General features: G+C 69.3%; 53 protein-coding genes and 1 pseudogene. 22 read left to right on the top strand and 32 right to left on the bottom strand.

Annotation, left to right across the window (positions count from 1 at the left end):
* Positions 1–205 (bottom strand): annotated as a pseudogene (locus WBA97_RS18460) (DUF2537 domain-containing protein); the annotation flags it as partial.
* A gap of 15 nt (positions 206–220) precedes the next feature.
* Positions 221–1,000, bottom strand: a complete 780-nt coding sequence (locus WBA97_RS18465) for a TrmH family RNA methyltransferase (protein ID WP_424232087.1) — start codon at positions 998–1,000, stop codon at positions 221–223.
* Between the two features lie 179 nt (positions 1,001–1,179).
* Here WBA97_RS18465 and WBA97_RS18470 point away from each other — a divergent pair, with 179 nt between their 5' ends.
* Positions 1,180–2,676 (top strand): glutamate-cysteine ligase family protein, encoded by a 1,497-nt coding sequence (locus tag WBA97_RS18470; protein WP_424232088.1) that lies wholly within the window; start codon positions 1,180–1,182, stop codon positions 2,674–2,676.
* 278 nt (positions 2,677–2,954) lie between these two features.
* On the opposite strand, the gene WBA97_RS18475 is transcribed toward WBA97_RS18470, so the two are convergent.
* The 3 genes from WBA97_RS18475 to WBA97_RS18485 all read right to left on the bottom strand — a co-directional run bounded on the left by WBA97_RS18475 (position 2,955) and on the right by WBA97_RS18485 (position 6,287).
* Positions 2,955–4,238: an MFS transporter gene (locus WBA97_RS18475; RefSeq protein ID WP_424232089.1), complete on the bottom strand. Its 1,284-nt coding sequence runs from the start codon at positions 4,236–4,238 to the stop codon at positions 2,955–2,957.
* Between the two features lie 89 nt (positions 4,239–4,327).
* Positions 4,328–4,774: a MarR family winged helix-turn-helix transcriptional regulator gene (locus WBA97_RS18480; protein ID WP_424232090.1), complete on the bottom strand. Its 447-nt coding sequence runs from the start codon at positions 4,772–4,774 to the stop codon at positions 4,328–4,330.
* A gap of 61 nt (positions 4,775–4,835) precedes the next feature.
* Positions 4,836–6,287, bottom strand: a complete 1,452-nt coding sequence (locus tag WBA97_RS18485; RefSeq protein WP_424232091.1) for an NCS2 family permease — start codon at positions 6,285–6,287, stop codon at positions 4,836–4,838.
* Positions 6,288–6,307: 20 nt separating this feature from the next.
* Here WBA97_RS18485 and WBA97_RS18490 point away from each other — a divergent pair, with 20 nt between their 5' ends.
* Complete coding sequence (locus tag WBA97_RS18490) at positions 6,308–6,595, top strand: DUF2530 domain-containing protein (protein WP_424232092.1); 288 nt, start codon at positions 6,308–6,310, stop codon at positions 6,593–6,595.
* A gap of 282 nt (positions 6,596–6,877) precedes the next feature.
* On the opposite strand, the gene WBA97_RS18495 is transcribed toward WBA97_RS18490, so the two are convergent.
* Positions 6,878–9,655 (bottom strand): sacsin N-terminal ATP-binding-like domain-containing protein, encoded by a 2,778-nt coding sequence (locus WBA97_RS18495; protein WP_424232093.1) that lies wholly within the window; start codon positions 9,653–9,655, stop codon positions 6,878–6,880.
* Positions 9,652–12,051 carry a DUF3027 domain-containing protein gene (locus WBA97_RS18500; RefSeq protein WP_424232094.1) on the bottom strand — a complete coding sequence of 800 codons (2,400 nt, stop codon included), beginning with the start codon at positions 12,049–12,051 and terminating at the stop codon, positions 9,652–9,654. Before WBA97_RS18500 ends, WBA97_RS18495 begins: the two co-directional genes overlap by 4 nt.
* Positions 12,052–12,105: 54 nt before the next feature.
* Here WBA97_RS18500 and WBA97_RS18505 point away from each other — a divergent pair, with 54 nt between their 5' ends.
* From WBA97_RS18505 to WBA97_RS18515, 3 genes are all read left to right on the top strand, one after another.
* Entirely contained in the window at positions 12,106–12,924 is an 819-nt protein-coding gene (locus tag WBA97_RS18505; protein ID WP_424232095.1) for a glutaminyl-peptide cyclotransferase, read from the top strand.
* 67 nt (positions 12,925–12,991) lie between these two features.
* Positions 12,992–14,911 carry an MFS transporter gene (locus WBA97_RS18510; protein ID WP_424232096.1) on the top strand — a complete coding sequence of 640 codons (1,920 nt, stop codon included), beginning with the start codon at positions 12,992–12,994 and terminating at the stop codon, positions 14,909–14,911.
* A gap of 10 nt (positions 14,912–14,921) precedes the next feature.
* Positions 14,922–15,395 carry a DUF2771 family protein gene (locus tag WBA97_RS18515; RefSeq protein WP_424232097.1) on the top strand — a complete coding sequence of 158 codons (474 nt, stop codon included), beginning with the start codon at positions 14,922–14,924 and terminating at the stop codon, positions 15,393–15,395.
* On the opposite strand, the gene WBA97_RS18520 is transcribed toward WBA97_RS18515, so the two are convergent.
* The 4 genes from WBA97_RS18520 to WBA97_RS18535 all read right to left on the bottom strand — a co-directional run bounded on the left by WBA97_RS18520 (position 15,392) and on the right by WBA97_RS18535 (position 19,045).
* Positions 15,392–15,778, bottom strand: a complete 387-nt coding sequence (locus WBA97_RS18520) for a cold-shock protein (protein WP_424232098.1) — start codon at positions 15,776–15,778, stop codon at positions 15,392–15,394. The two genes, WBA97_RS18515 and WBA97_RS18520, sit on opposite strands and share 4 nt — an antisense overlap.
* 239 nt (positions 15,779–16,017) lie before the next feature.
* A complete protein-coding gene (locus tag WBA97_RS18525) occupies positions 16,018–16,560 on the bottom strand; it encodes an exonuclease domain-containing protein (RefSeq protein WP_424232099.1) in 543 nt (180 codons plus the stop codon).
* A 108-nt stretch (positions 16,561–16,668) separates the two neighbouring features.
* Positions 16,669–17,283 (bottom strand): hypothetical protein, encoded by a 615-nt coding sequence (locus WBA97_RS18530; RefSeq protein WP_424232100.1) that lies wholly within the window; start codon positions 17,281–17,283, stop codon positions 16,669–16,671.
* 106 nt (positions 17,284–17,389) lie between these two features.
* Positions 17,390–19,045, bottom strand: a complete 1,656-nt coding sequence (locus WBA97_RS18535; protein ID WP_424232101.1) for an AMP-binding protein — start codon at positions 19,043–19,045, stop codon at positions 17,390–17,392.
* Between the two features lie 108 nt (positions 19,046–19,153).
* On the opposite strand from WBA97_RS18535, the gene WBA97_RS18540 reads away from it, so the two are divergent.
* On the top strand, positions 19,154–19,456 hold the full coding sequence (locus tag WBA97_RS18540) for an STAS domain-containing protein (RefSeq protein WP_424232102.1): 303 nt from the start codon (positions 19,154–19,156) through the stop codon (positions 19,454–19,456).
* A 9-nt stretch (positions 19,457–19,465) separates the two neighbouring features.
* Here WBA97_RS18540 and WBA97_RS18545 read toward each other — a convergent pair whose 3' ends face one another.
* From WBA97_RS18545 to WBA97_RS18560, 4 genes are all read right to left on the bottom strand, one after another.
* A complete protein-coding gene (locus tag WBA97_RS18545) occupies positions 19,466–20,293 on the bottom strand; it encodes a metallophosphoesterase (RefSeq protein ID WP_424232103.1) in 828 nt (275 codons plus the stop codon).
* 62 nt (positions 20,294–20,355) lie between these two features.
* Complete coding sequence (locus WBA97_RS18550) at positions 20,356–21,150, bottom strand: HAD-IIA family hydrolase (protein ID WP_424232104.1); 795 nt, start codon at positions 21,148–21,150, stop codon at positions 20,356–20,358.
* A 66-nt stretch (positions 21,151–21,216) separates the two neighbouring features.
* Positions 21,217–21,534, bottom strand: coding sequence for a hypothetical protein (locus WBA97_RS18555; RefSeq protein ID WP_424232105.1), 318 nt, complete (start codon positions 21,532–21,534; stop codon positions 21,217–21,219).
* 240 nt (positions 21,535–21,774) lie between these two features.
* Positions 21,775–21,939, bottom strand: coding sequence for a hypothetical protein (locus WBA97_RS18560; RefSeq protein ID WP_424232106.1), 165 nt, complete (start codon positions 21,937–21,939; stop codon positions 21,775–21,777).
* Between the two features lie 258 nt (positions 21,940–22,197).
* Between WBA97_RS18560 and WBA97_RS18565 the strand changes: the two genes are divergently transcribed.
* The 7 genes from WBA97_RS18565 (at position 22,198) to WBA97_RS18595 (ending at position 26,562) form a co-directional block, all read left to right on the top strand.
* A complete protein-coding gene (locus WBA97_RS18565; RefSeq protein ID WP_424232107.1) occupies positions 22,198–22,407 on the top strand; it encodes a hypothetical protein in 210 nt (69 codons plus the stop codon).
* Positions 22,407–22,928: a DUF6879 family protein gene (locus tag WBA97_RS18570; protein WP_424232108.1), complete on the top strand. Its 522-nt coding sequence runs from the start codon at positions 22,407–22,409 to the stop codon at positions 22,926–22,928. The genes WBA97_RS18565 and WBA97_RS18570 overlap by 1 nt, the downstream gene beginning before the upstream one ends.
* A gap of 17 nt (positions 22,929–22,945) precedes the next feature.
* The gene (locus WBA97_RS18575) at positions 22,946–23,800 is read left to right on the top strand and encodes a helix-turn-helix domain-containing protein (RefSeq protein WP_424232109.1); all 855 of its coding nucleotides are present in this window, start codon (positions 22,946–22,948) and stop codon (positions 23,798–23,800) included.
* Positions 23,801–23,890: 90 nt separating this feature from the next.
* Positions 23,891–24,145, top strand: coding sequence for a MoaD/ThiS family protein (locus WBA97_RS18580; protein WP_424232110.1), 255 nt, complete (start codon positions 23,891–23,893; stop codon positions 24,143–24,145).
* A gap of 535 nt (positions 24,146–24,680) precedes the next feature.
* Positions 24,681–25,346, top strand: coding sequence for a transglycosylase family protein (locus WBA97_RS18585; RefSeq protein ID WP_424232111.1), 666 nt, complete (start codon positions 24,681–24,683; stop codon positions 25,344–25,346).
* A gap of 90 nt (positions 25,347–25,436) precedes the next feature.
* Positions 25,437–26,132 (top strand): helix-turn-helix transcriptional regulator, encoded by a 696-nt coding sequence (locus WBA97_RS18590; RefSeq protein WP_424232112.1) that lies wholly within the window; start codon positions 25,437–25,439, stop codon positions 26,130–26,132.
* A gap of 67 nt (positions 26,133–26,199) precedes the next feature.
* Positions 26,200–26,562 carry a VOC family protein gene (locus tag WBA97_RS18595; protein WP_424232113.1) on the top strand — a complete coding sequence of 121 codons (363 nt, stop codon included), beginning with the start codon at positions 26,200–26,202 and terminating at the stop codon, positions 26,560–26,562.
* Positions 26,563–26,596: 34 nt separating this feature from the next.
* On the opposite strand, the gene WBA97_RS18600 is transcribed toward WBA97_RS18595, so the two are convergent.
* The 4 genes from WBA97_RS18600 to WBA97_RS18615 are packed head-to-tail and all read right to left on the bottom strand — an operon-like array spanning position 26,597 to position 29,569.
* The gene (locus tag WBA97_RS18600) at positions 26,597–27,502 is read right to left on the bottom strand and encodes a molybdenum cofactor biosynthesis protein MoaE (RefSeq protein WP_424232114.1); all 906 of its coding nucleotides are present in this window, start codon (positions 27,500–27,502) and stop codon (positions 26,597–26,599) included.
* On the bottom strand, positions 27,499–27,978 hold the full coding sequence (gene moaC / locus WBA97_RS18605) for a cyclic pyranopterin monophosphate synthase MoaC (protein WP_424232115.1): 480 nt from the start codon (positions 27,976–27,978) through the stop codon (positions 27,499–27,501). The genes WBA97_RS18600 and moaC overlap by 4 nt, the downstream gene beginning before the upstream one ends.
* Before the next feature lie 10 nt (positions 27,979–27,988).
* Complete coding sequence (locus tag WBA97_RS18610; RefSeq protein ID WP_424232116.1) at positions 27,989–29,371, bottom strand: NAD-dependent malic enzyme; 1,383 nt, start codon at positions 29,369–29,371, stop codon at positions 27,989–27,991.
* A 12-nt stretch (positions 29,372–29,383) separates the two neighbouring features.
* Positions 29,384–29,569 (bottom strand): hypothetical protein, encoded by a 186-nt coding sequence (locus WBA97_RS18615; RefSeq protein ID WP_424232117.1) that lies wholly within the window; start codon positions 29,567–29,569, stop codon positions 29,384–29,386.
* 155 nt (positions 29,570–29,724) lie between these two features.
* On the opposite strand from WBA97_RS18615, the gene WBA97_RS18620 reads away from it, so the two are divergent.
* On the top strand, positions 29,725–32,001 hold the full coding sequence (locus WBA97_RS18620; protein WP_424232118.1) for a helicase-associated domain-containing protein: 2,277 nt from the start codon (positions 29,725–29,727) through the stop codon (positions 31,999–32,001).
* A gap of 181 nt (positions 32,002–32,182) precedes the next feature.
* Here WBA97_RS18620 and WBA97_RS18625 read toward each other — a convergent pair whose 3' ends face one another.
* From WBA97_RS18625 to WBA97_RS18640, 4 genes are read right to left on the bottom strand one after another with little or no spacing between them, the layout of a single operon-like run.
* A complete protein-coding gene (locus WBA97_RS18625; protein ID WP_424232119.1) occupies positions 32,183–32,800 on the bottom strand; it encodes a GTP-binding protein in 618 nt (205 codons plus the stop codon).
* Positions 32,781–33,533: a DUF742 domain-containing protein gene (locus tag WBA97_RS18630; RefSeq protein WP_424232120.1), complete on the bottom strand. Its 753-nt coding sequence runs from the start codon at positions 33,531–33,533 to the stop codon at positions 32,781–32,783. Before WBA97_RS18630 ends, WBA97_RS18625 begins: the two co-directional genes overlap by 20 nt.
* Positions 33,534–33,571: 38 nt before the next feature.
* Positions 33,572–33,997, bottom strand: coding sequence for a roadblock/LC7 domain-containing protein (locus tag WBA97_RS18635; RefSeq protein WP_133907638.1), 426 nt, complete (start codon positions 33,995–33,997; stop codon positions 33,572–33,574).
* Positions 33,994–36,993 carry a nitrate- and nitrite sensing domain-containing protein gene (locus WBA97_RS18640; RefSeq protein WP_424232121.1) on the bottom strand — a complete coding sequence of 1,000 codons (3,000 nt, stop codon included), beginning with the start codon at positions 36,991–36,993 and terminating at the stop codon, positions 33,994–33,996. The genes WBA97_RS18635 and WBA97_RS18640 overlap by 4 nt, the downstream gene beginning before the upstream one ends.
* 654 nt (positions 36,994–37,647) lie before the next feature.
* On the opposite strand from WBA97_RS18640, the gene WBA97_RS18645 reads away from it, so the two are divergent.
* Genes WBA97_RS18645 through WBA97_RS18670 form a run of 6 tightly spaced genes read left to right on the top strand, consistent with a single transcriptional unit; the run spans position 37,648 to position 43,173 of the window.
* Positions 37,648–38,640, top strand: coding sequence for an ABC transporter substrate-binding protein (locus WBA97_RS18645; protein ID WP_424232122.1), 993 nt, complete (start codon positions 37,648–37,650; stop codon positions 38,638–38,640).
* Between the two features lie 13 nt (positions 38,641–38,653).
* Positions 38,654–39,418 (top strand): ABC transporter permease, encoded by a 765-nt coding sequence (locus WBA97_RS18650; protein ID WP_424232123.1) that lies wholly within the window; start codon positions 38,654–38,656, stop codon positions 39,416–39,418.
* Positions 39,415–40,278 carry an ABC transporter permease gene (locus WBA97_RS18655; protein ID WP_424232124.1) on the top strand — a complete coding sequence of 288 codons (864 nt, stop codon included), beginning with the start codon at positions 39,415–39,417 and terminating at the stop codon, positions 40,276–40,278. Before WBA97_RS18650 ends, WBA97_RS18655 begins: the two co-directional genes overlap by 4 nt.
* An 8-nt stretch (positions 40,279–40,286) precedes the next feature.
* Positions 40,287–41,105 carry an ABC transporter ATP-binding protein gene (locus tag WBA97_RS18660; protein ID WP_424232125.1) on the top strand — a complete coding sequence of 273 codons (819 nt, stop codon included), beginning with the start codon at positions 40,287–40,289 and terminating at the stop codon, positions 41,103–41,105.
* Between the two features lie 32 nt (positions 41,106–41,137).
* Positions 41,138–41,689: a UbiX family flavin prenyltransferase gene (locus WBA97_RS18665; RefSeq protein WP_424232126.1), complete on the top strand. Its 552-nt coding sequence runs from the start codon at positions 41,138–41,140 to the stop codon at positions 41,687–41,689.
* A 2-nt stretch (positions 41,690–41,691) separates the two neighbouring features.
* Complete coding sequence (locus WBA97_RS18670; protein ID WP_424232127.1) at positions 41,692–43,173, top strand: UbiD family decarboxylase; 1,482 nt, start codon at positions 41,692–41,694, stop codon at positions 43,171–43,173.
* 66 nt (positions 43,174–43,239) lie between these two features.
* Here the strand turns inward: WBA97_RS18670 and WBA97_RS18675 are convergent, their stop codons facing one another.
* Both WBA97_RS18675 and WBA97_RS18680 read right to left on the bottom strand, forming a co-directional pair.
* Positions 43,240–44,073: an LppU/SCO3897 family protein gene (locus WBA97_RS18675; RefSeq protein ID WP_424232128.1), complete on the bottom strand. Its 834-nt coding sequence runs from the start codon at positions 44,071–44,073 to the stop codon at positions 43,240–43,242.
* A 163-nt stretch (positions 44,074–44,236) separates the two neighbouring features.
* Positions 44,237–45,133: an LppU/SCO3897 family protein gene (locus WBA97_RS18680; protein ID WP_424232129.1), complete on the bottom strand. Its 897-nt coding sequence runs from the start codon at positions 45,131–45,133 to the stop codon at positions 44,237–44,239.
* A gap of 88 nt (positions 45,134–45,221) precedes the next feature.
* Here WBA97_RS18680 and WBA97_RS18685 point away from each other — a divergent pair, with 88 nt between their 5' ends.
* Complete coding sequence (locus tag WBA97_RS18685) at positions 45,222–46,883, top strand: DNA repair helicase XPB (RefSeq protein WP_424232130.1); 1,662 nt, start codon at positions 45,222–45,224, stop codon at positions 46,881–46,883.
* A gap of 196 nt (positions 46,884–47,079) precedes the next feature.
* Here WBA97_RS18685 and WBA97_RS18690 read toward each other — a convergent pair whose 3' ends face one another.
* The 7 genes from WBA97_RS18690 to WBA97_RS18720 all read right to left on the bottom strand — a co-directional run bounded on the left by WBA97_RS18690 (position 47,080) and on the right by WBA97_RS18720 (position 54,200).
* Positions 47,080–47,517, bottom strand: a complete 438-nt coding sequence (locus WBA97_RS18690; protein ID WP_424232131.1) for a PPOX class F420-dependent oxidoreductase — start codon at positions 47,515–47,517, stop codon at positions 47,080–47,082.
* A gap of 64 nt (positions 47,518–47,581) precedes the next feature.
* Complete coding sequence (locus WBA97_RS18695; RefSeq protein ID WP_424232132.1) at positions 47,582–48,391, bottom strand: serine hydrolase domain-containing protein; 810 nt, start codon at positions 48,389–48,391, stop codon at positions 47,582–47,584.
* A gap of 18 nt (positions 48,392–48,409) precedes the next feature.
* Complete coding sequence (locus tag WBA97_RS18700; protein WP_424232133.1) at positions 48,410–49,534, bottom strand: CapA family protein; 1,125 nt, start codon at positions 49,532–49,534, stop codon at positions 48,410–48,412.
* 88 nt (positions 49,535–49,622) lie between these two features.
* A complete protein-coding gene (locus tag WBA97_RS18705) occupies positions 49,623–50,330 on the bottom strand; it encodes an SRPBCC family protein (RefSeq protein WP_424232134.1) in 708 nt (235 codons plus the stop codon).
* 59 nt (positions 50,331–50,389) lie between these two features.
* A complete protein-coding gene (locus WBA97_RS18710; RefSeq protein ID WP_424232135.1) occupies positions 50,390–51,244 on the bottom strand; it encodes an FAD binding domain-containing protein in 855 nt (284 codons plus the stop codon).
* Positions 51,241–53,679 carry a xanthine dehydrogenase family protein molybdopterin-binding subunit gene (locus WBA97_RS18715; protein ID WP_424232136.1) on the bottom strand — a complete coding sequence of 813 codons (2,439 nt, stop codon included), beginning with the start codon at positions 53,677–53,679 and terminating at the stop codon, positions 51,241–51,243. Before WBA97_RS18715 ends, WBA97_RS18710 begins: the two co-directional genes overlap by 4 nt.
* On the bottom strand, positions 53,676–54,200 hold the full coding sequence (locus WBA97_RS18720) for a (2Fe-2S)-binding protein (RefSeq protein ID WP_424232137.1): 525 nt from the start codon (positions 54,198–54,200) through the stop codon (positions 53,676–53,678). Before WBA97_RS18720 ends, WBA97_RS18715 begins: the two co-directional genes overlap by 4 nt.
* 196 nt (positions 54,201–54,396) lie before the next feature.
* Here WBA97_RS18720 and rarD point away from each other — a divergent pair, with 196 nt between their 5' ends.
* Entirely contained in the window at positions 54,397–55,338 is a 942-nt protein-coding gene (gene rarD, locus WBA97_RS18725; protein ID WP_424232138.1) for an EamA family transporter RarD, read from the top strand.
* Positions 55,339–55,429 lie beyond the last annotated feature (91 nt).

Here is a 55,429-nt window from a genome sequence, read left to right on the forward strand (position 1 = left end):
GTTGCAGCCCGCGCCGCGACACGACCGTGCCCGCGGCCGTCCCCGCCTCGGCGCGGCCGACCGCCGCCGCGACCTTCGCCCACTCGTGCAGGGCGTCGGTCAGCTCAGTGCCCAGCGGCAGGCGGCCCGGCTCGGTGACCGCGACTCCGTCATCACCGACCAGCACCGCACGCTCGCCGTTCGCACGCAGCTGTATCCCCGACATCGACACCTTCCGAAACTACCGACCCGCGCCGAGAGCGTAGAAGGCGACCGCGCCGGCTGTCGCCACATTGAGTGAGTCCACGCCCCCCACCATCGGGATCCGGACCGCCACGTCGGCCGCCGCGACCGCCTCCGGGGTGAGCCCGGGCCCCTCCGAGCCGAGCATGATCGCCGCCTTCTCCGGCGTGGCCACCGAGGACAGCTCCGCCGAGCCGGACGGCGTGAGCGCCATCACGCTGAAGCCGTTGTCCTGCAAAAGCTTCAGCCCGTCGGGCCAGGGCGACAGGGTGGTGAAGGGGATGGCGAGGACGTGTCCCATCGAGACACGGACGCTGCGCCGGTACAGCGGGTCGCTGCAGCCCGTGCCGAGCAGCACGCCGTCCACGCCGAGCGCGGCCGCGTTGCGGAACAGCGCGCCGAGGTTCTCGTGGTCACCCACGCCCTCCAGCACGGCCAGCCTGCGTGCACCGTCTATCACGGACGCAACGGGTAGTGGCTCCGGCCGGTCCGCCATCGCGAGCACGCCCCGGTTCAGGTGGAAGCCGATCACCTCGGCCATCACCTCGGCGGTCGTCACGTACACCGGCGCGTCGACGGGCGGCAGCGTCTCGAGCTTCCGCCGCACGCCGAGCATCGACCGCACGGGGTAGCGCGAGGCCAGCATGCGGCCAACGGCGATCGTCCCCTCGGCGATCACGAGCCCCAGTCCGCCTGGCCGGTCGGGTCTGCGGTCGGCAGTGCGGAGGAAGCGGTACTCGTCGAGCCTCGGGTCGTCCGGGTCGGTCACCTCGATCACGCATTCATGGTTCCACACGATGAGAACTTGTTACGTGCGACACACGCGCGTCTAGCTCTGCGTAACAACAAGCTTGGAACGTTGCACCGTTTTGGCCCCTAGCAACGGCTTCCACCGTGTGTAACGGTTGTACTTCCCGCGCACACGCCGACAGCTCGGGTCGGCTGGGGAGGGGCGGTATGGGACAGGATGTCGCGACCGGCACGTCTGATCGGTCGGCTCGCCAGCTTTACCGGACGAAGGTTCAGCGATGTCTGGACGCCCTCGCGAGAATGCTCACGGAGGGCGGATTCTCCACCTCACCACCGAGAATCGGGCTCGAGATCGAGCTGAACCTGGTCGACGACGTGCTGGGGCCCGCGATGGCCAACACCGTTGTGCTGGAGAAAATCGACGACCCGTCGTTCACGACCGAACTGGGTCAGCACAACCTGGAGCTGAACGTGGCGCCGCGGCCGCTGTCCGGTGACCAGGCGAGCGAGCTGGAGGCCGAGCTGTGCGCGTCGCTCACCGACGCGAACGTCAAGGCGCAGGACGCAGGCACGGCGCTCGTGATGATCGGCATGCTGCCGACGTTGCGGGAGGAGCACTTCCAGGCACGCTGGCTCTCCACGAACGCCAGGTACTCCCGGTTGAACGACCAGATCTTCGCCGCGCGCGGCGAGGACATGGTGCTGTCCATGGAAGGCCCGGCGATCCCCGGTCAGCGCGGCGAACGGCTGCGCAGCTCGGCGGACTCGATCCTGCCGGAAGCGGCGTGTACCTCCCTGCAGCTGCATCTTCAGGTGGCGCCGGAGGAGTTCGCTCCGCATTGGAACGCCGCGCAGTGCCTCGCCGGCGTGCAGGTGGCAATTGCCGCCAACTCACCTTTCCTGCTGCGCAAGGCACTCTGGCACGAGACACGCATCCCGCTGTTCCAGCAGGCGACCGACACCCGGCCGGAGGAGCTGAAGAACCAGGGCGTGCGGCCACGCGTGTGGTTCGGTGAGCGGTGGATCACGTCCATCTTCGACCTGTTCGAGGAGAACGTGCGCTACTTCCCGGGCCTGCTGCCGGAAATCGACGACGAGGACCCGATCGAGGCACTCGACGCGGGGATCGCGCCGAAGCTCGCGGAGCTGCGGCTGCACAACGGCACGATCTGGCGGTGGAACCGGCCGGTGTACGACGTGGTCGACGGGATTCCCCACCTGCGCGTCGAAAACCGGGTCCTGCCGGCAGGCCCGACGGTCGTCGACCTGATCGCGAACGCCGCGTTCTTCTACGGCGCGCAACGTGCACTCGCGACAGCCGAGCGTCCGGTGTGGACACGGATGTCGTTCCAGGCGGCCGAGGAGAACCTGTACGCGGGTGCCCGGCACGCGTTCGACGCGCAGCTGTACTGGCCGGGCATCGGCTGGGTGCCGCCGGACGAGCTCGTGCTGCGCCGCCTGCTGCCGATGGCCCACGACGGGCTGCGCGAGTGCGGCGTTTCGGACGCCGTGCGGGAGCGGTACCTCGGCGTGATCGAGCAGCGCTGCCTCGCGCGACGGACGGGTTCGAGGTGGCAACGGGAGACAGTTGCCAGCCTGGAGGCCGCCGGCGCGGACCGCGACGCGGCACTTGCCGGCATGCTGCGCCGCTACGTGGCACTGTCGGAAACCAACGAGCCGGTCCACACGTGGACGGTCGACTGAGTCCGCGACAGGAGTTGCCCACGGCAAGATCGACATCGGCGTGACTGACGGCCCCCGGCGGTAGACTGGCCTCGGGGTGGCCCCCGGGTTCGGGTGGGGGCTGCCCGACGCAACAGTCCTGGGTTCGGGTCCTGGCGCGAAATGCGCCTGGGCCTGGCCATTAATAGACGAGACCCCCACTCCGAGCAGTGCCGTCTGCCGAACCGGAGTGGGGGTCTCGCTGTTCCCGAACTGACTGCCGCTCCCACCACGAAGCGACGAGCTAAGGTTAGCCTAACTTAATCAACTCGCGCAAGCTCGGGTTTTCGAGCCACCGCCGAGCCTCGAACCCAGGGCAAGCGGGACCGGACCCGGATGCCGCCGCGGCGTGCCAGGATCCACCCGCACACCACGGTCGACAGCATGGCGATCGCGCCGCCGATGACGAACGGCGACCGGCCGCCGAACTCCGCGGCCATCCACCCGGTCATCGGCGCGCCGATCGGGTTGCCGCCGATGAACACCAGCATGTACAGCGCCATCACCCGGCCCCGCATCTCCGGCGCCGTCGCCAGCTGGATGGTGCTGTTCGCCGTGTTCATGAACGTCATCATCGCGACGCCGCACGGGATCAGCGCGAGCCCGAACGCCAGGTACGTCGGCATGAGACCGACGACGACCTCGAACAACCCGAACAGGAACCCGGCGCCGACCAGCAGCGCCAGCCCCGGCTTGCGCCGCGTGCTCCGCCGCACCGCCAGCAGCGCGCCGCTGAAGCTGCCGACCGCGAGCAGCGTGGACAGCAGCCCGTAGCCGTCGGCCTCCCGGTGGAACACGTTCGCCGCCGCGATCGCGAGGGTCGTGAAGAACGTGAACGCGAACGTGCTCACGCAGAACACCAGCACCAGCACGGCCATGATGTCCGGCCGCCCGCGCACGTACCGCAGCCCGGCCATCAGCTGACCTCGCCGCGGCCGGGACTCACCGGTCTCCGGCGTCCTGTGCAGCTCCTCGGGGTTCATGCGGAAGAGCCCGTAGATCACGGCGAGCGTGGTGACGGCGTTGACCAGGAACACCCAGCCGGTGCCGGTCCAGATGATCATCACGCCGGCGATCGCGGGCCCGAGGATCCTGGCGAGGTTGAACGTGGACGAGTTCAGGGCAACAGCGTTGGCCAGGTGCTCCTTGCCGACCATCTCTCCGACGAAGCTCTGCCGCACCGGTGGGTCGAACGCGGTGAACAGGCCGAACACCAGGCACAGCAGGTAGACGTGCCACAGCTGCACGATCCCGCCGACGTCGAGCAGCCCCAGGGCCAGCGCGCACAGCGCCATGCCGGACTGGACGAGTATCAGCAGCTTGCGCTTGTCGACGCGGTCGGCCAGCACCCCGGCCCACAGCGTCAGGAACAGCGTCGGCAGGAACTGCAGCGACGCCGCGATCCCGAGCGCGACGGGGTCGTAGCCGGACAGCTCGAGCACGAGCCAGTCCTGTGCGATGCGTTGCATCCAGGTGCCCACGTTCGAGACGACCTGCCCGGATGCGAAGAGCCGGTAGTTCCGTACTCGCAGGGCCGCGAACATGCCCCGATGGTTACCGGGCTTCTTCGCGTCCTCGGCGAGTCCGGCTCGAGACGTTGACGAATCGGTGGTCAGTTCTCTCTTTTCTGTCACTAATCCTGTTGGCTCGCCATCCTGTCGATGATCTCCGCCGCGCGGGAGAGCAGGTCCCGTTCCGCATCGGTGAGTTCCGCGAGCCGCTTGTCCAGCCAGGCCTCGCGCGCGGAGATGTCCGCTCGGATGTGCGCGCTCCCCTCCTCGGTGATCTCGACGATGGCCTGCCGGCCGTCACTGGGATGCGGTCGACGGCTGACATAGCCGAGTTCCTCGAGAGCAGCGATCACCCTGGTCATCGACGGGGGCTGGACAACCTCCTTGGCCGCGAGCTCACCTGGGGTGAGTGGGCCACATTTGTACAGGCAGAACAGTGCGGACAGCTGGGTGAGCGTGATCGAGGAGCTGGTCCGCTGGGCGCGAAGCCTGCGGTTGAGCCGCACTGTGGCCAGCCGCAGACGACTGGTCAGGGAGCTCTCGGCTATGTCTTGCTCCTTGTTCGACACATAGTTAGCTTACCTCACGAGTTGACCACAGTCACTCAACCATTTCTGTGCCGCCGCTCGCTCAACCGATGCCGAAGGCCGCCCGGATCGGCCCGATCGCGAAGTAGACCACGAACGCGATGGCCACTCCCCACATGAGCGGGTGGATACCGCGGATCCTGCCGGTGGCCGCGCGGATCAGCACATAGCTCACGAACCCGGCGCCGATTCCGTTGGCGATCGAGTAGGTGAACGGCATGACCACGATCGTCAGGAAAGCGGGCAGCGCGATCGTGAAGTCGGTGAAGTCGATCTCCTTGACCTGCGCCATCATCAGCACACCGACGATCACCAGCGCAGGCGCGGCGGCCTCGACCGGCACCGAGTTGTACAGCGGCGTGAAGAACATCGCGGCGATGAACAGCAAGCCGGTGACCACGTTGGCGAGGCCGGTCCGCGCCCCCTCGGCGATGCCGGCCGCCGACTCGATGTAGACGGTGTTGGAGGACGACGACGCCGCGCCGCCCGCGACCGCGCCGAGACCGTCGACGAACAGCGCCTTGCCGGTGTTGGGCAGCTTGCCTTCCTCGTCGACGAGGTTCGCCTCCTTGCCGAGGCCGGTCATGGTGCCGATGGTGTCGAAGAAGTCGGTGAGGACCAGCGTGAAGACCAGCAGCACGGCGGTGATGATCGGCACCTGGATCCAGGCGTCGAAGTTCACGTCGCCGAGCAGCGACAGGTTCGGGGTGTCGACGACCTCGTCCGGCACGCCGGGGTAGCCGAGGTTCCAGCCCTTGGGGTTGGTGCCCATCGACGGCCCCGCGTCCACGATGGCCTCGAGGACGATCGCGAACACGGTCGTCGCGATGACGCCGATCAGGATCGCGCCCTTGATCCGCCTGGCGACGAGGACGCCGGTGAGGATCAGCCCGACCACGAACACGAGCGTCGGCCAGGACGCGATCGAGCCGTTGATGCCCAGTCCAACCGGAACGGTCGTCCCCGCCGCGTCGGGCAGGCGGCGCACGAACCCGGCGTCGACGAGCCCGATGAGCGTGATGAACAGGCCGATGCCGACGGCGATCGCGGCCTTGAGCGACGGTGGGACCGCGTTGAACACGGCGGTCCGGACGCCGGTCATGACGAGGATCAGCACGACGACACCGTTGACGAGGACGAGTCCCATCGCGGCGGGCCATGACATCTGGGGCGCGATCGACACCGCGACGAACGCGTTGATCCCGAGCCCGGTGGCCAGCGCGAACGGGTAGTTGGCGACGAGTCCGAAGAGGATCGTCATGACCCCCGCGACCAGGGCCGTGACCGCGGCCACCTGGTCGGTCGGCAGGAAGCCGCCGAACTTGTCGGTGTGCGCCGGGTCGTCGGCGAAGGAACCGATGATCAACGGGTTGAGTACGACGATGTACGCCATGGTCACGAAGGTGACCAACCCGCCGCGGACCTCCCGGCCGACGGTGGAGTCCCGCTCGGAGATCTTGAAGAACCGATCGAGGGCGGCTGTCCTGTTTGCCATGGCCCGGTAGCCTCGCGCATGTGTCCGACGTAGGGAAACCCGACGACCGAATCGAAACACAGAAGTCACCTCCGCCGCTCCCCGAACGGCTGCTGGCGCTGTTGCCGCTGGTCTACGTGGGGACGGGACTGTGGTTGGTGGCGCTGTGCGTGCTGCTGGTGGGGCGGTACGTGTTCGACGTGTTCCCGCCGATCTGGCTGTGGACCGCGCTGTGGGGGACGGTCCTGGGGCTGATCGGCTTCCTGATCATGGCCTGGCAACGCCACGCCGCCCGCCGAGGCAGCCGAGGCGCGCAACACATCCAGTAACAGCCGCCGCTCGCGCGCGGTGCCCGTCCCGTCGTGGTCGATGACCCAAAACGACGCCTACTGACCGGTGGTTCCAGACTCAACGACCCCACGCGTTTGCCAACCCCCACCCTGTCCCGGGGGCGTCCCGCCTTGCCAGCGTACCGGCTGGGGGTGACAGAACGGGGGGTCTCGGCCCTGTCTGTGGATAACTGGGGCAGCTGTGGACAACCGCGGCTTCGGCGCCGCCGACTGTCGGTCCTGCCCGTTAGGCTGGTTATCGGGGGCCGGCGGCCGCCCTCGTCACGCGTCCTGGTTCTCGGGGTCTTCCAGGAGCGCCGCCAGCAGGTGGCGGTCCGCCCAGCGGTCGGTCACCCACGCCAGCGCCCGCCCCAGCCCCGCCGTCGAGTCCTCGCAGTGGACGGTCTCGCCCTCGACCCACCACGGCACCCGCCTGCCGCCGACCTCCAGTCCTTCGTGGACGATCGGGCCGCCGGCCGGCACCGGGATGCCGAGCAGGTCGCACGCGTCGACGACCGCGCCGAGGTCGGTCCACCGCACCGGGTCACCGTCGCTGTCCGGGGCCGCCGGGGCGGCGTCGGAGGCGAGCGGGATGTCGAGCAGTTCGGCCAGCGGCGAGGCAAGGTCGGCGTCGACCGCCACGTAGCCATCGGTCACCGGGGCGAGCCACGGGACGTCGAGCACGGCGCCGTTGTCGGTGACCTCGCCGTCCGCGGTACGGACCTCGGGTGGCGGGTCGAGATCGGCCGGGTCGACCACGCCGTCGCGGACCGCCTCTGCCAGCGCGAGGTACGCACGCTGGATGGTGCCGCGCGTGATCGTGCGGGACGGGTCGGCGAGGCGGTCGAGCAGGTCCTCGGCGTCCTCTGTGGACTCGACGGCCAGCTCGGCGCGGACGCCCATCAGCTCCTGGAGGTGCGGTTCCAGGTCGGTCGGGGCGACGTCGTGGAGGCCGGTCAGCTCACGTGCGTCGGGCAGGCGCCAGTGCGCGGGCGGCTCCCCCGCGAGGAGCGCGTGATGCGCGATCCACCACGCCGTGTAACCGCCGCGCATCACCCGCCAGGTGTCAGGTTCACTCGCAAGAAGACGGATCGCGGCGGGCCACGCGTCGTCGGCGACCAGGTCCAGGTCGCGGATCGCCTCGAGCCGCAAGGGCGGTTCCGGCTGGTCGTCCCACCAGTCGGCCTCGTCGGCGAGGTCGTGGTCGGGGCCCGTCGGCGCCTCGTCGACGACGATCGTGAAGCCGTTGAGGACACCGACCGCGGTGAGCACCTGCGGTGACCATTGCGTGGCGATGTCGTCGGCGAGCACACCTACGGGTGAGTCTTCGGCGAGGACGGTCAGGAACTTCGTGCCAGGCAGGGCGAGTTCGTCGGCGCGACGAGGGCCGCCGTCCGTGTCGCGGAGCGCGAGCGCACCGAGCCAGGGTTCGTCGCCGGGGCGGACGCCCGCCTCGGTCACCAGCCGCAGCACGGTGTTCACGAGCCCACTGGTGTCCAGGCCGGACTCGGCGTCCTCGAGGCTGTGCTCGACCTCGCCTGCCATGGCAGCGAGGAGTTCGTCCGCACCGCCGTGTCGCGCGCCGAGCCGTTCGAGCAGCGGGTGCACCGCGTCGGGGTGGACGACGTGCACACCGTCCATACTGGACAGATCGACGTCGGCGATGAGCACGCCGCGCGGTCCGGGAACCGTGCGACCGTCGGCAAGCGGCACCGGCAGTGCGCCGAGGTCCTCGAGTGCGGACGGGTCGTTGTCGACGATCTTGCCGAGCGCCACGTACAGTTCGCGCCATTCCGTTGCGGGACGGCTGATCCCGGTGAGCGCGTCGACCACATCGGACAGTCGCAACTGGACGACGTCGAGTGCGGCGAGCGCGGACGCATGGTCGACGAACTCCGCCTGAACGAGCCCGGGAACGTACGGAGCGACGGACTCCGCGAGTTCCTTGCTGGACACCGGAAGCAGTCGCGCCTCGGCCGGGGTGAGCGGCTTGTCGTCGAGCGCGGACGGCAGCCATGGCGACACGCGAAGCTGCTTCAGTACCGCGTCACGCAGCTTCTCGTCCACTTCGGACAGTGGGAATCGCGGCAGTGGCACGACCTTCGGCCGGTCGCCTGGTTCGAGCTGGTCGAGCAGCCGAGGATAGGCACGCGCGGCGGCGGCGAGCACGTGATCGGTGGCGACACCGGGGCGGATGCGCCGCCGGGAGGGCTCGACCGGGAGGCTGGCGATCAGCCTGGCGGGCAAGGAAAGGCGCTCGTCGGTGGGGGTCGGCGCGTAGAGGACGTCGGTGTCACGCGGGCGCGGACCATCATCCATCCGGAGCGACCAGCAGATCGTCCACTGTAGACGCGCTTCGGCGCCGAGCGCCGGATCCGGCGGCAACTCCCCGTGGTCGCGGACGACGACCCAGCGGGTGACACCGTCCGGGCCGTGGATCTCGTCGCCGTCGCGCCACCAGGCGTCGCCGCCGATCTCGATGCGGGTGAGCCCGTCGAGTGAGAGGAGGATGTCGCCGGCCTGGCGGCGGAACTCGTCGAGGTCGACGCTGTCGCGCAGTGGCAGGCGGACCTCAGTGGTGAAGCCGTCGGGCGGGGTTTCGTCGGTGGGCCAGGGAAGCCGGAGCACGGGCACGCGATCAGCGCCTGCTTCGCGACGGGTGCGCTCGACGTCGAAAGCGATCGCGCCGGAGGTCGAGACGATGCGGGGCGCGTCGCAGACGGTGAGCACGGCGGCGAACCCGACGCCGAACCGGCCGACACCATGCTGCTTTGCGGAGGCACGAAGGGAGGCGAGGGCCTCGACGCCTTGGCGGGTAAGGGGTTCACCAGTGTTGGCGATCCGCAGCTCACTGTCCACAAGCGACACACGAAGTACGCCACCGTCCGCACCCGCGGCGTCAGCGGCGTTCTGGGCGAGTTCGATGAGGAGCCGGTCCCGGTAGCCGCCGAGGACGAGGTCCTCCTCGGCGTTGGTGTCCTCGCGGAGGCGGGTGGGCGAGGAACGCCACGAGCCGAGCACCGACTCCCGCAGCGCGGCGGTGCCGAAGGGATCGGTCACTCGCGGCGGGCCGACTCGTCGGCCGTCTCGGCACTGACCACCGGCTCGAGGTCGGCGGGCGCCGTGGCCTCGGAGGCCACGAGCCTGACGGCCGGTTCCGGCGCGGGCGACGCCGCCCCGGGCTCACCGGCGGGTGGACCGTCCGGCGCTGACTCGGGCTCGTCGGCCGAAGTCGGCGCGTCGACAGCCTTGACGGCGGTGTCGACCGCCTTGGCCTCGGATGGCGCATCGGCGGATGGACCGCTCGACACGGAACCGGACACAGCTGAATCCGCGGCGGCAGAGTCGGCGGGCTGGGCCTCCGGCTCAGCCGGAACCCCGGCGGCGGGCAGGCCGGCAGCCGAAGCATCTTCGGCAGGCTGGGTCTCCTGCTCCGCAGGAGCGTCAAGCGAACCGACGGGCTCCGGCTCAGACGCGCCTTCAACGGATCCGGCAGGCAGAGCCTCCGACTCGACCAGCGCATCGGCACCGCGGGACACAGCGTCGGGACCGAAAGCCGACGAACCGGCGGCGGACTGCGCCCCAACCGCGGCATCAGCAGACTGGGAGTCCGACTCCACCGAGGCATCAACACCACGAGACACAAACTCGGAACCGGAAGCAGACGAACCAGCGGCGGACTCCTCCGCAGCATCAGCAGGCTGGGCGGCCGACTCGACCGGAACCGCGACAGACGCACCAGCCGAAACATCTACGGCGGACGCCTCAGCAACCTCGGCACCGGCAGGCCGAGACTCCGACTCGACCGGCGCATCGGCACCGCGAGACGCAGTCTCGGGACCGGAGACAGATGAGCCTGCGGCGGACTCAGCCGGAACGGCGGCATCAGCAGGCCGAGAGTCCGACTCGGCCGGAACCGCGACAGGCGCACCAGCCGAAACGTCTTCGACGGACGCCTCGGCACCGGCAGGCTGGGTCTCCGGCTCGGCCGGAACGTCGGTGAGGGTGGAGTCGGCAACGGCAGACGGGGCCTCCGACTCGACCGGCGCATCGGCACCGCGGGACACAGCGTCGGGACCGAAAGCAGATGAACCGGCGGCGGACTGCGCCGCAACCGCGGCATCTGCAAGCCGGGACCCCGACTCGGCCGGAACGTCGGTGAAAGCGGAGTCGGCATCAGCAGACTGGGAGTCCGACTCCACCGAAGCATCAACACCACGAGACACGGAATCGGAAACAGACGAATCAGCGGCGGACTCCTCCGCAACCGCAGCCTCAGACTCCGACTCGGCCGGAACGTCGATGAAGGTGGAGTCGGCAACGGCGACATCGGCAGGCTGGGCCGACTCGACCGGCGCATCGGCAACAGACTCAGAACCGGAAACGGACGAACCCGAGGCGGACTCCTCCGCGGCATCAGCAGGCCCGGCCTCCGACATGGTCGGAGCCTCAACGGACGAACCGACCGACACCGCCTCAGACGCGGTTTCGGTGGCTACCGCCGCATCGGCTGGCGAGGACTCGGCCGGAGCCTCGGCGGCAGTGGGCTCGGCGGCAGCGCCGTCGGCAGGCTGGTCATCCCGCTCAGCCGGAGCCTCGACAGACGAACCGACCGACACCGCAGCAGCAGGCTCAGCCACCGTGACATCGGCCGGAGCGTCGCCAGGCTCTGCCGGGGCCTCGGGTTGCGGCAGACTTTCGACGACTTCCAGAGGTTCGACGTCCAGTAGGGCGTCGTCGTAGATCAGGTCTGCTACCAGTACTGGGCTTACCTGTTCCACTTCTGCTTCCGAGTGGGCGCCGCAGCCGTAGCCGGCGTGGACCACGTGGGCGTCCGCCGGGGAGATCTCGTTGCCGCACGTGCCGAAGGCCGCGCTCAGTGAGCCTGCCAGCGGTAGGTAGAAGCCGCACGTGCCGCAGTGCGCGGGGGCGCTGCGGGCCATGTCGGAGCGGGGGCCGAAGTCACTCTGTTCCCAGCGGTCCGCGGCGTCCAGGCGGGCTGGGCGGGACATCACCCGCACGCGGCCGAGGCCAACGTCCGTCGCCGCCTCTTCGACCGCCGGGTCGTCCGACTGCAGGTACGCGGGGACCAGGCGGGGGTCGTCGGGGGAGGTCGGGAACAGGTCGCCTACGCCAAGGTCGCCTGCCTGGACCCGGTTCTGCCACGGGATCCACTCCGGGGCGACCAGGGCGGTTGGTCCCGGCAGGAGGACGACCTCGCTCACCGTGACATCCGTCGACGGGCCCGCGGACGTGATGGTCACGGCCCAGCGCCAGCCCTGGTAGCCGGCCTTGTCGGCCTCGAAGTGGTGGGTTACCGCCGCCTCGTCCTCGATCTCGAACTCGACGTAGTCGCCGACGCGTTCGTCGCCCGCCTCTTCCTGCGCGGCGGCGCGCGCGAGGTCGACCTCCGCCACCAGGGCGGGGTCGCTCAGGTCAGACTGCTGCACGCTCATCGCCCCCGATTGTGCCCCACCGCTCGACGCGGCGTGACGGCGGTCGTGCAAGGCTTGAGAACCGTGCGGGCCCTCCTCGCCTTCGCGGGCGTTCTCCTCCTGGCCGGGTGCTCGGCCGCACCGGTCGCGCCCTCCCCTGCCGGTCCTTCCTCCACCGACCTGTCCGTCGACGTCGTCGCGACGGTTCCCCATGACCCGCAGGCCTTCACGCAGGGTCTTGAGCTGGTCGACGGGGCGCTCTACGAGGGGACCGGGCTGGAGGGCCAGTCGAGTATCCGTGTCGTCGATCCGGAGAACGGGGAGGTTCGGAAGCAGGCTGATCTGCCCGCCGACCTGTTCGGCGAGGGCATCACTCTGGTGGGTGAATCGATCTGGCAGATCACCTGGCAGGACGGGGTCGCGATCCGGCGGGACCGCGACACGCTCGCCGAAGTGGAGCGGGTCCGGTACGAGGGTGAGGGCTGGGGACTCTGTCACGACCGGAGCGGCGACCGGCTGATCATGAGCGACGGCAGCGATCGCCTGGTCTTCCGCGACGTCGCGACCTTCGCCGAGGTGGGTGATGTCCGGGTCCGGGACGCGGGCGGGGTGCCGGTCACCAGCCTCAACGAGCTGGAATGCGTTTCCGGCCAGGACGGCCGTGTCCAGGTCTACGCGAACGTCTGGCAGACCGACCGGATCGTCCGGATCGACCCCGCCACCGGCCGCGTCACCGCCACCGTCGACCTGTCGGGGCTGCTGCCCGAGGCCGACCGCGCGGGCGCCGACGTCCTCAACGGGATCGCCGCCATCGAAGGCACCGACGAGTTCCTCGTAACCGGCAAGTTGTGGCCCACGATGTTCCGGGTGAGGTTTGTCACCCCAGATCCGTAACCTGGAAGTGGGATCCCCTGCGGGACTGGATCCGTCATGGCTTCGACAGGTCCCTACGTACGGCAGGATGGACGGCGTGATTCGTTCCGGTTCGGGAGACGCGGAGGAGCAGCGCGAGCGCGGCTCCGGGAAGAAGCGTCGCCGCAGCTGGACCAAGCAGCAGGCGCCGAGCTGGCGGCCCCAGCAGCAGCAACCGCAACAGCCTCCGACGCGTGCCTACGAGCCGCCGCGTGACGAACCCCGCCAGGAGCCGCTGACCAGCGCGATCCCGGCCGCGAGTCACTACCCGCAGCAGGAGGACCTGCGCGAGACGCGGCCCGTCCGCCGCCAGCCACCACAGCAGCAGCCGCCCGCGCGCCGGGGCTGGCGGGACGTGCCGCCGCCGCGCCGGTCGCTGCCGCCCGTCCCGCAGACGCGGCCGATGGACTACGACTACGACGGCAGCGCGCCAGAGACCTACGGCCCCGACGGCTACGCGCCCGGCCACCAGGGACCCCGCGAACAGCCGCCACGTCCGCCCTCGGGTCCGCAGCCGACGGCGGTCGCGCCGGAGCCACCCGTGCCGCCGTCCTCGGCCGCGCCCGGCTTCCCGAAGAAGCTGACCGTCACCCGCGTCGCCGCGCTGCGCGGCAAGCAGCTCACGAGCAACGCTGCCGCCGCGTTCAGGCGGGCCGTGAACGCCGACGGGGCCGACAAGTCCGGGCTCACCGCGCTCACCTACGCGACGATGCTCAACTACGCGAGCGACGCCGCCATGGCCGTCGCGCTCGCCAACACGTTGTTCTTCTCCGCCGCGAGCGCCGACTCGTCCAAGGGCAAGGTCGCGCTCTACCTGCTGATCACGATCGCGCCGTTCGCGCTGCTCGCGCCGGTCATCGGGCCGATGCTGGACCGCATCCAGCGCGGCCGCCGCCTCGCCATGTGCGTCACGTCGCTCGGGCAGGCGCTCGCGTGCCTCGTGATGGCCACCAACTTCGACACCTGGCTGCTCTACCCGGCCGCGCTCGCGAAGATGGTGCTGTCCAAGTCGTTCACCGTGCTCAAGGCGGCGGTCACCCCGAGGGTGGTGCCGCCCGACATCACGCTCGCGAAGACCAACGCGCGGCTCACCACGTTCGGCCTGATCGGCGGCGCCGCGTTCGGCGCGGTCGCGGCGCTGTTCCTGCAGGTGTTCGACTCGGCGGGCGCGCTGTGGTTCACCGCGGCCATCTGCGCCTTCGGCGCGGTACAGGCCATGCGGATTCCCGCCTGGGTCGAGGTCACGGAAGGCGAGGTGCCCGCGTCCCTGTCGGCGCACCCGGAGAAGCCGAGACGACAACCCATGGGCCGCAACGTGGTCGTGGCCCTGTCCGGCAACGCGACGATCCGCGTGCTCACCGGCTTCCTCATGATGTTCGCCGCGTTCGCCGTGCGGGCGCAGACCGAGGGCGAGCCGTTCAAGCAGCTGCTGCTGCTCGGCGTCATCGCAGGCGCGGCGGGTGCGGGCAGCTTCATCGGCAACGGCATCGGCGCGCGTCTGCACCTCGGGCACCCCGACCAGATCGTGCTCGCCTGCATCGGCGGCAGCCTCGCCTCGACGCTGGTCGCGATGCTGATGGAGGGCATCGCCACGGCCGCGATCGTCGGGCTCGTCGGTGCGACCGCGAGCGCGCTCGCGAAGAACAGCCTCGACGCCGTGATCCAGGACGACCTGCCGGAGGAGTCACGCGCGTCCGCGTTCGGGCGGTCGGAGACGGTGCTGCAGCTGGCGTGGGTGCTCGGTGGCGCGCTGGGTGTGCTGCTGCCGCCGGTGTTCTGGCTTGGCTTCCTGGTGATCTCGCTGCTGCTGGCGTTCGGCCTGGCCCAGACCATCCTGACGCGCAAGGGCCAGTCACTGCTGCCGTGGTTCGGCGGTGAGCGGCCGGTGCGGCCGTGGCGCACGTCGACCGGGCCGCAGGAGGTCGCGTTCCAGGAGGGGCCGCCCGCGTCGCCGGAGGACCGCCCGTAGGCTCACCGCCGTGCGCAAGCTGCTGGTCCTGGTGCTGCTGGTGCTCGCGGGCTGCTCGTCCGCCCCCGAGCCGCCGCCACCGCCGCCGAAGGTCGACTTCCTCATCGCGGGCGAGAAGACGGTCGCGAAGCCGTTCCTGTACTGCGACGTGAAGGTCGAGAACTGCAAGCGCGACAACGCCGCCATGCTCAAGCTGCCGGTGCCGCCCGGCACGGCGGTGCGGGTGACCGTGCCCAAGGACGTCTCGGACACGCCGTGGTCGGTCGTGATCCAGTACAGGACCGCGGCCGGTGAGCAGAAGAGCCCGGTCACCGTCGCCACGTTCGCGCCCGGCAAGGAGACCTCGTTCGAGGCGCTCCCGCCGGGCACTGGCGACCAGCTGCAGACCGTCGAGGTCAAGCAGGCCGGTGGCGTTCTGGTACAGGGCGATGCCGGCCCGGAGGCCGTGACCAGGGCAGCGTGGTCGCTGCAGGTGACGGGCTAGGGGTCCAGCTCGCGGGCGACCGCGCGGACCACGTCCCCGATTCGCTTGGTCGCCTTGCGGTCCGGGTAGCGGCCACGACGCAGATCCGGCTGAACCTTGGTTTCCAGCAGCTGGATCATGTCCTCGATCAGGCCGTGCAACTCCTCGGCAGGGCGACGCCGTGCCTCGACCACCGACGGCGGCGGATCGAGCAGCCGCACGGACAGTGCCTGCGGCCCCCGACGCCCGTCGGCGACACCGAACTCGATGCGTTGACCGGCCTTCAGGCCGGGAACCCCGGCCGGCAGGGCGGAAGAACGGACGTAGACGTCTTCGCCCCCGTCCTGTGTGACGAACCCGAAGCCCTTCTCCGAGTCGTACCACTTGACCTTTCCGGTCGGCACAACGGTCACCTCCACACACAAATGAACGCGCCCCAGGGCGTACCCAGGACGCGTCATTCCAGCCTAGGCCACTTCGTGGTGGCGGGGATAGCCGGTTACGTTGGCTGGTGGCCGCAGAGTGTGTTGCCTTCGCTGTCAGCGAACCACGCCGCCTTCTCGGCGCCGAGGTCGGCGACGTGGCCGACGGCCTTCAACGCGGGGTGTCGCGGGTCGGGGCTGGAAGGGGTGGTGACCCGGCGTCACCAGGCGTTCCGGCTCCGCAAGTGGAGGACGAGCGCGGCGATGTTCCACGAGTCGTCGTCGCCGCGGTGGTGGCGGCCTTCGAGCGGCAGGCCCGCGATCGTGAGGGCCGCCGCCATGCCGGGGCGCCTGCGGAGGTCCATGGCCTCGGTGAACCGCAGTTTGGCGTTGGTGTGGTCACCGCTGAAGGGATATTCGGCGCCGGTGTGCTCGCACTGGCGGGTGAACTGGTTGCGGTCGTAGTCACCCCAGCTCGCCCATGGCAGGCGGTTCGTGTGGTGGTCGCGAGCCATGGCCTGGCACGCCTCGCGAAACGAGACGCCATCGTCGACCTCATCCTGGGTCAGGGAGGTCAGTTCCGTGCAGAACGCACTGACGCGGGAACGTTGCGGGCGCACGAGAATGCGGTGCTTGGCCAGACGCGTGCCCCCGTCGAGGTCGACGACGGTAAGGCCGATCTCGATGATCTCGCTCACCTGACCGGGCGGCGGCTGCCCGTCCCAGCAGGTCGCCTCCACGTCGACGACGTTGATCAAACTCATCTCGCGAGTATATGAGTCTCTTTCTTTCCGCGACGATCGATTATCTTCCGCGACAAAGTCGCCGTCCGGAAAGAAAGAGACTCGGGGTCAAACCAACGCGGAGGTAAATCAGCCGCAGTCGGCCGGGTTCACCTGGAAGGCCGGGTCGTCACGCGGGCCGCGCACCGGGCTGCGCCACGTCTCCGTCGCCAGGCTCCCGTCGACCACATAGGTGACACGTTCCCCTTCGTAGATGGTGAATCCGACGTCCACGGCGACGCCTCCGGTCTGCGTGAGCGAGCGGCCGTCGTGGTCGATACCACAGCCGTAACGGCTGATCGCGCTGATGCCGCCGCCCTCCCACAGCCGCAGCGGCGTGCCGTCGACCAGCGTCACCGGCGCCAGGTCGCCGTCGTAGAGGCCCCACACGCCGAAGCTGAGGGTGTTGGCACCAAGCGACTCCGTCACGACGACCTCGTCGCGGCCGTTGGTGTCGAGGTCGGTAATCCGCATGGGCAGCACGCCGCTCGGCGAGGCCAGCGGCACCGTCGCGGTCAGCTGCCGGGCGCCGACCCGGGCGGACAGGAGCTGCTCGTCCGGCTTGCCCGGCACGGTCCGCACGGTGACGTAGTCACGCAGGCCGTCACCGTTGAGGTCGGCGTACACGGTCCGTGTGGCCGCACTCGGTGCCGTGACACCGAAACCGGTGGCCGCCAAGGCAAGAACGGACGCGATGATACTCATGAATCAATCTCCCCCAGATTTCGCGATATGCCGCGATGAATTCCTCGCGGCCCCCATGCAAAGGGAGACGCGAGAAATCAGCCCACGTTGTCCAATGTGACCCAGGTCACGCGTGTTTGGTGGCGGCCACCTTCTGCAGCCCAAGGAGTTCCACCGACACCTCGCGCATTTCCACTTTGCGGATCTTGCCGGTGACGGTCATGGGGAACTCGTCGACGACCCGCACATAACGGGGAATCTTGTAGTGCGCCAGTTTCCCCGTGCAGAATTCCCGGACGGCGTCGTCGGTCAGCGGCTCCGCGCCTTCCTTCATGCGGATCCACGCCATCAGCTCCTCGCCGTAGCGTTCGTCCGGCACGCCGATGACCTGGGCGTCGAGGATGTCCGGGTGTGTGTAGAGGAACTCCTCGACCTCGCGCGGGTACACGTTCTCGCCGCCGCGGATGACCATGTCCTTGATGCGGCCGGTGATGTTGAGGTAGCCATCGTCGTCCATGACCGCGAGGTCACCGGTGTGCATCCAGCGCGCCTTGTCGATGGCCTCGGCCGTCTTGTCCCGCTGCTCCCAGTAGCCCAGCATCACCGAGTAGCCGCGGGTGCACAGCTCGCCGGGGGTGCCGCGCGGGACCGTCAGGCCGGTCGCCGGGTCGACCACCTTGACCTCGATGTGCGGCAGCACCCTGCCCACAGTGGACACACGGCGGTCGAGCGAGTCGTCCTTGCGGGTCTGCGTGGAGACCGGGGACGTCTCGGTCATGCCATAGGCGATGGTCACCTCCGCCATGCCCATGCGCTCGATGACCTGCTTCATCACCTCGACCGGGCACGGCGAGCCCGCCATGATGCCGGTGCGCAGCGACGACAGGTCGTAGGAGTCGAACCCCGGGTCGGACAGCTCGGCGATGAACATGGTGGGCACGCCGTAGAGGGACGTGCAGCGTTCCTCGGCCACCGTCTCCAGGGTCGCCTTCTGGTCGAAGCCGGGTGCCGGGATCACCATGCACGCGCCGTGCGAGGTCGCCGCCAGATTGCCCATCACCATGCCGAAGCAGTGGTAGAAGGGCACCGGGATGCAGATGCGGTCCTGCTCGGTGTACGTGCACATCTCGCCGACGAAGAAGCCGTTGTTGAGGATGTTGTGGTGCGACAGGGTCGCGCCCTTGGGAAAGCCCGTGGTGCCGGACGTGTACTGGATGTTGATCGGGTCGTCGGCGGACAGCCCGGCCTGCAGCTCCGCGAGATGCGCGACCGAACCGCCCCGGCCGATCGCGACCAGCGACGTCCACTCCTCGCGGCCGATGAGCAGCACGTCCTCGAGGTCCGGGCACTCGCCGCGGACCTCGTCGATCATGGCGGCATAGTCGGAGGTCTTGAAGCTCGGCGCCGCGACGAGCGTGCGGATGCCGGCCTGGTTCAGCACGTACTTCAGCTCGTGCACCCGGTAGGCCGGGTTGATGTTGACGAGGATCGCGCCGATCTTGGCCGTCGCGTACTGCGTGACGGTCCACTCTGCGCAGTTCGGCGCCCAGATGCCGACCCGGTCGCCCTTCGACACGCCAAGGTCGACCAGGCCCAGCGCGACAGCGGTGACCTCGTCGGCGAGCTGCCGGTACGTCCAGCGGCGGCCGGTCGCGTGCTCGACCAGCGCCTCGCGATCACCGAACGCGGCCACGGCACGGTCGAGGTTGTCGCCGATGGTGTCGCCGAGCAGCGGTTTCCCGGAGATGCCGGACACGTAGCTCGGCACCGCTGGCGTGGTCATGTGAGCCTCCCGGGGACGACTGACACCAACGTATGTCTACCTGTGCCCCAGCACGGGTTCAACGTTCGTCAACATAGGATCGCCGCTGTCGACAAGGATGGGGGCACCATGAGCCTCTCCATCACTGTCCACGGGTCGAACGTGCGGCTCGCCGGCGCGGTGGATGTGGACACCGCACCCGCGTTGCGTGCCGAGCTGACCGAGCTGATCAGCGCCGCGGGCCGGGGCGCGGAACTACGCGTCGACCTCGGCGAGGTGTCGATTGTGGACTCCAGCGGACTGTCCGCGCTGGTCGGCGCGCACCGGCTCGCGGTCGCCAAGGACGCGCGGCTGTTGCTGGTCGGCCTGCCTGCCCACGTCGCGCGCATGCTGACCGTCACCGGCCTCGACGAGCTGCTCGACCTGGCCTGACCCGAAGGGTTATGGCGTGTCGTCGTCGGGCTCGGGCGGTGACCACGGAAGCTCGACGACCAGGCACGGGCCGCCGACGAACACGCCGCCGTCCACGCCGAGTGCCTTGCCGCCCGCGTACTCGTACGGGCTGTCGACCATGGCCGGTGCGATGCCGAGCTGGTCGGCGATCACCGAATGGCCGTGCACGACCTGGTCGCCACCGAGGACGGACAGCAGCTGCGTGGCCACGTCGGCGCCGTTGGGGCCGCGGAAGGCGTGGCGCGTGGTCAGCCTGCGCCAGACCTCCCACCACTCGACGAGGTCGTCGGAGTCCAGGACGTCCTGGATGTTCTCGTTGATCTCGTCGATGTCGCCGCCCCACACCAGGTACTCGAGGGTGTCGGAGTGCATGAGCAGGTGGTCACCGACCAGTTCGAGCGCCGGCCGCGTGATCAGCCACTCGATGTGGTCGTCGGTGACCGCCTCCTGGTCGGTCAGCTGGCCACCGTTCATCTCCCAGCTGCGGGCGAAGCTGCGCGGGCCGAAGTCCGACGGGACCTCCGTCTCGCCGAAGCGGTGCATGCCGAGCAGCAGGATCTCGTGGTTGCCGAGCAGCGCCTGCACCTGGCCGCCCGCGTCCGCCGCCTCGTCCGCGAGACGCATGACCAGGTCGATCACGCCGATGCCGTCGGGTCCTCGGTCCACGAAGTCGCCGAGGAACCACAGATGGGCCTCGCCGCCGGACCAGTTCGTCTCGTCGTCGACCAGGCCGGCGTCGGCGAGCGCGGCGAGCAACTCGTCGAGGTGCCCGTGCACGTCACCGACCACAAACGTCGACGGTCCGTCTTCCTGCACACCGCGACAATATGCCAGGAGGAAATCGCACGCTTCGCAGTCGGCAACAAGTGGGCAGGCGATCAGCCAGGGAACGGGTCGTCGACGCTCCCGACCAGGTCAGCGACCGAGTCGATGACCCGGCCGGGGCGGAACGGAAAACGCTCCGCCGTTTCCCGGGTGGAAATGCCGGTCAGCACGAGAATCGTGTGCAGGCCCGCCTCCAGGCCGGCACGGACATCGGTGTCCATCCGGTCGCCGATCATGAGCGTGGCCTCGGAATGCGCGCCGAGCGTGTTCAGCGCGGACCGCATCATCAGCGGGTTCGGCTTGCCGACGAAGTAGGGCGCGTGGCCGGTGGCCTTCTCGATCAGCGCGGCGACCGAGCCGGTCGCGGGGAGCGAACCTTCGCGGGACGGGCCCGTCGCGTCCGGATTGGTCGCGATGAACCGGGCGCCCTGCTCGACCAGGCGGATCGCGGTGGTGATCGACGTGAAGCTGTACGTGCGGGTCTCGCCGAGCACCACGTAGTCCGGGTCGCGGTCGGTCAGCACGTAGCCGATCTCGTGCAGTGCCGTGGTCAGGCCCGCCTCGCCGATGACGAACGCCGAGCCCTCCGGCCGCTGCGAGTCGAGGAACTTCGCGGTCGCCAGCGCGGAGGTCCAGATCGAGGACTCCGGCACGTCCAGGCCGGTGCGGTGCAGGCGCGCCCGCAGGTCACGCGGGGTGTAGATGGAGTTGTTGGTGAGCACGAGGAACTGGTTGCCACTGGCCCGCAGCTCGCCGAGCAGCTCGTCGGCCCCCGGGACGAGGTGCTCCTCGCGCACCAGGACCCCGTCCATGTCCATCAGGTATGTCCACTTGCGCGGTTCGGCCATGCCTCCATTGTCGCGGCTGAACGCGAACACGGGCGAACATCGACATGTCGACAAATAGCGGTCTACTTACCCGGAGCCGTGAGCAAGGCCCCGGTTCCAGCTCGTGGTCGGGCCGAGATCCTCTCGACCGTCGTAGATGTCGGCCAGGCCCGCCGGTAGGTCCGCGATCATCACGGAGGCACTCGCCTCGACCTGTGCCGTTATGCCCGTGGCGACCGTGATCAGGCAGGCCGGGCACTTTCGGACCCCGTCGGCGTAGTCCGTCACCTTGGCCTTGGGCACGCTGTGCCAGCAGGGCCACGGCGCCGAGACGAGGTCAACGGCCTCGTCGGCAGACACCACGAACGCGTGCGCCTGCCCGTCGTAGCCCGACACGGCCCACACCAAGTCCACCTCGTCCCGTCCGGTACAGACCGGACACACCACGGCGCCGGCAGGCGGTCGGCTACCACCCTCGCACCGGTCACAAGGCACAGTGGCCCCCGGCGGGCGCAGTGGCTCGGGGGTGACACTGCGCCCGCCGGACCCCTGGGAGGGACCGGGAGTCCGACGTCTGGGGGTCAGGGATTCAACCGACCCGAGAACGGGACCCGATCCGGACCGGTCATGTTGCTGGGTCATCGATCAACCCTCCTCGCACTCCAGTTGGCCAGCGGGGTCGAAAGTGCACGTCTCGTCCGGCGGTTCCGACCCGTAGCCGACGGACGGTTCGTAGCCGGTCAGCGCGAGCACGATCCCGATCACGATCGAGACCACGACCACCCCGAAGAAGAAGCGCTCCTCACTCAAGGTGGCCTCCGGAGATCCGGAACCGAGGGCATGGCGCTTGCCCCTCGCTCGGCGAACCGAGCGAGGGCGAATCCGTGCGCGAGCAGGTACGTCATCCGGCAGTGTCCATCGACGCCAGTCTGGAGCAATTTTGACGCACTTTTCAAGCATGTGGCATACTAGAGCACGAAGTGCACCCGATCGGTCGCCTCGACTACGGTGCCCTCACCGGCTTGATCAGCACATATGCACAGAGCGACCAAGATTGGAGCAATCACGGTGAAAGTCACGCATCTGGGGACCGTCGACAGTGGTAAGAGCGGCTCACCGACGGCGTTTGCCACCGACAAGGGCACTTACCTGATCCAGGGATGGAAGGTCAGAGACCCGGAAGCGCTCGCCGAGGCCCACCGGCGAGGGCTGCCCGACCACGAGGACATCGTCGAAGTGCCTGCCGCCCTGCTGCGGTTTCTACCAACGGGGGAGTGATGCTGGCCCGCCATGAGTTCGAGGACCTGTTCGAGGACTTCGACGAGTCTGCCTGGCGCCTCGAGATCCAGCCTGCCTACGACGAGCCCGAGGAGCGCGAGCCGCTTCGCCGCTGGCGCGCTGGCGAGCCTGACAACCTCGAGTGGATGGCGGACTGGTGGGAGTGGATCGCGGACGTCCGAGCCTCTGGCAGACGATTCGGACGGGTACGCGTGATGTACGAACCGCCGACGGACTACCAGCGGTACGAGCTCGAGATCCTCACCCCGCCGGCGGTCGAGGCAGGCGAGGACATCCGCGTGTTGCCTGCGGCCCGCGCACTCGAGCTGCGGCTACCGGATCGGGACTTCTGGCTGTTCGACGATGCGCGCGTGGCAGTGATGCACTTCGGGCCGACTGGTGTCGTGGGCGCCGACCTGATCAAGGACCCGGCCGCGGTGGCCCCGTTCCGAGCTGCTCGTGATCGCGCGTGGGATGCTTCGATCCCGTACCGCGAATGGGTCTCCCCCGAGGCCCCGTGACCCTGCCCGAGGATTGAGTGCCCAGCTACGAGACGCGGCGGCTGGAGTTCGGAGACCAGCTGGCCGCCCTGCGAGAAGCAGCCGGCCTGCAGTCGAAGGATCTTGCCGCCCGCCTCGGCTGGGATCCGTCGAAGGTGAGCAAGCTCGAGCGCGGCAAGCAGATGGCGAGCGACGCCGACCTCATCGCGTGGTTGCGGGCATGCGGCGCCGAGGACCATCTCGAGCTACTGCGCGAACAGCTTCGCGAGCTACGCGTCGCGCACGGCGCTTGGCGCAGGCAGGTACGCGCCGGCCACCAAGCACGGCAGGAGTCGGACGCACGCGAGGAGAGCGCCGCCGGCGTGATCCGCGCGGTCGACGTGATGGCCGTGCCCGGTCTGTTGCAGATCGCGGACTACGCACGCAGCGTGTTCGTGACGCAGGCCGAGCTCCTCGAGCTCCCGCCCGGCGACGTCGACGAGGCCGTGCGGGCGAGGATGCGACGCTCGCAGATCCTCTACGAGCCTGGCCGCCGCATCGAGATCCTCGTCGCCGAATCGGCACTCTCGACCGCGGTCTGTCCACCGGCCGTGATGGCGGCACAGCTCGACCGGCTCATGTCCGTGATCGGCCTGCCGGCCGTGCGGTTCGGTGTGCTTCCCGCGTTCCGGCAGCTGCCGCACCTACTGCCCGCCGGTTTCTGGGTGGTCGATGACGAGGTCCTCGTCGAGCATGCTGCCGGCGAGCTCCGCATCGACGACGAGGAGCAGGTCGCGATCTTCAACCGCCTTGCTGACGCCCTGTGGTCCCGCGCGGTCGAGGGCGACGACGCGCGAGCCATCATCGCGGCGTGTCGCCGCCGGTGGGCGGAGCAGGCCGACCCACAGCGTTGAAACGGCCTCGGCACCGGCGCGCTCGCGGCGGCTGAACGCGACTGACGAACATCGACATGTCGGCAAGTATCGGCCCGCTAACCTGGAGGCGTGAGCAACGTCCGAGTGCGCTACTTCGCGGGCGCCCGGGGTGCGGTCGGCCTGTCCGAGGAGACCGTGTCCGTGCCGGAAGGCGCCACCGTTGGCGACCTGGTGACCGAACTGGGCACCAGGCACGGCGAGAAACTGACCCGCGTGCTGACGGCGTGCAGCTTCCTGCTGGACGGGATCGCGGTCCGGGACTTCTCGAGCACCGTCCCCCACGGCGCCGACCTGGACGTCCTGCCTCCGTTCGCGGGCGGCTGACCGGCGGCTCGATCGAAGAATTCGACAAGAGCGGTTACCAACCGATCACGGGCGGATATGCCACAGTCACCCGCGTTCCCGTGCCCGCTTCTGTAGATCGACTTCGAAGTTCGTGCCCCCGCCGAATTGACCCAGCCTTTGCCGCATGTAATCATCCGATTTCAGCGTGCAGCAAACACGCTCTTCACGCCTGCTTCCATAACGTGACTCAAACCTCAGCCGGCAGGAAATATCCCGCCATGATCACGGCGCTATCACGGCGCGAAACGCCGCGATGACCTGCGATAACAGCACCAATCGCAGCACATCTAATAGTGTTACTATGACGACGGTCACGTAACAGATAATTGGGCACGCCTCGATTTCGTACGTACCGTCGCTCACTGGTTGGCCCCGAACCAACCAGCACCTGAGCGCCCGGAGCGTCATCCCGATCCGGCGGGCACGCAGGGATATCCCCCGACTGAAAGAAAGTCTCCGGACCGGGACAGAGAGCCTTAACGGCGCTTTGCCAGACGCTGAGGCAGAGGCAGAAATGGCGTATCGAGGCACTCACCGCAAGCCGTCCACTGGCGTTCGTCGCACCATTGCCCGCGTCGTCCTCACGGGCTTCGCGGTCGGTGCTCCTCTGGCGGTGGCCCCCGCTTTCGCGTCGGCCGAACAGCCCGTCAACTGGGACGCGATCGCCGAGTGCGAGAGCGGCGGCAACTGGAGCATCAACACCGGCAACGGCTACTACGGTGGCCTGCAGTTCAGCCCGAGCACCTGGGCCGCCAACGGCGGCACCGGCAGCGCCGCGAACGCGTCGAAGGCGGAGCAGATCCGCGTCGCGAACAACGTGCTGCAGACGCAGGGCATCGGCGCATGGCCGGTGTGCGGCAAGCGTGCGGGCGCGAGCGGCGGCGGTGGCGGCGGCGAGCAGCCGCAGCAGCAGCAGGCGCCGCAGCAGCAGAGCGCACCGTCGAACAACGACTCCGAGAGCAACAGCAACGAGGCGCCCGCCAGTTCCGCCCCCGCGGTCCCGGTGCTGGTCGCCTCCAACCCGGCGGGCGACTACACCGTCGTCGCGGGTGACTCGCTGTCCAAGATCGCCACGACGCAGCAGGTGGCAGGCGGCTGGGCAGCCGTGTACGAGAAGAACAAGCAGTTCATCGGCGACCCCAACCTGATCGTCCCCGGTCAGAAGCTCGCCACCAAGTGAACTAGCTAGTTCGCGCGAAGCAGGGCTCCACCGCGATCCCCCGGCGGTGGAGCCCTGCTTTTGTCGGTGCTCCGGGTTACCGTCCGCGACGTGAACCGAACGGACCGCCTGTACGGCATCGTCGAGGAACTGCGGGCGGCCGCACCGCTGCGGCGTAGCGCCCGCCAGCTCGCCGCGCGCTACGAGGTCAGCGTGCGCACGATCGAACGCGACATCAGCTCACTGCAGCAGGTCGGCGTGCCCATCTGGGCGGACACGGGACGGCGCGGCGGCTACGCCATCGACCCGGCGCGCACCCTGCCGCCACTCAACTTCTCCCCCGCGGAAGCCGTCGCCGTCTCGGTGGCCCTGCGGCGGATGACCGGCACCCCCTTCGCACAGGCCGCGGCCAGCGCGCTGCGGCGGATGATGGCGGCGATGCCCGCCAACGAGGCGACCGCCGCCCGCGAGCTGGCCGGCCGGGTCGGGTTCCTGGGCCCGGTGATCGAGCCGCCGCCCATCCCGGTCGTCATCCAGGACGCGCTCGCCGCGCGGCGCGTGCTGCGGCTGCGGTACGTCGACAAGCGAGGCACCCAGACCGAACGCGACGTGGAACCGGTGATGTTCCTGGCGGGCGACGAGACCTGGTATCTCGTCGCGTGGTGCCGCCTGCGGGACGAGCTGCGGGTCTTCCGGCTCGACCGGATCGTCACCGGCCACGACACCGGCGAACCCGCGCCCGCGCGGTCGCCAGAGCGGTTACCCCTGCCGCGTCATGTGACCCAGGTCACCGCATTCGCGTCATAAACACCGACAGGGGGTTGTCGCGGACGAGCCCGATCGTGGTGTCACACACACGACAGGGAGACAGCACATGACACACGGCACGGTCAACTGGTTCCAGATCGACACCGACGACACGGAGAGCACCGAGCGGTTCTACGGCGAGCTGTTCGACTGGTCGTTCGCGTCGGATCCGGACTCGCCCACCTACCGGCTGGTCACGGCGAAGGACGCGGGCGGGCCTCAGGGCGGTGTCTTCGACACGGAAGGCGCGTCGCCGAACCGCGCGACGTTCTTCGTCGTCGTGTCGGACGTGGCCGCCACCGCCAAGGAGGCCGAGCGGCTCGGGGGCAAGCTCGTCGGCGAGCCGAAGACGAGCCCGTCCGGGCTGACCTTCGCGCATCTGCTCGACCCGGCGGGCAACCACATCGGCGTCTACGCGCCGCCCGCCTGACCGGTCCGTGGGCCGGGCGGTCGCGCCCGGCCCGCTACGGACAGTTGACCCACTCGTCCGTGCCGTCGGTGAAGTTCTGGTGCTTCCAGATCGGCAGGCGGGCCTTCACGTCGTCCACCAGGTCTGCGCAGGCCGCGAACGCCTCCGCGCGGTGCTCGGCCGCGACCGCGCACGCCAGCGCCACGTCGCCGATCGCGAGCGGACCGATCCGGTGGCTCACCGCCAGCGCGCGAACACCCCTGTGGCGGGCGGCGACGTCGGCCGCCACCTCCTCGATCACCGTCTTCGCGGACGGGTGGCCCTCGTACTCCAGGTCGGTGACGCCCTTGCCGCCGTCGTGGTCGCGGACCACGCCGGCGAACGTCACCACCGCGCCTGCCGCGTCGTCGCCCACCAGTTCGGCGTGGGCCTCGACCGTGATCGGTACCTCGCTGATCTCCGCGCGCAGCACCCGCGCGACCGGCCACGAAGCCGGCTGGTGGTCACCGCCCCGCAGCTGGTCCAGGGCGTGGTCCAGCACGTTCTCCAGCACGCCGAGACCGTCCTTCACCCCGCCGGACGAGCCGGGCAGGTTCACCACGAGCGTCCGGCCGACGACCCCCGCCACGCCACGTGACAGCACGGCCGTCGGGACCTGGGGAAGACCGGCACCGCGGATCGCGTCCGCGAGGCCCGGGATCTCGTAGTCGAGCAGTCGCCGGGTCATCTCCGGGGTGGCGTCCGTCGGGCTGATGCCCGTTCCGCCCGTCGTGACGACCACGTCGGCGCCGACCGCGTCACGCAGGGCCGCCAGCACCGGCTCGCCGTCCGGCACCACCACCGGGTCCGGCACCTCGAAGCCACGCGACCGCAGCCAGGACACGATCACGGGTCCGGTCCTGTCCTCGTACACCCCGGCGGCCGCCCGGTTCGAAGCGGCAATCACGACAGCGGTGCTCATCTGCCCTCCGGTCGGGTCCAGACCCCCGTCTTGCCGCCCTCCTTGCGCTCCACGCGCACCTCGGACAGCACGGCGGCCGGGTCGACGGCCTTGATCATGTCGTGCAGCGTGAGGCCCGCGACCGTCACCGCGGTCAGTGCCTCCATCTCGACGCCGGTCTGGCCGCTCGTGCGGACCGTCGCGGTGATGGCCACCGACGCGTCGTCCATGGCGAAGTCCACCGTCACGCCGGTGATCGCCAGCGGATGGCACAGCGGGACCAGGTCCGGCGTCCGCTTGGCGCCCATGATCCCGGCGACGCGGGCGACCGCCAGCGCGTCGCCCTTCTTCAGGCCGTTCGACGCCAGGAGGCCGATGACCTCGGCCGTCGTGTGCATCCGGCCGGTCGCCACCGCGACCCGGGAGGTCACCGACTTGCCGGTCACGTCCACCATCCGCGCGGCACCCGACTCGTCGACGTGCGTCAGGTCAGTCACCCGACTGATGCTACGACTGAGCCGCTCGCGCGACCGCCTCGGCCACCGCGGGGGCCACGGCCGAGTCGAACACGCTCGGCACGATGAACGACGCGTTCAGCCGGTCGCCGTCCACGACGTCCGCGATCGCGACGGCCGCGGCCAGCAGCATCGTGTCGGTGATGCCGCGGGCCTGCGCGTCGAGCAGCCCGCGGAACACACCGGGGAAGGCCAGCACGTTGTTGATCTGGTTCGGGTAGTCGCTGCGGCCCGTCGCCACCACCGCGGCGTGCTTCTGCGCCTCGAGCGGGTCGATCTCCGGGTCCGGGTTGGCCAGCGCGAACACGATCGCGTCGTTCGCCATGGTGGCGACCGCGTCGGCCCCGAACAGGTTCGGCGCGGACACACCGATGAACACGTCCGCGCCGACCAGCGCGTCGGTCACCCGGCCCTTGATCATGTCGCGGTTGGTGTTCTGAGCGAGCCACGTCAGGTTCGCGTCCAGGTCGTCGCGGTCAGGGTGGACGATGCCGTTCACGTCGACCGCGATGATGTCGCCGGGGCCCTTCTGCAGCAGCAGGCGGATGATGGCCGAGCCTGCGGCGCCCGCACCGCACACCACGATCTTGGCGTCCGCCAGGTTCTTGCCGACCACCCGCAGCGCGTTGCGCAGCGCGCCGACCACCACGATCGCGGTGCCGTGCTGGTCGTCGTGGAAGACCGGGATGTCGAGCATCTCGCGCAGCCGGGCCTCGATCTCGAAGCAGCGCGGCGCGGCGATGTCCTCCAGGTTGATGCCGCCGTACACGGGCGCGATCAGCTGCACCGTGCGGATGATCTCCTCGGTGTCCTGGGTGTCCAGGCAGACCGGCCACGCGTCGACATCGGCGAACTTCTTGAACAGCGCCGCCTTGCCCTCCATGACCGGCAGCGCGGCGGCCGGGCCGATGTTGCCAAGCCCGAGGACCGCGGAGCCGTCGGTGACGACCGCGACCGTATTGCGCTTGATGGTCAGGCGGCGCGCGTCGGCGGGGTTCTTGGCGATGGCCTGGCTGATCCGCGCCACCCCCGGCGTGTACGCGCGGGACAGGTCGTCGCGGTTGCGGAGCTGGACCTTCGAGCTGACCTCGATCTTGCCGCCGAGGTGGATGAGGAAGGTGCGGTCCGAGACCTTGCGGACGGTGACGCCGGGCAGCTCCTCGAGCGCCTTGGTGATCTCGTCAGCGTGGTCGACCGAGTGGGCGTTGGCGGTGATGTCGACGACGATCCGGTCCGTATGGGACTCGACGACGTCGAACGCGGTGATCACCGCGCCTGCCCGGCCAGCGGCGCCGGTCAGGTCACCCGCCGCGCTCGCCGACGGCGGCGCCTCGACACGGACGGTGATGGAGTAGCCAGGGCCAGGAACCGGCATGTCGGAGACCTACTACTTGTTGATGTCGGTCTGCGGGTGGGTGTACGGCACCGCGTCGAGCGGGAAGACCAGGTCACCCCATGGGGCCATCGCACCCTGGCGGTCCGCCACCAGCTCGCTGACGGGGTGGTTGCCGTGGTCGTCGTCCGCAGGCCAGTACGGATCGATACGGCCGTCGTTGGCGCCCTTCTTGGCCACGCGTCCTCCTTCAGCTCGGGTCTCAAGACATTACCGGAGCGCGGTACAGCGCAGTTCGCCGAGCGTGCGGAGTGAAACCATCGGGACCGGGCGTTTCGCCCAGCGGTGCCATCAAGCCATGCGAGGCGGCGGCGCGGAACGTATACCGTGGTCGGATGCCGGGTCTCACGCTCATCGACTGGCTGCGCGCCCAGGACGACCACGCGCTGGCCGCCCTCCTGTCCGCCCGCCCCGACCTCGCGACTCCCCCGCCGCCGGACTCGGTGGTGCTGGCGGCGCGCGCGGCCACCAGGGCGTCCGTGACCAGGGCCGCGGAAGCACTCGACACGTTCACCCTCGCCGTGCTGGACGCGCTGATCGTCGCGGACGCCGACAAGGCGCCGGTGCCCGAGGCGCGGGTCGTGGAGATCGTCGGACCCGGCGTGCGCGCGGCGCGGGTGCGGGAGTCGCTGGACACGCTGGTGCGGCTCGCGCTGGCGTGGGGCACCGACGAGCTGTCGGTCGTGCCTGCCGCGCGGGAGGCGGGCGGGATGTTCCCCGCCGGGCTGGGCAGGCCGTCGAACGCGCTGGACGGCGTGGACATCGCGGGCCTGCTCGAAGGTCTGCCGGAGGCGGAGCGGCGGCTGCTGACCACGCTCGCGCACGGCTCGCCGCTCGGCCGCACGAAGGACGCGCTCGTGGAGGTGCCGCTCGACGAGGCCACCACGCCGGTGCAGCGGCTGATCGCCATGGGCCTGCTGCTGCGGCGGGACGCCGAGACCGTCGAGCTGCCACGGCAGGTCGCGCTCGTGATCCGCGGCGACAGTGCGCTTGGCACGGTCAAGCTCGACGAGCCGAAGCTGGACACCAAGCAGCACAGGTCGGCCACCGTGGACGCGACCGGCGCCGGTGAGGCGCTGGAGTTCCTGCGCCGCGCGGAAATGCTGGTGCGGCTGTGGTCCGTCGAACCCGCCGCCGTGCTGAAGGCGGGCGGCCTCGGGGTGCGGGACCTGCGCAAGGTCGCCCGCGAGCTCGACACCGACGAGCGCGGCGCCGGCCTGATCGCCGAGGTGCTGTTCGCCGCGGGCATGATCGGCGACAGCTCGGCGGCCACCACCCCGGAGTGGATGCCGACGACGGTCGTCGACCCGTGGCTCACCGCCACCCCGGCCAACCAGTGGGCCACGCTCGCCGCCGCGTGGCTCGACATGCCGCGTCTGCCGGGCCTCGCAGGCATGCGCGACGCGAAGGACAAGGTGCTCGCGCCGCTGTCGGACGACCTGCGGCGGCCACCGGCACCGGCCGAACGGCGGCGGATCCTGTCCGCGCTGGCGGAGCCGAGGGCGGGCACCGGGGTGGCATCGCCGGACAACCTCGCCGCGTTGCTGGCGTGGCGGGCGCCGCGGCGCGGAGGACGGCTGCGGGACGAGATCGTGCGGTGGACGCTCGCCGAGGCGACCTCGCTGGGGCTGGTGGCACTCGGTGCGCTCACCGGCGCAGGGCGGGCGCTGCTCGACAGCGGCACCGACGGTCCGGCCGCGGCCGCCAAACGCATGGCCGACTCGATGCCGGAGCCGCTGGACCACGTGCTGGTGCAGGCCGACCTGACGGTCGTCGCGCCCGGCCCGCTGGAACCCGCGCTCGCCGTCGACATGGGGCAGGTCGCGGACGTCGAGTCGGCGGGCAGCGCGACCGTGTACCGGGTGACGGAGTCGTCGGTGCGGCGGGCGCTGGACGTCGGGCGGACGGCCGAGGAGCTGCACGACCTGTTCCGCACGCGGTCGCGGACGCCGGTACCGCAGTCGCTGACGTACATGATCGACGACGTCGCCAGGCGGCACGGGCGGTTGCGGGGCGGCGCGGCGGCGGCGTTCCTGCGGTGTGACGACCCGGTGCTGCTGGCCGAGGTGGCCGCGCACCCGGCCGCGACGCGGCTGGAACTGCGCAAGATCGCGCCGACGGTGCTGGTCAGCCCGGTCGCGCTCGCGGAGGTGCTGGAGGAGCTGCGTGGTGCGGGGTTCGCGCCTGCGGCCGAGGACGCGCACGGTCAGGTGCTGGACCTGCGGCCTTCGGGGCTGCGGCTGCCGGCGCCCGCCCGGTCGCGGCGGGCCGGTGCGCCATCGCCCGCGTCACCGGAACGACTTCAGGCGATGGTCGAACAGCTGCGGGCCGGTGACACGGCGGCGGGCACCAAGCGTGGGCGGACGGTGTCGCTGACGGCGGGCACCGGTGCGGCGGACACGGCGGCGACGCTGGCGCTGCTGCGCGAGGCCATCGAGCGGAACAGCCAGGTGTGGATCGGGTTCGTCGACTCGCGCGGGGTGGCCAGCCAGCGGGTGGTCGACCCGTTCCGGGTCGGTGGCGGGGTGCTCGAGGGACGGGACGTCACGCACGGCGCCGTCACTCAGTACCCGCTGCACCGCATCACGTCGGCGTCCCTCGTCGTGAGCTGAGCCGACTCACCGATCCCGAAAGCCAAACTCGCGGGTTCCGAACCGAGGACTCGCGGGTTCCGAACCGTAGACTCGCGGGTTCCGAACCGTAGACTCGCGGGTTTTGGGTGGGGGCTTGCGGGTTTGGGGTGGGGTGGGCGGAAGCCCCGCGGACCTTGGTCCGCGGGGTTCGCTTTTCTTCTCAGCCTGCGCGGGCGCTCATGCGCTGGTGCATGGCGTGCTCGACCAGCGTGATGAGCGTTTCCTTCGTCGACTCGCGGTCACGGGCGTCACAGGTGACGATCGGGACCGACTGCTCGACCGTGAGTGCGTCACGGACGTCGTCGATGCGGTGGTGGAGCACCCGGTCGAAGCAGTTGAGCGCGACGATGTACGGGAGTCCACGGTCCTCGAAGAAGTCGATGGACGCGAACGCGTCGGCCAGACGGCGGGTGTCGACCAGGACCACCGCGCCGATGGCGCCGCGAACGAGGTCATCCCACATGAACCAGAACCGGTGCTGACCCGGTGTACCGAACAGGTACAGGATCAGATCGCTGTCCAGCGACACTCGACCGAAGTCCATCGCGACCGTGGTGGTGACCTTGTTCGGGGTGTTCGACAGGTCGTCCACGTCCACGCTGGCCTCGGTCATCACGGCTTCGGTGGTGAGCGGAACGATCTCCGACACCGAGCCGACCAGAGTCGTCTTGCCAACCCCGAAACCGCCCGCGACCACGATCTTCGCCGAGGTCGTCGGCTGTGGTGCGGACGCGGACGCGCCGCGCGGGCCGAGGGGACTAGAGCCTGCGGAGACCACTGAGCACCCTTTCCATGAATTCGATCGACGGCCGGTCGCCGACGACCATGCCGCTCTGATGGATCAGGACCAGTCCCATACCGGCCATGTCTCCAATCAGCACCCTGGCGACGCCGAGCGGGAGCCGCAGGTGAGCGGCCACCTCCGCGACGGACCTGGTGTCCAGGCACAGGCCACAGATGGACCGGTGCTCCGGCAGCACCGCCGCGTCCGGTGCCTTCCCCCTATCGCTGGTGGACACCAGCGCCTCGATCGCAAGATCATAATCGGACCGAGTTCGGCCGCCCGTTCTGGTGTACGGACGGACGAGCGATCCGGTTTCGTGCGATGCGGAGCCGCCACCGCCGCGACCTGCGTCGGAGCCGAGGAACTCGTCTGCTCCCCATGCCCCGCTGTTGTGCACAGCACTGTTGTAGACCCCGCTGTGCACGCCGCTGTGGCGTACCCCACTGTCAGAGATCCTGTCAGAGATCCCGTCCCGGCCGACCGTGGGAATTTCCTTGCTGTCCCAGTTCGACTGTGCCGGTATCCCGGAGTCCCCGTACAGCGTCGCCCCCGGGCCACCGAAAAGCCTGGCCCGGAAACCATCGACGTCGAACCTGTTCGGTGCTTCGCCGACATCGTGCTCGGGGAGGTCCTCCCAACCTTTCTCCGGCATCTGTTCTACTCGCCTCCGCTCTTGCTCGACGGCGCGCGGAAGTCGCTTGTCGAGATGTGCCCGGCTGGGTCGCATAACCCCAGACCTCCGCTCCGCGCAGTCAGCATGCCCCGCTACCTGCGCTGTGCGCCCTGAAGCTGAGCTCGCAGCTCCGGAGTCATCTGCTGGCCGACCCTCTCGACCAGCAACGTCATCTCATACGCCACCAGACCGATGTCGCAGTTCGGCGCCGCCAGTACGGCGAGGCACGAACCGTCGGAGATCGACATCAGGAACAGGTAGCCCCGGTCCATCTCGACCACGGTCTGGTTGACGCCGCCCGCCTCGAAGCACCGTGCGGCGCCCTGGGTGAGGCTGACGAGACCGGACGAGACGGCGGACAGTTGTTCGGCGCGGTCTCGCGGCAGTCCCTGGGAACCGGCCAGCAAAAGGCCGTCTGCCGATACGACCACGGCGTGCGCCACGCCAGGAACCTGACGGACGAAATCTGTGATAAGCCACCCGAAGCTGCCGGGCTGCTGTGCGGACGCGGTCGTCACTCCTGCTCCTCGTCTTGACGGCTCTGCTCCGAACCGGATTGGTCACCAGCGTATGCCTCGATGAGCGCGTGGCGCCCCCGCCGTACACCTTGCTGGAAGCTTGACATGCGACCCCTGACCGCATCGGCGGTGCGTGGTGGGAGCGGCGCAGCCGGAGGAATCTCCCCGGTGCTCTCCCTTGCCTCGTGCCTCGGTGCGGCCGATCCCGGAAGCAGATGCTGCTTGGGTACCCGCTTGGGTAGCCCTGCGTTGGTCGTGGTGTCCGGAGTCCTGTCCTCGAGCAAAGCCTGCGCGGCCAGCCAACCGTCGTCACCCGGTGAGGTCCACGGGGTTGGCTCGACCGGCTCGGCCTCCATCGACGCCTGGCCGTTGCCGACCTCGGCGCCGTTTCCAGCCGCGCCGTTCCCAGCCGTGCCGTTCCCATTGTGCCCGTTGCCGTTCGCGGCAACCTCGGCGGCCGGGTCGGCGCCCCTCGACGGGACGGATCCGGTGTCCGTGGCCTCGAACCACTGCGAAAGGACGGCCTCGTAGATGGGCAGACGCTCGGTCGGCGCATCCACGCTCAGCTCTGCCTCCCCCGAGGGCCTGCCACTCGCGAAGGGCTGGTACGAGGTGTCCTCGACCTCGGCCTCCGGCAACGGCGCGCCGAACAACGCCGTTCCGGTGTCGGCCGGGTCCTGGCCGCCGTTGTGCGGGGCGGCCGGCTCCGCGGGCATGCCGTTGGCGGTGGTGGCCTCGGTACCGCTGTCGAACCCGGGGTTGAACGACGGGTAGCTCGACAGCTCGGCGGGCGACCGGTTCTGTGTGGTGTCCGCGCCGACCTGCGTGCCCTCCGGCCGGATCCTCGGCATGTTGCTCGTGAACGCACCCGCGATGCCGCTGTTGCGGGTCGGGGCGTTGGTGGGCGGGTTGAGCCGCGCCTCGGTGCTGGTCTGGTCCGCGATGGCGAGCGAGCCAGTGGTGGACGGCGAGGCCATCGACCTCGGCGTCGCACCGACCGGCTGGACCAGCTCGGCGGGCACGTTGATGCGGGCGATGAGGCCGCCCTCGATGTCCTCGTTGTCACGCAGCCGCACGGTGATGTTGTGCCGCTTGGCGAGGCGCGCGACCACGTAGAGACCCATTCGCCTTGTCACCGCGACGTCCAGGTCCGGCGGGTCGGCGAGGCGGGCGTTGGTGGCCCCGATCTCGTCCTCCGACATGCCGACGCCCTGGTCGGTGATCTGGATGGCGAGCTCCTTCTTGCGCGTCATCGCCATCCGGACGATCACCTTCTTCTCCGCGGGGGAGAAGAAGGTCGCGTTGTCCAGCAGTTCCGCGATGACGTGCACGAGGTCGGAGACCGCGCGGCCCTGGACCGCGACGTCCGGCGCGGAGGCCACCTCGATGCGGGCGTAGTGCTCGACCTCGGACACGGCCGCGCCGACCACGTCGGAGGCGGGCACCGGCCGCGACAGTTGCCGGGAAAGACCGGTGCCGGAGAGCACCAGGAGGCTTTCCGAGTTCCGCCGCATACGGGTGGCGAGGTGGTCCAGCTCGAACAGCGAGGCGAGCTGGTCCGGGTCCTGCTCGTCCTGCTCCAGGCGGTCGATCAGGGACAGCTGGCGTTCGACCAGCGCCTGCGACCGGCGGGACAGGTTGACGAAGATGGAGTTGATGTTGTCGCGCAGGAGCGCCTGCTCGGTCGCCATCAGGACCGCCTGCTCCTGCACCGCGTCGAACGAGCGGGCCAGCTGGCCGGTCTCCTCCCTGGTGAACACCGGCACCGGCTCGACCGCGTTCTTGGACGCGGCCACCGGGTCCGGGTCGGCCAGGATTCGGCGGACCGTCTGTGGCAGTCGCGAGTACGCGACGTCGAGCGCGTTGGACCGCAGCACACGCAGCGGCTTGAGCAGCGAGCGCGCCACCAGCAGCGCCAGGAGGACCGCGAGGAGCAGGACCGCGAGGACGATCGCCGCGTCGCGGAGGGTGGCCTCCTGCTGGTCGTTGCGCAGTGTCGAGATCGAGTCCCGCAGGTCCGACAGCTGGCCGCGCTCGATCAGGCGGTACACGCCGAGCGTGCTCGTGCCGGCCTGCACGACGTCCTCGGGGTCGACGCCCAGGTTCCCGCCGTTCTCACCTCGGACGAGGAGCAGCTGACGGTTCTGCTTCAGCGCGTCGACCGCGGGGCCCACCAGGGTGTCGTTCAGCCGCTGGAGCTCGGCTGGCGTCGCGACGGCGTTGAACGTCGCGATCGCCGACTCGTGCCGGGCGACGGCCGCCTGGATCTCGTTGAGGTCGTTGGCGCGGATCGCGCCCTGCTGGGCGGCCGCCACGATGTAGGAGAACTGCTGCGCGATCTGCGCCTTGGCGGTCGTGATCGCGTTCAGCGCGGTCAGGCGCGGGGTCAGCGCGCCGCCACCGACATCGGCGCGGGCGAGCTGGCCGACCTGCAGGATGTTGGACACGACGTCCGCGTAGATGGACGCGATCGCGATGCCGTCGAACTGCGAAGAGGTCGCGACGTCCCGCAGCGCGGGGAGGCTCTCGAGGCGGAAGAAGATCCGCTCGTACTCCGCGCGCACGTTCTCGTCGTCGGACTCGCCGTAGAACGCCTCCGCCGCGTCGCGCACGGCGGTGACAGCGTCGTCGGTCACCTGCTGCTGCGCGTCGATCGGGGCGCGGTCGCCCTCCTGGCCCGACGCCGCGAACCTGGAGACGACCTGGCCTTCCTTCTGCAACTGGTCGGCCGCCTCATAGACCTTCGAGTGCAGCTCGACCTGCTGGAGCAGGTAGTCGAGGTCGTTCGCCTGCTTGATCTGCGTGTAGACCCGCAGACCGGCGAACGCCAGCGCCGCGAGGGTCGGCACCAGCAGCACGACCATCAGTTTGGTGGGCAACCGCCACTCGCTCAGGCGAAAACGCCTGCGCTTGCCCGGCCGACCCGACGCCTGTTCGGCGCGAATAGCGGCGTTGGCACGCCGCACGGCGCTGTCGGTCGTACTGTCACCGTCCAACGCACTGTCCCTGGCCACTCCGGACTCACTCCCAAGACGCCGTCAGTAATCGCACACTTCTGTAGCAATCTCACCCGTGTGGCTGACACTGCGGCGCACAGCTTTCCCGCATAGGCACCACCGGTCAAGGGGACGAGTCCCACCACTCACGTACGGAACGGACCACGGGAGGCCGTTCGGGACGGTGTGATGGCCCCGGACCACCCGCCACATAGCACCCTCACCGTCCAACACTACGAACCTGCTGGTGACGGCTCAGGTCAGGTCACGAATGGTTGTCTCGCCCAAGATCTTTCCCCCGCCTTCGATGGACTGGACCACCGAGATTTCTTGACGCTTGGAAAGTGGCGGACGACACACTCGTATCCGATGGTCGCTACTGCTCCTAGACTACCGGGCCGTAGCTCACGCTTGCGACCAAGCAGTCACTCCATGTGATTGCAAGTTGTTGACAGTACCCGATCGGGTGGCTATACCTCCGTGCGGGCCAAGAACTGGTCGTCCTTAACACGGTGTAGGGGCAGCCCGTGTTTGAGGAACATTTCTCAACGCTCTGATCACTGCACAAATTCAAGGGCAGGAGACGGCAAGACAATGAATCGTCCAGGCAGAGTCGGTCGGGCCAGGCGCGGGTCCGTTCGCGCGGTCGGACTGTTGGCGACCCTCCTCGCAGCCTCCCTCACGGCTGGCTGCGGTCTCTTCGGTGGCGAAGAGTCCAACGAAGGGTCCAGCGACACGACCGCGGCCTCCGGGCCGCTGGAGAAGACGACCCTCAAGGTCGGTGTCATGATCGGCATCGACTGCGCGGGAGCCCAGCTCGCACTGCTCAACGACGCCTTCGCCGAGGAGGGCCTCAAGATCGAGGCCCAGACCGTACAGAGTGGTGCGATCGCGATCCCGCAGTTGGCCGCTGGCGAGCTCGACATCACGTTCGGAAACTGGGTCTCCTTCATCAAGGCCCAGTCCGCGGGCGCGGTCGACATGAAGTTCATCAGCGAGTCGTATCTCTCGACGCCGAACAGCAACTTCGCCGTCATCGCCGGCAAGGACGCACAGATCAACAGCCCGAAGGATCTCGAGGGCAAGAAGATCGCCGTCAACGCCAAGGGCAACATCAACGAGCTGCTGCTCCGCGCGGTGCTCACCGCCAATGACGTGGACTTCAACAAGATCAAGGACAACCTCGTCGAGATGCCGTTCCCGGCGATGGCGGCAGCCATCCAGAACGGCCAGATCGACGCCGCGGCGACGATCGACCCGTTCGTGACCGACGCGATGAAGACCACCGGCGCGAAGATCGTGTTCGACCTGACCGGCGCGGGCCCGACCGAGAACTTCCCGCTGTCCGGCTTCGCCGTGAAGAAGGAGTTCGCGGAGGAGAACCCGAACACCATCTCCGCGTTCCAGCGCGCGCTGCTCAAGGGTCAGCAGCTCGCCGCCGATCGAGGCAACGTCGAGGAGGCGCTGCCGAAGTTCGCCAAGATGGACCCGCAGACCGCCGCGATCGTCAAGATCGGTCAGTACCCGACCACGATCGACCCGAAGCGGCTGCAGCGGATCGCCGACCTCCTGGTGACATACGACATGTTGCCGAAGGAGATCGAGATCGAGCCGATGGTCGTGCCGATCCCAGCCGAGAACGGTTAGCACCCCCACCGGGATGTCCCGACTGGTACGCAACATCGTCGGAACGGTCGGCGTGCTCGCGATCTGCGAGCTCGTCGGCCGTTCCGGCCTGGTGAACCCCGACCAGCTGCCGCCACCATCGGTGATCGGCGCGCGGCTGGTCGAGATGTTCAACGACTACGAGTTCTCCGTCGACGTCGTCGAGACCGTCTCCAGCTGGGCAGTGGCGCTCTTCATCGCGACGGTCATCGCGGTCCCGCTCGGCATTCTCTTCGGCAGTGTGCCGATCGTCGGCTCGGCCGCCAGCGCGATCGTCGAGTTCCTCCGGCCCATCCCCTCGGTGGCGATGATCCCGCTCGCGCTGATCGCGCTCGGTGACTCGGAGGACGCGAAGGTCGCACTGGCCGTGTTCGGCGCGGTATGGCCGATCCTGTTCAACACCGTGCACGCGATCGGCGACATCGACCCCGTGCAGATCAACACGGCGAAGGCGTTCAACCTGACGCGGCGGCAGATGCTGACGCGGGTGAAGCTGCCCTCCATCGCCCCGTTCGTGCTCACCGGCGTGCGGATCTCGGCGAGCATCGCGCTGATCCTGGTGGTCAGCACCGAGGTGCTCGCGGGCAGCGCGGGCGGCCTCGGCAGCTTCATCACCGAGACCGGCACCGGCGGCGCCCAGATGGACCTCGCGATCGCGGGCACGTTCGTCGCAGGCGTGATCGGGTTCGTGATCAACATGCTCTTCGAGTGGGTCCAGCGGCGCTGGGTCAACTGGTCGGACGGGGACCGCGCGCGATGACCGTCATGGACGCGAAAGAGAAAAAGGTCACGCCGCCGCGGGCCGCCAGTGGCGGTCGCAGGCGCAGGCGGGCGGTCGAGATCCTCGGCAAATGGGTGGTTTTCGCGGGCTTCGTCGCGGCATGGCAGCTCGCCACCACGCTCGCGGAGGCGCCGTACTTCCCGACCCCGGTGACCATCGGCAACACCATGGTCGACCTGTGGCTGTCGGGCCCCGCGTCGCAGCTGTGGCTGTCCGACGCGGTGTTCCACGACGTCGTGCCGAGCCTGTTGCGGCTGCTCGGCGGCTGGGCGGCGGCGGGCGTCGTCGGCGTGGTCCTCGGCCTGATGATGGGCCGGTCGGACAAGCTGTACGACTACTTCTCGCCCACCTTGACGTTCCTGCGATCAGTGCCGCCACCTGCGCTTTTGCCGGTGTTCCTCGTCCTGTTCCCGATCGGGACGCCCATGCAGCTCGCCACGATCGTCTTCGGGGTGATCTGGCCGGTGCTGCTCAACACCATTGACGGTGCGCATACGCTGGATGAGACGGTCGTCGAGACGACCAGGAGCATGCGGTTGTCAAAGCCGCGGTTCCTCGCGACCGTGGTGTTCCCGGCAGCGTTGCCGAAGATCTTCGCCGGCCTGCGGGTGAGCCTGTCTCTCGCACTGATCCTGATGGTCATCTCCGAGCTCGTCGGATCGACGAACGGCATCGGATACCAGATGATCCTGGCTCAGCGCAACTTCTCCTTGTCGGAGATGTGGGCCGGCATCGTTCTGCTTGGCATACTCGGATACGTCCTGAACGTTTTGCTGCTCGCCGTGCAGAACCGGGTGATCGGCTGGCACTCCAGGTCGAAGAGTCTCACCGGGAGGTAGACCGTCCCATGTTGGACGTGACCGGCATCAGCCACACCTACGGGTCGGGCGCGAAGGCACACACCGCGCTCGGCGACATCACCTTCTCCGTCGAGAAGGGCGAGATCGTCTGCATCGTCGGTCCCTCCGGCTGCGGCAAGTCGACGCTCCTGCGGGCGGTGTCGGGCTTGCTGCCGCCCACCGGGGGCGAGTCGAGGTTCATGGGTCAGGTCATCGCCGAAGTACCCCGTGACCTGGCGTTCGTGTTCCAGGAGTACAGCAAGTCACTGTTCCCGTGGCTCACCGTGCGCGGCAACGTGGCGTTCCCGCTGAAGGCCAGGGGCCTGTCGCGCAGGCAGCGGCACGAGGTCGTCGACGAGGCGCTCGGCTGGGTCGGCCTCGCCGACGCGGTCGAGAAGTACCCGTGGCAGCTCTCCGGCGGCATGCAGCAGCGCGTCGCCATCGCCAGGGCGCTGGTCTGCCAGCCAGCGCTGCTGCTGATGGACGAGCCGTTCGCGTCGGTCGACGCGCAGACCCGTGCCGAGCTCGAGGACCTGCTGCTGCGGGTCCGCAGCGAGTACGACACGACCGTCCTGCTCGTCACCCACGACATCGACGAAAGCGTGTACCTGTCCGACCGGGTGCTGGTGCTGTCGAAGGCACCCAGCACGGTCGTGTCGACGCTGGACGTGTCGCTTGGCACGCAGCGTGACCAGATCGCGACCAAGGAGACTGACGAGTTCGTCCACCTGCGCGGTGAGGTGGCGCGGTTGCTGCGTTACGGCACGGCGGGCGAACACGACGCAGTCAACGAGATCACTCAAGCGGTGCCTGTCGAGATGCAGTAGCGGGGTAAGCCATGTCCATATCGGCGAGACGCATGGTCGTCGGGATTTCCGGCGCGTCGGGTTCGGTGTACGGGATCCGGCTACTCGAAGCCCTTCGCAAGGTCGACGTCGAGACCCACCTGGTGATCAGCCGCAGTGGCAAACGGACGATCTTCGAAGAGACCACCCTCAAGCTCGAGGACGTCCGCTCGCTCGCGGATGTCTACTACCCGAGCGACGACATCGGCGCCGCCATCTCGTCGGGGTCCTTCCGGACCCTCGGCATGGTCGTCGCGCCCTGTTCGATCCGCTCACTGTCGGAGATCGCGTACGGCAACACGACGAGCCTGCTCACCAGGGCCGTCGACGTCGCGCTGAAGGAACGCCGCAAGGTGGTCCTGATGTGCAGGGAGACGCCGCTGCGGATCGCCCACCTCAAGGCCATGCAGGCCGCGGCCGAGGACGGTGCGCTGATCATGCCGCCGGTGCCCGCGTTCTACACCAGGCCGGAGTCGCTCGACGAGATCATCGACCACACCATCGGTCGAGTACTGGACTACTTCGACATCGAGACGGACCTCGTCCGTAGGTGGGGAGAAGACTGAACATGCCGGTAAGCCCTCTGCACGACCTCGGGGTGATCATCGAGACCCTCGACAAGGCCGGGCAGCTGATCAGGGTGCGCTCCGAGGTGGACCCCGTGCACCAGCTGGCCAGCGTGGCGGCCCACTTCGAGGGGCGTGCGCAGGCGGTGCTGTTCGAGAACGTGCGTGGGCAGGAGCACCCGGTGTTCACGGGCCTGTACTGGTCCCGTGCGCTGCTGGCGGAGCTGATCGGCGCGGAGGAGCGCAAGCTGCCCTCCCACATCTCCGGCAAGGTGGCGCAGTGGCAGGCCGACCCGTTCGACAAGGCGGTCGAGCCGCTGGTGGTCGAGACAGGCCCGGTGAAGGAGTACACGCAGCCGGTCGTCGACCTGTTCAAGCTGCCGATCCCCACACACGCGGAGCTCGACGGCGGCCCGTACATCGACGCTGGCGTGGTCGTGGTGACCGACCCGGACACGGGCGTGCGCAACGCGTCGATCCAGCGGTTCATGCTGGTCGACCGGGACCGGCTGCACATCAACATCGACGCGGGCCGCCACCTCCAGATGGCGGTCGAGAACGCCAGGAAGCGCGGCGAGACGCTCAAGTTCTCGCTGAACATCGGCGTCGGGCCCGGCGTGCACTTCGCGGCCGTCACGCCCGCCGAGGCGGCGCCGCCGGACACCGACGAGCTCGGCATCGCGTCGGTGTTCCACGGCGACCCGGTCGAGCTGGTCCGCGGCGACCTGCCCGAGGTCGAGATGATCGCGCACGCCATGTACTCGCTGGAGTGCGAGCTCATCCCTGGCGAGGTCGCCGACGAGGGTCCGTTCGCCGAGGTCACCGGCTACTACGCGAAGGTGGCGCCTCGGCCGGTCGTGCACGTGCGCGCCGTCCACCACCGTGCGAACCCGGTGTTCCAGACCATCATCTGCGGCAAGGAGGTGTGGAACTCGGCCGGTGTGCTCGGCGAGGCCTCCGTGCTCGCCTCGGTGCGCAAGCAGGTGCCGGGCATCATCGACGTGTACTTCCCGCACGGCGGCTGCGGTTTCTACCACGCGGTCGTGCAGATCGCGCAGAAGCGGGCCGGCTGGGCGCAGCTCGCGGTGATGTCGGCGTTCGCGGCGTTCCCGCCGCTGAAGATGGTGACCGTGGTCGACGAGGACGTGGACATCCGCGACGCCTCCGACGTCGAGTGGGCGCTCGCCACCCGGCTCGACCCGACCACCGGTGTGATCACCGTGCCGGACGCGTTCGGCCACGGTCTGAACCCGACCTTCCCCGACTACTTCGGCGCGAAGATCGGCTTCAACGCCACCCACCCCTTCCCGAAGACCTACGCCTACGAGCGGGTGCGGCTGAAGGAGTTCGCCATCGACGACCTGGACATCGACGTGCCGGACCCGTCGGCCACGCCGAGGTCGGCGGTCGACAAGTGGACCGCGGCCGAGCGCGCGGAACGCGCGTCCGCCCCTGCGCAGCGGAGCAGCGGCGCGATCATGTAGCTGGACAACGAAAAAGCGGGGCTCCCGGGGTGATCCGGGAGCCCCGCTGCTTCTCTGTCGGCCTGCTCAGGCCCCGCCCTCTTCGGCCGGAAGGCCCATGCACTGCACCATGTCGGGATCGGTGTAGGAGTAGAAGTTGCCCTGGCTCTCCTCGGGGCAGCTCGCGCCGTCCGAGGTGTCGGTCAGGATCTTGATGATCTTGAACGTGGCCTTGGGGTCGGTGCACTCGACGCGCCTGTCGGCGTCGGCCTGCTCGAAGCAGTCGCCTTCCTTGGCGTTCAGCGTGAGGCACAGCGTCAGGTCGCCTCGGCCGGACTCCGTGTAGGACACGTAGTCGCTCTCGGTGCCACCCGGGCACTTCGCGGAGCTGTCGTCGAAGGTGGCGGCCACCTTGTACGCCGCCTCCTTGCTGTTGCAGTCGATCTTCTCGACGTCGGCGTCGGTGGTGCTCACGCTGTTGACCTTGATGCAGTCACCGACCTTGGAGGTGGACGGCGCCGTGCCCCAGTTGACGATCGCGACGATCGCGATGGCGACGACGACGCCAACGCCGAGGACGATCTTGATGATCTTGCCGGTGTTCTTCGGCTTGGCGCCGGGGGGCGGCGGGGGCGGGGTCGCGTAGCCGACCGGCGGCGTGCCACCGGGGCCCGAGGGCCCACCGGGGCCACCGTACGGCTGCCCCTGCGGCGGCGGGCCGCCATAGGACTGCCCACCAGGCGGGGTCTGCGGCGGCTGGCCACCGTAGGACTGTCCACCGGGCGGGGTCTGCGGCGGCTGGCCACCGTAGAACTGCCCGCCGGGCGGGGTCTGCGGCGGCCGCTGACCGTACGGTTGCCCCTGCGGGGAGCCGTACGGCTCTTGCGGCCCGCCCGGGGGCGGGTAGTTGGGAGAGTTCATGTGCACCCCTCGCACGCCATGCCGACAAATCGGAAGACTTGGTTCGAGAGCAGCAATGTACGCGACCGCACCGACAGGCGTGTGCCACCCCACCGAAGTCCTCTGTGGATCATGAACAAGACCACGGACCGTCATCGGGCAGTCGCTGAGGGCTCGAACTCCGTTACGCCGTAGGCGATCCGAGACAGATCGTGAGCGGCGGCTTCGGGTAGGTGATGACCTCGGTGGTCGCGTCGGGACACTGCGTCTCGTCGTCGACACCATCGAGTACGTCGACCACCTTGTGGGTGACACCCGGCGCGGTGCACTCCGCCCGCTTGTCCTCGTTGTCGGACACCTCGAGACAGTCGCCATCGGACACGTTCAGCTGAAGGCACAGCAGGAGCTGGCCTTCCTCCGTGTAGGAGACGTACTGCTCGTTGGGACACGACTCGGTGTCGGTCTCCTCCCGCGTGGCGACCCGGTAGATGGCCTCGGGGGTGGCGCAGTCGACGGTCTCCACGTCCGCGTTGGTGGAGCTGGCGATGTTGACCTTGATGCAGTCGCCGGGCTGCGCGTCGATGGCGTCCCCGGGATCCGCCGTCTCCTCGGTGGAGGTCTCCTCCTCGGTCGGCTCCTCCTCGTCGGAGGTGGCCTCCGTCTCGTCCGGCACCGTGGTGGACGTCTCACCGCCCGCGGTCTTGCCGCCGTCGTCCTTGTTGGTGAAGTAGAGCCCGACCCCCGCGCCGGCCACCACCAGCAACGCGATCGTGACGATGGCGACGATCATGCCGGTCCTCTTCGGCGGCTCCGGTGGTGGCGTGAACCCGCCGTAGCCACCGCCGCCCGCGCCCGGCCACTGCTGCGTGGCGCCGTACTGGCCGCCGTAAGGGCTCTGCGGGTACTGCGGGGCACCGCCGAACTGCTGGGTCTGATCGTTGTCGCCGCCGTACTGACCGCCGTATGGTGGCTGGCCGTACTGCGGTTGCTGCGGCGATCTCTGCTGGCCGTAGCCTCCCTGCCCATACGGATCCTGGCTGGGCTGTCCATACGGCCCCGACTGGTAGGGAGGCGTCGTCATGCACGGCAATCTAGCGTTGCGGGATTGAATGCGACGAGCCGGTTGTTGTGACGTTTGCGATGCCAAAGCCGAGGGGAAACCGCCACACGTGACCGACGGCCCACTGATCGTCCAATCCGACAAGACGCTGCTGCTCGAGGTCGACCACCCGCGTGCGAACGACGCGCGGATCGCGATCGCGCCGTTCGCCGAACTGGAGCGCGCACCGGAGCACGTGCACACCTACCGTGTCACCCCGCTCGCGCTGTGGAACGCCCGCGCGGCCGGGCACGACGCCGAGCAGGTGGTCGACGCGCTCACCGTGTACTCCCGGTATCCGGTGCCGCAGCCGCTGCTCATCGACGTCGTCGACACCATGGGCCGGTTCGGCAGGCTGCAGCTGGCCAACCATCCAGTACACGGCCTCACGATGACCACGACCGACCGCGCCGTGCTCGAGGAAGTGCTACGGCACAAGAAGATCGCCCCGATGATCGGGGCACGCGTCGACGACGACACGGTGATCGTGCACCCGTCGGAGCGCGGCCGTCTCAAGCAGATGCTGTTGAAGGTCGGCTGGCCGGCGGAGGACCTCGCCGGGTACGTCGACGGCGAGGCGCACCCGATCGAGCTGGAGGAGAACGGCTGGTCACTGCGTGACTACCAGCGGCAGGCGGCGGAGACGTTCTGGGCCGGCGGGTCCGGGGTGGTCGTGCTGCCCTGCGGGGCGGGGAAGACGCTCGTCGGCGCCGCGGCCATGGCCCAGGCGAAGGCGACCACGCTGATCCTCGTCACCAACACGGTCGCGGGCAGGCAGTGGAAGCGCGAGCTGATCGCGCGGACCTCGCTGACCGAGGAGGAGATCGGCGAGTACTCCGGCGAGCGCAAGGAGATCCGCCCGGTCACGATCGCGACGTACCAGGTGATGACCCGCAAGACGAAGGGCGAGTACCGCCACCTGGACCTGTTCGACTCCCGCGACTGGGGCCTGGTCGTGTACGACGAGGTGCACCTGCTGCCCGCGCCGGTGTTCCGCATGACCGCAGACCTGCAGTCCAGGCGCCGCCTCGGCCTCACGGCGACGCTGGTCCGCGAGGACGGCCGCGAGGGTGACGTGTTCTCGCTGATCGGCCCGAAGCGCTACGACGTACCGTGGCGCGACATCGAGGCCCAGGGCTGGATCGCGCCCGCGGAGTGCATCGAGGTGCGCGTGACGCTCACCGACGCCGAGCGGCTCTCCTACGCGACGGCCGAGCCGGAGGAGCGATACAAGCTGTGCTCCACTGTGGACACGAAGATCCCGGTGGTGAAACAGATCCTGGCGAAGCACCCCAACGAGCCGACGCTCGTCATCGGCGCCTACCTTGACCAGCTGGAGATGCTCGGCGCGGAGCTTTCGGCACCGGTGATCCAGGGCTCCACCCGCAACGCGGAACGCGAGCGCCTTTTCGACCAGTTCCGGCGCGGCGAGCTGCGGGTCCTGGTGGTGTCGAAGGTCGCGAACTTCTCGATCGACCTGCCGGAGGCCACGGTCGCCGTTCAGGTGTCGGGCACGTTCGGGTCACGACAGGAGGAAGCGCAGCGGCTGGGCAGGTTGTTGCGCCCCAAGGAAGACGGCCGCCAGGCACACTTCTACTCGGTCGTCTCCCGCGACACCCTGGACACCGAGTACGCCGCCCACCGGCAACGCTTCCTGGCCGAACAGGGCTACGCATACACAATCCGCGACGCGGACGACTACCTGGGCCCACAACTCCCATCAATGGGCTAACGACCACACCCGCCCCACCCGCAGGGTGCGATGCCGATGTCCCGATCAGGCGCTTTCAGGGCGTTGAACCTGAATCCACCGGTTGCCTCCGGCGGCTCTTCGCTGGGTTTGCCTCCGGCGGCTCCTCGCCGGAGGCAAACCGGCGAGGCAAACGCAACCGGTGGATCCAGGTTGGGCGTCCCGAACTCACGGAGGGTCAATCCGCGATTTCCGCCAGCGCCACGACCTTCGTGATGTGGGCGCGGATCAGCAGCTCGCCGGGGACGGCGTTGCGCTTGCCGAACGCCGCCGCGGCTTCGGCGCCCATGTAACGGGCGCCGAGGCGGGTCGCCCAGCCGAGCATCACGTCCAGGTCCTCGGAGACGGTCGCCTCCGCCTGGAACTGGACGAACGAGAATGGCGGCGTCTCGACGTCCACCACCATCGACAGGCGGGGGTCGCGCCTGACGGCGTGGCCCTTCACCGTGTCCGCGCCGGTCGTGAACACGATGTGGTCACCGTGGTCGTCGCTGTCGATCAGGAACCAGACCGGCGCCACGTGCGGTGAGCCGTCCTTGCGTACCGTCGCGAGCTTGCCGGTGCGGGTGCCGTGCGAGACGAAGGCGAGCCATTCGTCGCGATCCATGTGGTGCATGCCCGCCATCGTGCCCGGACCCGTGGCCGGTCGCGCACCGGGCCGCGCCGCGGTTCTCCCCCGCTCACAGCTCGGCGAGCACCGCGTCCGTGAAGTCCGGCCACGTGTCGATCGCCCACTGGCCGAAGGCGCGGTCCGCCAGCGCGACGCACGCGACACCCGCGGCCGGGTCGACCCACAGGAACGTGCCCGACTGCCCGAAGTGGCCGAACGTCGCCGGTGAGCTGTTCTTGCCGGTCCAATGTGGACTCTTGTGGTCGCGCAGCTCGAACCCGAGACCCCAGTCGTTGTCCTTCTGGTAGCCGTAGCCGGGCAGCACACCGGACATGCCGGGGAACGCGACCGACGTCGCCTCGTCCACTGTGGAGGGTGACACCAGCGTCGGGGCCTGCAACTCCGCCGCGAAGCGGGCCAGGTCCGCGCACGTCGACACCGCGCCGGCACCGGCCGTGCCCGCGAGCCGGGACGACTCCATGCCCAGCGGCGCCAGCACCGCTTCCGTCAGGTACTCGGCGAACGGGATGCCCGACGCGTCGTGGACCGTGTCGGCCAGCACCTCGAAACCCACGTTCGAGTACATCCGCCTGGTGCCGGGCTCGGCCATCACCTTGTGCTCGTCGAACGCGAGGCCCGACACGTGCGCGATCAGGTGCCGGACGGTCGACCCCTCGGGGCCGGCGGGCTGGTCCCACTCGACCGCACCCTCCTCGACGGCGACCAGCGTGGCGTACGCCGTGAGCAGTTTCGTCACCGACGCCAGCTTGAACTCGCGCTGCTGCGATCCCGCGGTGCCCAGCAGGCCGCCCGACGCGGACACCACCGCGACCGCCGCGTTGTCCACCGGCCAGTCGGCGACCGCACGCACACTCTCCATGGCAACGACGTTACGACCTCACGGCCGCGTGAGTCCCGGCGGGTCGAGCGACATCACCACGCCGTCGGTGCGGTCGAACGCCTCCTGCTTGCGTGCGGCGTCGACGGTGTCGTCGGACGTGAGGTCCCGTAATCGGATGGGTGGGCCGAGGTCGACGAGCGTCGGGAGGTACTCGGCCTTGTCCACCAGCCACCCGGCGCCGGACTTCGTGAACCGGAAGCGCCCGATCAGGCCCTCCTCGGTGGTGCCGCGCGGCTCCTCGTGCTTGGCGACGGAGTTGCCGAGGCCGTAGGCGACCCACTTGTCGCCGAACTTCTCGAACGGCTGCACCACGTGCGCGTGGTGCCCGACGATCAGGTCGACGGCCGGGTCGGCGAGGATCGCCGCCGCGGTCTCCCGCTGGTCGCCGGTCGGTTCGTGCTGGTCCTCGATGCCCCAGTGCAGGCTCGCGATCACCACCTCGGCACCCGCCGCGCGTGCTTTCCTCGCGGCCTCGAGCACGCCGTCGACGGTGATCTCGTTGCCCATCCACGGCTCCGGCTCCTCGGTGCCCTGGTTGTAGTCGAACGTGAACGACACCTGGCCGACCTTGACCCCGTTGACCTCGGTGACGAGCGGACTGGCCGACTCCTCCTCGGTGCGCGCGGACCCGGTGTGCCCGATCTTCGCGGCGTCGAGCGCGTCGAGCGTGGCGGCCGCACCCTCGGCGCCGTGGTCGAACGTGTGGTTGGAGGCGGTGGAGCAGGTGTCGTACCCGGTGGCGGCGACGGCCTCGGCGACCTCTGGCGGCGCGTAGAAGAGGGGGTAGCCCTCGAAGTCGTCGTCCGCGGTGGCGAGCGGGACCTCCATGTGGCAGATCGCCAGGTCAGCAGCCTCGATCACCGGCTTGATGCCCGCGAACAGAGGCTTGAAGTCGCGGGTACCGCCGCCGTCCTCCTCGGCCTGCTCGGTCAGCGCGGGGTGGATGAGCACGTCCCCGGTCGCGACGACGGTGAACGAGTCGGCGGGTTTGGCGACGGGGTCCTCGCGCGGCGTGACGGACGCCGGATGGAACGGCGGCACGGGCTCACCGCCCTGGGCTCCGGTCCCGGCACAGCCGGAGACGAGGAGAGCCACCCCACAGAGCCCCACGATCCGCCGCACGCGAGCAATAGTGCCGGGCGGCACGGCGCGGCTCAACCCTCCAATGGCCTGGCCTCCGCCCTCGAGGCGATGCCTCGACGGCGGCGACTCAGCGGTGGCGGCGGCGCAAGCCCATGAACACCAGTACCGCCACCACGACCGCGGCCAGTGGCGCAACGCGCTTCAGCACCGACGGCCCCGCGAAGGCGAGCAGGTCGATGGGCTCGTTCGACGGCTCGGGGGCCGCCGTCAGCTTGGGTTTCGACGGCGGCGGGGCGTGCTCGGCCGCCTCCTCGCCCGCCTCCTTGCCGGTCGACACGGCCTCCTCCACCACCGACAGCTTCGGCGGCTCGGCGGGCGCGGCCTCCGGCTCGGCGGGCGCCAGCTTCGTGGCCAGGCACGTCGCGAACGTGTTCAGGATCTTCCCGCCCACCTCGGAGATCAGCCCTCGGCCGAACTGGGCGGGCTTGCCGGTGATCGACAGGTCCGTGTCCACCGACCCGATGGTCGAGTCGCCGTCGGCGCGCAATGACACGGTCACGGTCGCCGAGGCGGTGCCGTTGCCGCGGGCGTCCTTGCCCGACGCCTTGATCACGACCGAGCGCGACGAGTCGTCCTTCGAAAGGAACTCGCCGCTTCCCTTGTACAGCAACGAGATCGGGCCCACCTTGACCTTTACCGAGCCCTTGAACCGGTCACCGTCCACCTCCGTGAGCGTCGCGCCCGGCATGCACGGTGCCACCCGCTCCGGGTCGAGCACCGCCTGCCAGACGGTGTCGATGTCGGCAGGCACGGTGAACGAGTGCTCCAGCTTCACTGTTCCTCCACAAGACGAAGGGCGGCACCTCCGGGACGGAGGCGCCGCCCTGCTCCACCCTAAGCGCCAACGGCCGCGCTGACCGCCCGAGAGGTCAGCACCCTGGCGAGGTGCTTGCGGTACTCGGTGTCGGCGTTGCCGTCGCTCGCCGGGTTCGTGCCGTCCGCCGCGTGCGAGGCGGCCGCGCGAATGGCCTCGGCGGTGGCAGGCTGACCGACCAGCGCCTGCTCAACCGACGTGGCCCGCACCGGGGTGGACCCCATGTTCGTCAGGCCGACGCGGGCCTGCGCGATCGCGCCGCCGTCGACCCGCACGGCCGCCGCCACCGCGACGATCGACCACGCCTGGGCGACCCGGTTGAACTTCTCGTAGTGCGCGCTCCACCCCGTCGTCTTCGGCACCCGCACCTCGACCAGGATCTCGCCCGGCAGCAGCGCGGTGGTGAAGAAGTCGGTGAAGAACTCCGCGGCAGGCACCGTGCGCGTGCCGTCCATGCCGCGGATCACCAGTTCGGCGTCCAGCGCGAGCGCGGGGGCAGGCAGGTCACCCGCCGGGTCCGCGTGCGCGAGGGAACCACCGAACGTGCCTCGGTGGCGCACCTGCGGGTCCGCGACCGAGTTGGTCGCGAGCGCCAGCAGCGCCGCGTGTTCCGCGATGAGCGGGTCACGCTGCACGTCGTAGTGCGTGGTCATGGCGCCGATCACCAGCGCGTCGCCGTCCTCACGCACGCCGCGCAGTTCCGCGATCCTGCCGAGGTCGATCAGCTTCGACGGCGCAGCGAGTCGCATCCGCAGCACGGGCATCAGGCTCTGCCCGCCCGCGATGATCTTCGCGTCCTCGCCCGCCTCGGACAACGCGCGCACCGCGTCGTCCACCGTGGTCGGGGCGACGTAGTCGAACGCGGCCGGAATCACTGCGCACCTCCTGGGATGGAGCCGAGACCGCCGCCTGCCTCACTGCCGAGGCCGCCCGCGTCCGTCTGACCGGTCTGGATCGCCTGCCACACACGCATCGGTGTGCACGGCATCTGTATGTCGTCCACCCCGAACTGCCGCACGGCGTCGACCACCGCGTTCACCACGGCAGGCGTGGAGGCGATCGTGCCCGCCTCGCCGACTCCCTTGACCCCCAGCACGTTCGACGTGGCGGGGGTCTCGGTGCGGTCGGTCGTGAACGAGGGCAGGTCCATCGCGGACGGCACGAGGTAGTCGGCGAGCGTGCCGGTCGTGAGCGTGCCCGACTCGTCGTGCACGGCCTCCTCGAACAACGCCTGCGCGATGCCCTGCGCGAGCCCGCCGTGCACCTGGCCCTCGACGATCAGCGGGTTGACCACCTTGCCGATGTCGTCGACGCACACGTACTCGCGGATGGTCGTCCGCCCGGTCTCGGTGTCCACCTCCACGGCGCACAGGTGCGTGCCGTGCGGGAACGAGAAGTTCTCCGGGTCGTACGTGGCCTCCGAGTCCAGGTTCGGCTCGACGCCGTCTGGCAGGTCGTGCGCGGCGAACACGGCGAGCGCGACGTCCTGGATGGAGACGCCCGCCGCCGCCGCGCCGGTGCCCCGGACGCGGAACGTGCCCGCCGTGAACTCGACGTCGTCCTCGCCTGCCTCCAGCATGTGCGCGGCGATCTTCGCGGCCTTGGCCTTCACCTTGTCCGTGGCGGCCACGACGGCCATGGCGCCGACGGTCAGCGACCGCGAACCGTAGGTGTCCATGCCCTTGTGCGAGGACTGCGTGTCGCCGTGCAGCACCTCGACGTCCTCGAACGGCACCCCGAGCTGGTCGGCGACGATCTGGCTCCACGCCGTCTCGTGGCCCTGGCCGTGCGGCGACGAACCGGTGACGACCTCGACCTTGCCGGTCGGCAGCATGCGGATCGCCGCGTGCTCCCAGCCGCCGGCGCCGTAGGACAGCGAACCCAGCACGCGGGACGGCGCGAGGCCGCACATCTCGGTGAACGTGGAGATGCCGATGCCGAGCTGCACGGAGTCACCGCGTGCGCGGCGTTCGGCCTGCTCGGCGCGCAGCGCGTCGTAGCCGAACAGCTCCTTGGCCTTGTCGGTGGCGGCCTCGTAGTTGCCGGAGTCGTAGGTGAGCCCACACACCGTGGTGAACGGGAACTCCTCGTGTTTGATCCAGTTCTTCTCCCGCACCGCCATCGGGTCCATGCCGACCTCGACCGCCAGCTCGTCCATCAGGCGCTCGATGGCGTACGTCGCCTCCGGCCGCCCGGCGCCGCGGTAGGCGTCGGTGGGCACCTTGTTGGTGAACACGTTGGTGCACACGAACCGGTACGCCGGGAACTTGTAGATCGCGTTGAACATGAACGCGCCGAGGATCGGCACACCCGGCGAGACCAGGCGTAGGTACGCGCCCATGTCGGCGAGCAGTTCGACCTTGAGGCCGGTGACCGTGCCGTCGCGCCGCGCCGACAGCGTCAGCTTCTGGATCTGGTCGCGGCCGTGGTGCCCGGACATCAGGCTCTCGCTGCGGGACTCGGTGTACTTGACCGGCTTGCCGAGCCGCCGCGCCACCAGGAAGGTCAGGAAGTCTTCCGGCGTGACCTGCAGCTTGCCGCCGAACCCGCCACCGACGTCCGGCGCGATCACGCGGATCTTGTGTTCCGGCACACCGAGCTGCGCGGCCAGCAGGAACCGCAGGATGTGCGGGATCTGGGTGCTGGACCACAGGGTGATCTGGTCGCCCGTCGGGTCGCACATGAACGACCGCGGCTCCATGAACGCCGGGATCAGGCGCTGCTGCCGGTAGGTGCGCTCGACGACGACCTCGGCGTCGGTGATGGCGGCCTCGACATCGCCGCCGGTGCCCGCCTCGTTCGAGTCGAAGATCCACGTGGCGCTCTTGTTGGTGCCGAGGTCCTCGTGCACCAGGTCGGCACCGTCCTCAACGGCCGAGGCCATGTCGAGCACGATCGGCAACTCGTCGTAGTCGACGTCGATCGCCTCGAGCGCGTCGGCGGCCTCGTAGGCACTGCGCGCGACCACGATGGCCACGATCTCACCGGCGAAGTTGACCTTGTCGACCGCGATCGACGGCGCGTTCGGCGACTTCATGTCCTCGGTGATCGGCCACGCGCACGGCAGGCTCCCCTGCTCGTCGGCGAGGTCGGCGCCGGTGAACACGGCGTGCACGCCCGGCATCTCCTTCGCCGACGACGTGTCGATGGCCGTGATCCGCGCGTGCGCCATGGGACTGCGCAGGACCGCCATGTGCAGCAGGCCGGGCAGCGTCAGGTTGTCGGTCCAGCGGGTGCGCCCGGTGATCAGGCGCGCGTCTTCCTTCCGGCGGCGGGACTTGCCGACCTCCGGTTCGATCGTGGCGGTCACTGTGTGCCTCCCGCGGTGGCCGGCGCGTCCGCCACCTGCTCGGCCTCTGGACCGGCGCCGCCCTTCATGTGGGCGGCCGCGTCCCGTACGGCACGGATGATGTTCTGGTAGCCGGTGCAGCGGCAGAGGTTGCCCTCGAGGCCCTCCCGCACGGCCTTCTCGTCGGGGTCGGGATTGTCGGCCAGGAGGTCGATCGACTGCATGATCATGCCGGGGGTGCAGAACCCGCACTGGAGGGCGTGGTTGTCGTGGAACGCCTGCTGCACCGGGTGAAGGTTCCCGTCCCGCGCGAGACCCTCGATGGTGGTGACTTCGCTGCCGTCGGCCTGCACGGCGAGCACGGAACAGGACTTCACGCTGTGTCCGTCGAGATGGACGGTGCACGCGCCACAGTTGCTCGTGTCGCAACCCACCACCGTGCCGACCTTGCCGAGCCGCTCTCGCAGATAGTGGACGAGAAGCTGGCGAGGTTCGACATCGTCGGTGAACTTCGTTCCGTCAACGGTCACGGTGATGCGCATACGGCCTCCCTGCCGGTGGTGGTCAGCTCGGGTCACGTGAGCAGGCTCACATCCCATGAGCCTGCCCCCGCGCGGCCGCCGGGACAAGTCCGAAGACGCCAAAGTGGATCTGGGAACGAAAAGGCGCGGGGTGGTCGCGGTGTGATCCTGCCTTTATCGTTCGATGTCGATCGTTCGCATGGCTTAGGGTTTTGGGGTGACCTCCCCTTCCGCCGCTGGTCAGCGCACCGATGCCGACGCCGAACACCGGCGTGGGATCGCGTTCGGCGTCACCGCGTACGGCCTGTGGGGACTGTTCCCGCTGTACTGGTCGCTGCTCGCGGCGGCCGGTGCACTGGAGACACTCGCGCACCGGATGATCTGGTCGCTTGTGGTCGTCGCGGGCCTGCTGCTGTGGACGCGACGGTTCGGCTCGTACCTCGCGGTGCTGCGCAACCGGCGCCAACTCCTGCTGCTCGCGGCCGCCGCCGTGCTGATCTCGGCGAACTGGGGCGCCTACATCTGGGGCGTCACCCACGGGCACGTCGTGGAGACCGCGCTGGGGTATTTCATCGGACCGCTCGTGTCGGTGCTGCTCGGGGTGGTACTGCTCAAGGAGCGGCTGCGGCGGGCGCAGTGGATCGCGGTCGGGCTCGGCCTGGTCGCGGTCGTGGTGCTGGCCGTCGGGTACGGCGAGATGCCGTGGATCGCGCTGGTGCTCGCGTTCAGCTTCGCCACGTACGGACTGGTCAAGAAGCTGGCAAACGTTGGTGCGGTCGAGTCGATGGCCGTCGAGACGAGCGTGACACTGCTGCCCGCGGTGGCGTACGTGGTGGCCCTGGAGGCGTCCGGGTCCGGCACCTTCGCGACCCTGGGCGCCGGCCACATGCTGCTGCTGATCGGCGGCGGGTTCGTGACCATGGTGCCGCTGCTGGCGTTCGCCGCGGCGGCCGTGCGGATCCCACTGTCGGTGATCGGGCTGCTGCAGTACATGACCCCGAGCATGCAGTTCGCGTTCGGCGTCCTCGTCTTCGGTGAACAGATGCCACCAGAACGCTGGCTGGGCTTCGGCATCGTATGGCTGGCACTAGCGGTCCTCACCTTCGACGGCCTACGCCGCCGCACCCCGAAGACCCTCGAACCGGAACCAGTCCCCTAACCCCGCGAGTCCACGGTTCGGAACCCGCGAGTCTTCGGTTCAGGACCCCTGAGTTGGGGATTCGGGTCTGACACCGAAACCCCAACTCACC

Source organism: Actinophytocola sp. (assembly GCF_049647105.1).
Classification (GTDB): Bacteria; Actinomycetota; Actinomycetes; order Mycobacteriales; family Pseudonocardiaceae; genus Actinophytocola.

Coding starts and splice junctions, on each gene's coding strand:
- WBA97_RS18570 (WP_424232108.1), top strand. CDS start 22,407: ATGCTGGCCCGCCATGAGTTCGAGGACCTGTTCGAGGACTTCGACGAG.
- WBA97_RS18655 (WP_424232124.1), top strand. CDS start 39,415: ATGACCGTCATGGACGCGAAAGAGAAAAAGGTCACGCCGCCGCGGGCC.
- WBA97_RS18530 (WP_424232100.1), bottom strand. CDS start 17,283: ATGAGTATCATCGCGTCCGTTCTTGCCTTGGCGGCCACCGGTTTCGGT.
- WBA97_RS18610 (WP_424232116.1), bottom strand. CDS start 29,371: ATGCCGGTTCCTGGCCCTGGCTACTCCATCACCGTCCGTGTCGAGGCG.
- WBA97_RS18630 (WP_424232120.1), bottom strand. CDS start 33,533: ATGCGACCCAGCCGGGCACATCTCGACAAGCGACTTCCGCGCGCCGTC.
- WBA97_RS18535 (WP_424232101.1), bottom strand. CDS start 19,045: ATGACCACGCCAGCGGTGCCGAGCTACGTGTCCGGCATCTCCGGGAAA.
- WBA97_RS18510 (WP_424232096.1), top strand. CDS start 12,992: ATGGACGGCGTGATTCGTTCCGGTTCGGGAGACGCGGAGGAGCAGCGC.
- WBA97_RS18670 (WP_424232127.1), top strand. CDS start 41,692: ATGCCGGTAAGCCCTCTGCACGACCTCGGGGTGATCATCGAGACCCTC.
- WBA97_RS18690 (WP_424232131.1), bottom strand. CDS start 47,517: ATGCACCACATGGATCGCGACGAATGGCTCGCCTTCGTCTCGCACGGC.
- WBA97_RS18600 (WP_424232114.1), bottom strand. CDS start 27,502: ATGAGCACCGCTGTCGTGATTGCCGCTTCGAACCGGGCGGCCGCCGGG.
- WBA97_RS18595 (WP_424232113.1), top strand. CDS start 26,200: ATGACACACGGCACGGTCAACTGGTTCCAGATCGACACCGACGACACG.
- WBA97_RS18650 (WP_424232123.1), top strand. CDS start 38,654: ATGTCCCGACTGGTACGCAACATCGTCGGAACGGTCGGCGTGCTCGCG.
- WBA97_RS18550 (WP_424232104.1), bottom strand. CDS start 21,150: ATGGCCGAACCGCGCAAGTGGACATACCTGATGGACATGGACGGGGTC.
- WBA97_RS18720 (WP_424232137.1), bottom strand. CDS start 54,200: ATGCGCATCACCGTGACCGTTGACGGAACGAAGTTCACCGACGATGTC.
- WBA97_RS18665 (WP_424232126.1), top strand. CDS start 41,138: ATGGTCGTCGGGATTTCCGGCGCGTCGGGTTCGGTGTACGGGATCCGG.
- WBA97_RS18660 (WP_424232125.1), top strand. CDS start 40,287: ATGTTGGACGTGACCGGCATCAGCCACACCTACGGGTCGGGCGCGAAG.
- WBA97_RS18695 (WP_424232132.1), bottom strand. CDS start 48,391: ATGGAGAGTGTGCGTGCGGTCGCCGACTGGCCGGTGGACAACGCGGCG.
- WBA97_RS18680 (WP_424232129.1), bottom strand. CDS start 45,133: ATGACGACGCCTCCCTACCAGTCGGGGCCGTATGGACAGCCCAGCCAG.
- WBA97_RS18475 (WP_424232089.1), bottom strand. CDS start 4,238: ATGTTCGCGGCCCTGCGAGTACGGAACTACCGGCTCTTCGCATCCGGG.
- WBA97_RS18470 (WP_424232088.1), top strand. CDS start 1,180: ATGGGACAGGATGTCGCGACCGGCACGTCTGATCGGTCGGCTCGCCAG.
- WBA97_RS18525 (WP_424232099.1), bottom strand. CDS start 16,560: ATGAGTTTGATCAACGTCGTCGACGTGGAGGCGACCTGCTGGGACGGG.
- WBA97_RS18500 (WP_424232094.1), bottom strand. CDS start 12,051: ATGAGCGTGCAGCAGTCTGACCTGAGCGACCCCGCCCTGGTGGCGGAG.
- WBA97_RS18485 (WP_424232091.1), bottom strand. CDS start 6,287: ATGGCAAACAGGACAGCCGCCCTCGATCGGTTCTTCAAGATCTCCGAG.
- WBA97_RS18540 (WP_424232102.1), top strand. CDS start 19,154: ATGAGCCTCTCCATCACTGTCCACGGGTCGAACGTGCGGCTCGCCGGC.
- WBA97_RS18585 (WP_424232111.1), top strand. CDS start 24,681: ATGGCGTATCGAGGCACTCACCGCAAGCCGTCCACTGGCGTTCGTCGC.
- WBA97_RS18675 (WP_424232128.1), bottom strand. CDS start 44,073: ATGAACTCTCCCAACTACCCGCCCCCGGGCGGGCCGCAAGAGCCGTAC.
- WBA97_RS18620 (WP_424232118.1), top strand. CDS start 29,725: ATGCCGGGTCTCACGCTCATCGACTGGCTGCGCGCCCAGGACGACCAC.